This window comes from Nocardia altamirensis NBRC 108246 (assembly GCF_001612685.1).
In the GTDB taxonomy this organism is placed as follows: domain Bacteria; phylum Actinomycetota; class Actinomycetes; order Mycobacteriales; family Mycobacteriaceae; genus Nocardia; species Nocardia altamirensis.
This window is the reverse complement of sequence record NZ_BDAY01000029.1, coordinates 57,672-114,341: the sequence shown is the minus strand read 5'-3', so window position 1 is coordinate 114,341 and position 56,670 is coordinate 57,672. Positions and strand designations below refer to the sequence as shown.

At 65.2% G+C, this 56,670-nt stretch carries 63 protein-coding genes (2 of these 63 running past the window's edge); 37 read left to right on the top strand and 26 right to left on the bottom strand.

Annotation, left to right across the window (positions count from 1 at the left end; translation table 11 throughout):
* The 13 genes from NA11_RS17335 to NA11_RS17275 form a co-directional block, all read left to right on the top strand.
* Positions 1–120: the 3' portion of a hypothetical protein gene (locus NA11_RS17335; RefSeq protein ID WP_069162940.1), read on the top strand. 441 nt of this gene lie to the left of the window's left edge; the window shows 120 of its 561 coding nt (coding positions 442–561); its start codon lies beyond the left edge, outside the window; it ends in the stop codon at positions 118–120.
* Between the two features lie 97 nt (positions 121–217).
* On the top strand, positions 218–544 hold the full coding sequence (locus tag NA11_RS17330) for a hypothetical protein (protein WP_069162939.1): 327 nt from the start codon (positions 218–220) through the stop codon (positions 542–544).
* Between the two features lie 105 nt (positions 545–649).
* Positions 650–1,669, top strand: a complete 1,020-nt coding sequence (locus NA11_RS17325) for a hypothetical protein (RefSeq protein WP_069162938.1) — start codon at positions 650–652, stop codon at positions 1,667–1,669.
* 181 nt (positions 1,670–1,850) lie between these two features.
* Complete coding sequence (locus tag NA11_RS17320; RefSeq protein ID WP_069162937.1) at positions 1,851–2,540, top strand: hypothetical protein; 690 nt, start codon at positions 1,851–1,853, stop codon at positions 2,538–2,540.
* A 105-nt stretch (positions 2,541–2,645) separates the two neighbouring features.
* A complete protein-coding gene (locus NA11_RS17315) occupies positions 2,646–3,266 on the top strand; it encodes a hypothetical protein (RefSeq protein WP_141717654.1) in 621 nt (206 codons plus the stop codon).
* A 57-nt stretch (positions 3,267–3,323) separates the two neighbouring features.
* Positions 3,324–4,298 carry an ATP-dependent DNA ligase gene (locus NA11_RS17310; RefSeq protein WP_069162935.1) on the top strand — a complete coding sequence of 325 codons (975 nt, stop codon included), beginning with the start codon at positions 3,324–3,326 and terminating at the stop codon, positions 4,296–4,298.
* A gap of 335 nt (positions 4,299–4,633) precedes the next feature.
* Entirely contained in the window at positions 4,634–4,924 is a 291-nt protein-coding gene (locus NA11_RS17305; RefSeq protein ID WP_069162934.1) for a hypothetical protein, read from the top strand.
* Positions 4,925–5,017: 93 nt separating this feature from the next.
* Positions 5,018–5,500 carry a macro domain-containing protein gene (locus tag NA11_RS17300; RefSeq protein ID WP_069162933.1) on the top strand — a complete coding sequence of 161 codons (483 nt, stop codon included), beginning with the start codon at positions 5,018–5,020 and terminating at the stop codon, positions 5,498–5,500.
* Between the two features lie 66 nt (positions 5,501–5,566).
* Positions 5,567–5,971, top strand: a complete 405-nt coding sequence (locus NA11_RS17295) for a hypothetical protein (protein ID WP_069162932.1) — start codon at positions 5,567–5,569, stop codon at positions 5,969–5,971.
* A 122-nt stretch (positions 5,972–6,093) separates the two neighbouring features.
* A complete protein-coding gene (locus NA11_RS17290) occupies positions 6,094–7,320 on the top strand; it encodes a hypothetical protein (protein ID WP_069162931.1) in 1,227 nt (408 codons plus the stop codon).
* A gap of 341 nt (positions 7,321–7,661) precedes the next feature.
* Complete coding sequence (locus NA11_RS17285; protein WP_069162930.1) at positions 7,662–9,425, top strand: hypothetical protein; 1,764 nt, start codon at positions 7,662–7,664, stop codon at positions 9,423–9,425.
* 42 nt (positions 9,426–9,467) lie between these two features.
* Entirely contained in the window at positions 9,468–9,716 is a 249-nt protein-coding gene (locus tag NA11_RS17280) for a hypothetical protein (RefSeq protein WP_141717653.1), read from the top strand.
* Between the two features lie 65 nt (positions 9,717–9,781).
* The gene (locus NA11_RS17275) at positions 9,782–10,201 is read left to right on the top strand and encodes a hypothetical protein (protein WP_069162928.1); all 420 of its coding nucleotides are present in this window, start codon (positions 9,782–9,784) and stop codon (positions 10,199–10,201) included.
* A 260-nt stretch (positions 10,202–10,461) separates the two neighbouring features.
* On the opposite strand, the gene NA11_RS17270 is transcribed toward NA11_RS17275, so the two are convergent.
* Genes NA11_RS17270 through NA11_RS17260 form a run of 3 tightly spaced genes read right to left on the bottom strand, consistent with a single transcriptional unit; the run spans position 10,462 to position 12,112 of the window.
* Positions 10,462–11,169, bottom strand: coding sequence for a hypothetical protein (locus NA11_RS17270; RefSeq protein WP_069162927.1), 708 nt, complete (start codon positions 11,167–11,169; stop codon positions 10,462–10,464).
* Entirely contained in the window at positions 11,166–11,477 is a 312-nt protein-coding gene (locus NA11_RS17265; protein WP_069162926.1) for a helix-turn-helix domain-containing protein, read from the bottom strand. Before NA11_RS17265 ends, NA11_RS17270 begins: the two co-directional genes overlap by 4 nt.
* Positions 11,478–11,479: 2 nt before the next feature.
* Complete coding sequence (locus NA11_RS17260; protein WP_069162925.1) at positions 11,480–12,112, bottom strand: hypothetical protein; 633 nt, start codon at positions 12,110–12,112, stop codon at positions 11,480–11,482.
* Positions 12,113–12,283: 171 nt separating this feature from the next.
* Here NA11_RS17260 and NA11_RS17255 point away from each other — a divergent pair, with 171 nt between their 5' ends.
* The 4 genes from NA11_RS17255 to NA11_RS17240 all read left to right on the top strand — a co-directional run bounded on the left by NA11_RS17255 (position 12,284) and on the right by NA11_RS17240 (position 16,861).
* On the top strand, positions 12,284–13,483 hold the full coding sequence (locus NA11_RS17255; protein ID WP_141717652.1) for an integrase catalytic domain-containing protein: 1,200 nt from the start codon (positions 12,284–12,286) through the stop codon (positions 13,481–13,483).
* 208 nt (positions 13,484–13,691) lie between these two features.
* Complete coding sequence (locus tag NA11_RS17250; protein WP_069162924.1) at positions 13,692–14,570, top strand: hypothetical protein; 879 nt, start codon at positions 13,692–13,694, stop codon at positions 14,568–14,570.
* 313 nt (positions 14,571–14,883) lie between these two features.
* Positions 14,884–15,180, top strand: coding sequence for a hypothetical protein (locus NA11_RS17245; protein ID WP_069162923.1), 297 nt, complete (start codon positions 14,884–14,886; stop codon positions 15,178–15,180).
* Between the two features lie 238 nt (positions 15,181–15,418).
* Entirely contained in the window at positions 15,419–16,861 is a 1,443-nt protein-coding gene (locus tag NA11_RS17240; RefSeq protein ID WP_141717651.1) for a hypothetical protein, read from the top strand.
* A 266-nt stretch (positions 16,862–17,127) separates the two neighbouring features.
* Here NA11_RS17240 and NA11_RS17235 read toward each other — a convergent pair whose 3' ends face one another.
* Positions 17,128–17,982 (bottom strand): hypothetical protein, encoded by an 855-nt coding sequence (locus NA11_RS17235; RefSeq protein WP_069162922.1) that lies wholly within the window; start codon positions 17,980–17,982, stop codon positions 17,128–17,130.
* A 341-nt stretch (positions 17,983–18,323) separates the two neighbouring features.
* Between NA11_RS17235 and NA11_RS46655 the strand changes: the two genes are divergently transcribed.
* Together NA11_RS46655 and NA11_RS17225 are read left to right on the top strand one after the other, a co-directional pair.
* On the top strand, positions 18,324–19,409 hold the full coding sequence (locus tag NA11_RS46655; protein WP_174567692.1) for a hypothetical protein: 1,086 nt from the start codon (positions 18,324–18,326) through the stop codon (positions 19,407–19,409).
* Positions 19,390–20,232, top strand: coding sequence for a hypothetical protein (locus NA11_RS17225; protein WP_069162921.1), 843 nt, complete (start codon positions 19,390–19,392; stop codon positions 20,230–20,232). The genes NA11_RS46655 and NA11_RS17225 overlap by 20 nt, the downstream gene beginning before the upstream one ends.
* Before the next feature lie 124 nt (positions 20,233–20,356).
* On the opposite strand, the gene NA11_RS17220 is transcribed toward NA11_RS17225, so the two are convergent.
* The 4 genes from NA11_RS17220 to NA11_RS44820 all read right to left on the bottom strand — a co-directional run bounded on the left by NA11_RS17220 (position 20,357) and on the right by NA11_RS44820 (position 23,930).
* Positions 20,357–20,950 carry a hypothetical protein gene (locus NA11_RS17220; RefSeq protein WP_069162920.1) on the bottom strand — a complete coding sequence of 198 codons (594 nt, stop codon included), beginning with the start codon at positions 20,948–20,950 and terminating at the stop codon, positions 20,357–20,359.
* Between the two features lie 60 nt (positions 20,951–21,010).
* Complete coding sequence (locus tag NA11_RS17215) at positions 21,011–21,235, bottom strand: hypothetical protein (RefSeq protein ID WP_141717650.1); 225 nt, start codon at positions 21,233–21,235, stop codon at positions 21,011–21,013.
* A 588-nt stretch (positions 21,236–21,823) separates the two neighbouring features.
* A complete protein-coding gene (locus tag NA11_RS17210; RefSeq protein WP_069162918.1) occupies positions 21,824–22,744 on the bottom strand; it encodes a CPBP family intramembrane glutamic endopeptidase in 921 nt (306 codons plus the stop codon).
* Positions 22,745–22,841: 97 nt separating this feature from the next.
* On the bottom strand, positions 22,842–23,930 hold the full coding sequence (locus NA11_RS44820; RefSeq protein WP_069162917.1) for a DciA family protein: 1,089 nt from the start codon (positions 23,928–23,930) through the stop codon (positions 22,842–22,844).
* A gap of 44 nt (positions 23,931–23,974) precedes the next feature.
* Between NA11_RS44820 and NA11_RS17200 the strand changes: the two genes are divergently transcribed.
* Positions 23,975–24,973: a DnaB-like helicase C-terminal domain-containing protein gene (locus tag NA11_RS17200; protein WP_141717648.1), complete on the top strand. Its 999-nt coding sequence runs from the start codon at positions 23,975–23,977 to the stop codon at positions 24,971–24,973.
* A 61-nt stretch (positions 24,974–25,034) separates the two neighbouring features.
* Here NA11_RS17200 and NA11_RS17195 read toward each other — a convergent pair whose 3' ends face one another.
* The 3 genes from NA11_RS17195 to NA11_RS17185 all read right to left on the bottom strand — a co-directional run bounded on the left by NA11_RS17195 (position 25,035) and on the right by NA11_RS17185 (position 26,518).
* Positions 25,035–25,400, bottom strand: coding sequence for a nucleoside triphosphate pyrophosphohydrolase family protein (locus NA11_RS17195; RefSeq protein ID WP_245745922.1), 366 nt, complete (start codon positions 25,398–25,400; stop codon positions 25,035–25,037).
* Positions 25,401–25,693: 293 nt separating this feature from the next.
* Complete coding sequence (locus NA11_RS17190) at positions 25,694–25,885, bottom strand: hypothetical protein (protein WP_069162915.1); 192 nt, start codon at positions 25,883–25,885, stop codon at positions 25,694–25,696.
* 144 nt (positions 25,886–26,029) lie between these two features.
* On the bottom strand, positions 26,030–26,518 hold the full coding sequence (locus NA11_RS17185) for an NUDIX hydrolase (protein ID WP_069162963.1): 489 nt from the start codon (positions 26,516–26,518) through the stop codon (positions 26,030–26,032).
* Between the two features lie 229 nt (positions 26,519–26,747).
* Between NA11_RS17185 and NA11_RS17180 the strand changes: the two genes are divergently transcribed.
* Complete coding sequence (locus NA11_RS17180) at positions 26,748–27,635, top strand: phosphotransferase (protein WP_069162914.1); 888 nt, start codon at positions 26,748–26,750, stop codon at positions 27,633–27,635.
* Positions 27,617–27,886: a sterol carrier protein domain-containing protein gene (locus tag NA11_RS45670; RefSeq protein ID WP_141717646.1), complete on the top strand. Its 270-nt coding sequence runs from the start codon at positions 27,617–27,619 to the stop codon at positions 27,884–27,886. Before NA11_RS17180 ends, NA11_RS45670 begins: the two co-directional genes overlap by 19 nt.
* Position 27,887: 1 nt before the next feature.
* On the opposite strand, the gene NA11_RS45665 is transcribed toward NA11_RS45670, so the two are convergent.
* From NA11_RS45665 to NA11_RS17170, 3 genes are all read right to left on the bottom strand, one after another.
* Positions 27,888–28,043, bottom strand: a complete 156-nt coding sequence (locus NA11_RS45665; protein ID WP_167837658.1) for an NUDIX hydrolase — start codon at positions 28,041–28,043, stop codon at positions 27,888–27,890.
* 142 nt (positions 28,044–28,185) lie between these two features.
* Positions 28,186–28,887, bottom strand: a complete 702-nt coding sequence (pyrF, locus tag NA11_RS17175) for an orotidine-5'-phosphate decarboxylase (protein ID WP_069162913.1) — start codon at positions 28,885–28,887, stop codon at positions 28,186–28,188.
* 12 nt (positions 28,888–28,899) lie between these two features.
* Positions 28,900–29,655 carry a UTRA domain-containing protein gene (locus tag NA11_RS17170; RefSeq protein ID WP_069162912.1) on the bottom strand — a complete coding sequence of 252 codons (756 nt, stop codon included), beginning with the start codon at positions 29,653–29,655 and terminating at the stop codon, positions 28,900–28,902.
* Between the two features lie 215 nt (positions 29,656–29,870).
* On the opposite strand from NA11_RS17170, the gene NA11_RS17165 reads away from it, so the two are divergent.
* From NA11_RS17165 to NA11_RS17135, 7 genes are read left to right on the top strand one after another with little or no spacing between them, the layout of a single operon-like run.
* Complete coding sequence (locus NA11_RS17165; RefSeq protein ID WP_084654702.1) at positions 29,871–30,845, top strand: NAD-dependent epimerase/dehydratase family protein; 975 nt, start codon at positions 29,871–29,873, stop codon at positions 30,843–30,845.
* Positions 30,842–31,849, top strand: coding sequence for a hypothetical protein (locus NA11_RS17160; protein ID WP_069162911.1), 1,008 nt, complete (start codon positions 30,842–30,844; stop codon positions 31,847–31,849). Before NA11_RS17165 ends, NA11_RS17160 begins: the two co-directional genes overlap by 4 nt.
* Positions 31,846–32,811, top strand: a complete 966-nt coding sequence (locus tag NA11_RS17155; protein ID WP_069162910.1) for a glycosyltransferase family 2 protein — start codon at positions 31,846–31,848, stop codon at positions 32,809–32,811. The genes NA11_RS17160 and NA11_RS17155 overlap by 4 nt, the downstream gene beginning before the upstream one ends.
* Complete coding sequence (locus NA11_RS17150) at positions 32,792–33,664, top strand: phosphotransferase (protein WP_069162961.1); 873 nt, start codon at positions 32,792–32,794, stop codon at positions 33,662–33,664. The genes NA11_RS17155 and NA11_RS17150 overlap by 20 nt, the downstream gene beginning before the upstream one ends.
* Positions 33,665–33,670: 6 nt before the next feature.
* Positions 33,671–34,816 (top strand): glycosyltransferase family 4 protein, encoded by a 1,146-nt coding sequence (locus tag NA11_RS17145; protein ID WP_069162909.1) that lies wholly within the window; start codon positions 33,671–33,673, stop codon positions 34,814–34,816.
* Between the two features lie 3 nt (positions 34,817–34,819).
* The gene (locus tag NA11_RS17140) at positions 34,820–35,950 is read left to right on the top strand and encodes a glycosyltransferase family 4 protein (RefSeq protein ID WP_069162908.1); all 1,131 of its coding nucleotides are present in this window, start codon (positions 34,820–34,822) and stop codon (positions 35,948–35,950) included.
* Entirely contained in the window at positions 35,947–36,603 is a 657-nt protein-coding gene (locus NA11_RS17135) for a histidine phosphatase family protein (protein WP_069162907.1), read from the top strand. Before NA11_RS17140 ends, NA11_RS17135 begins: the two co-directional genes overlap by 4 nt.
* 52 nt (positions 36,604–36,655) lie before the next feature.
* On the opposite strand, the gene NA11_RS47340 is transcribed toward NA11_RS17135, so the two are convergent.
* Complete coding sequence (locus NA11_RS47340) at positions 36,656–36,901, bottom strand: hypothetical protein (RefSeq protein ID WP_245745921.1); 246 nt, start codon at positions 36,899–36,901, stop codon at positions 36,656–36,658.
* A gap of 73 nt (positions 36,902–36,974) precedes the next feature.
* Between NA11_RS47340 and NA11_RS17125 the strand changes: the two genes are divergently transcribed.
* From NA11_RS17125 to NA11_RS17115, 3 genes are read left to right on the top strand one after another with little or no spacing between them, the layout of a single operon-like run.
* Positions 36,975–38,483, top strand: coding sequence for a GNAT family N-acetyltransferase (locus tag NA11_RS17125; protein ID WP_069162905.1), 1,509 nt, complete (start codon positions 36,975–36,977; stop codon positions 38,481–38,483).
* Positions 38,480–40,255: an NUDIX domain-containing protein gene (locus tag NA11_RS43915; RefSeq protein WP_084654701.1), complete on the top strand. Its 1,776-nt coding sequence runs from the start codon at positions 38,480–38,482 to the stop codon at positions 40,253–40,255. Before NA11_RS17125 ends, NA11_RS43915 begins: the two co-directional genes overlap by 4 nt.
* Before the next feature lie 28 nt (positions 40,256–40,283).
* Entirely contained in the window at positions 40,284–40,586 is a 303-nt protein-coding gene (locus NA11_RS17115) for a hypothetical protein (protein ID WP_069162904.1), read from the top strand.
* A gap of 440 nt (positions 40,587–41,026) precedes the next feature.
* On the opposite strand, the gene NA11_RS17110 is transcribed toward NA11_RS17115, so the two are convergent.
* Both NA11_RS17110 and NA11_RS17105 read right to left on the bottom strand, forming a co-directional pair.
* Positions 41,027–41,545 carry an NUDIX domain-containing protein gene (locus tag NA11_RS17110; protein WP_218023329.1) on the bottom strand — a complete coding sequence of 173 codons (519 nt, stop codon included), beginning with the start codon at positions 41,543–41,545 and terminating at the stop codon, positions 41,027–41,029.
* Between the two features lie 163 nt (positions 41,546–41,708).
* A complete protein-coding gene (locus tag NA11_RS17105; RefSeq protein WP_141717645.1) occupies positions 41,709–42,431 on the bottom strand; it encodes a hypothetical protein in 723 nt (240 codons plus the stop codon).
* A gap of 162 nt (positions 42,432–42,593) precedes the next feature.
* Here NA11_RS17105 and NA11_RS17100 point away from each other — a divergent pair, with 162 nt between their 5' ends.
* A complete protein-coding gene (locus NA11_RS17100; protein WP_069162901.1) occupies positions 42,594–43,016 on the top strand; it encodes a hypothetical protein in 423 nt (140 codons plus the stop codon).
* Between the two features lie 57 nt (positions 43,017–43,073).
* Here NA11_RS17100 and NA11_RS44810 read toward each other — a convergent pair whose 3' ends face one another.
* The 4 genes from NA11_RS44810 to NA11_RS17080 all read right to left on the bottom strand — a co-directional run bounded on the left by NA11_RS44810 (position 43,074) and on the right by NA11_RS17080 (position 47,509).
* The gene (locus tag NA11_RS44810) at positions 43,074–43,595 is read right to left on the bottom strand and encodes an HNH endonuclease (protein ID WP_245745920.1); all 522 of its coding nucleotides are present in this window, start codon (positions 43,593–43,595) and stop codon (positions 43,074–43,076) included.
* A gap of 107 nt (positions 43,596–43,702) precedes the next feature.
* Positions 43,703–45,898: a protein kinase family protein gene (locus NA11_RS17090; RefSeq protein WP_069162900.1), complete on the bottom strand. Its 2,196-nt coding sequence runs from the start codon at positions 45,896–45,898 to the stop codon at positions 43,703–43,705.
* A complete protein-coding gene (locus NA11_RS17085; RefSeq protein WP_141717643.1) occupies positions 45,895–46,596 on the bottom strand; it encodes a hypothetical protein in 702 nt (233 codons plus the stop codon). Before NA11_RS17085 ends, NA11_RS17090 begins: the two co-directional genes overlap by 4 nt.
* A 10-nt stretch (positions 46,597–46,606) precedes the next feature.
* Positions 46,607–47,509, bottom strand: coding sequence for a vWA domain-containing protein (locus NA11_RS17080; RefSeq protein WP_069162898.1), 903 nt, complete (start codon positions 47,507–47,509; stop codon positions 46,607–46,609).
* A gap of 367 nt (positions 47,510–47,876) precedes the next feature.
* Here NA11_RS17080 and NA11_RS17075 point away from each other — a divergent pair, with 367 nt between their 5' ends.
* On the top strand, positions 47,877–48,353 hold the full coding sequence (locus NA11_RS17075) for an NUDIX hydrolase (RefSeq protein WP_218023328.1): 477 nt from the start codon (positions 47,877–47,879) through the stop codon (positions 48,351–48,353).
* Between the two features lie 1,529 nt (positions 48,354–49,882).
* Here NA11_RS17075 and NA11_RS17065 read toward each other — a convergent pair.
* A protein-coding gene (locus NA11_RS17065; protein WP_141717642.1) for an IS3 family transposase occupies positions 49,883–51,162 on the bottom strand; the annotation gives its coding sequence in 2 pieces (ribosomal slippage) (positions 49,883–50,880 and positions 50,880–51,162; 1,281 coding nt in all).
* A gap of 72 nt (positions 51,163–51,234) precedes the next feature.
* On the opposite strand from NA11_RS17065, the gene NA11_RS17055 reads away from it, so the two are divergent.
* Entirely contained in the window at positions 51,235–51,852 is a 618-nt protein-coding gene (locus tag NA11_RS17055; RefSeq protein WP_218023327.1) for a nucleoside/nucleotide kinase family protein, read from the top strand.
* Between the two features lie 388 nt (positions 51,853–52,240).
* Positions 52,241–52,978, top strand: a complete 738-nt coding sequence (locus NA11_RS17045; RefSeq protein ID WP_167837657.1) for a class I SAM-dependent methyltransferase — start codon at positions 52,241–52,243, stop codon at positions 52,976–52,978.
* A 249-nt stretch (positions 52,979–53,227) separates the two neighbouring features.
* On the opposite strand, the gene NA11_RS17040 is transcribed toward NA11_RS17045, so the two are convergent.
* Entirely contained in the window at positions 53,228–54,094 is an 867-nt protein-coding gene (locus NA11_RS17040) for a glycosyltransferase family 2 protein (RefSeq protein WP_069162890.1), read from the bottom strand.
* A 230-nt stretch (positions 54,095–54,324) separates the two neighbouring features.
* On the opposite strand from NA11_RS17040, the gene NA11_RS17035 reads away from it, so the two are divergent.
* Complete coding sequence (locus tag NA11_RS17035; RefSeq protein WP_069162889.1) at positions 54,325–55,065, top strand: IMP cyclohydrolase; 741 nt, start codon at positions 54,325–54,327, stop codon at positions 55,063–55,065.
* Positions 55,066–55,286: 221 nt separating this feature from the next.
* Here the strand turns inward: NA11_RS17035 and NA11_RS17030 are convergent, their stop codons facing one another.
* From NA11_RS17030 to NA11_RS17020, 3 genes are all read right to left on the bottom strand, one after another.
* Positions 55,287–55,958 carry an SGNH/GDSL hydrolase family protein gene (locus NA11_RS17030; RefSeq protein WP_167837656.1) on the bottom strand — a complete coding sequence of 224 codons (672 nt, stop codon included), beginning with the start codon at positions 55,956–55,958 and terminating at the stop codon, positions 55,287–55,289.
* A gap of 133 nt (positions 55,959–56,091) precedes the next feature.
* Positions 56,092–56,487, bottom strand: a complete 396-nt coding sequence (locus tag NA11_RS17025; RefSeq protein WP_069162887.1) for a GNAT family N-acetyltransferase — start codon at positions 56,485–56,487, stop codon at positions 56,092–56,094.
* Positions 56,488–56,604: 117 nt separating this feature from the next.
* Positions 56,605–56,670: the final stretch of a GNAT family N-acetyltransferase gene (locus tag NA11_RS17020; RefSeq protein WP_069162886.1), read on the bottom strand. 555 nt of this gene lie beyond the right edge of the window; only the last 66 of its 621 coding nucleotides appear in the window; the start codon falls outside the window, past its right edge; the stop codon is at positions 56,605–56,607.

The window sequence follows — 56,670 nt, the reverse complement described above, 5'->3', positions numbered from 1 at the left end:
CAAGGAGGCGACCCCGCCCCCGGGTGCCTGCACATCCCCACCGGACCGCACCCCACCGACCCCCACGCCCCCATCACCCTCTCGTTCCCCCTGCCCGACGACGCCTTCCCGCCGGACTGACGCGCGCGAATCCCGTTGTGTTCCAGACTTTTCCAAAGATTTCCCGTGTTGGCCGATGTTCCGCCGCCATCACTGCCTGCGGCTACGATCAACCCTCATGACCGACAGCGCCGCACCGCTGCGATACCGCGCCGGCTACGCCGACACAGATGGCTACACGCCGCTGGAACCGACCCACCTCACCGTCCCCGACGCACAGCAGGCATGCGAGGCACACCTCCACCGCGGACGCGCCGAACTCGGCGACCACGGCCCCCTCACCATCACCTGGCAGCACGACCTGCTCGCTGACGGCCCCCGATGGCAGATGCTCGTCGCCACACCGCGCCTGATCCGACCCGTGCACCTCGGATACGAGATCGTCGTGGCCGATAGCGCCCTGGATCCGGTCGGACCGACGGCGCCATCCGTGGCGACCGGATAGCACGCAGCTGCCGCGATGCCGGGAAGCCGTCGGAGACGCAGGTACGAACACACTTGAGCGGAAATTCTGTGGCTATGCGCAGCAGATCGGACGACGATCAATCCCATGAGCAAACCTTCCGCGTCCGGGCACGATTGCGACTGGCTCCCACCAGAACTCGAGGCCGTGGCACTTCGCCTCGCCCGCGCCGACGCTGCCGCCCTCGAGCTGGCCCGCCTGGTCAGCCGATGGTCAGCGCGCGGACCGCTGGGTTTGACGCAGATCGAACGAGTGCCTGGGTCCTTCGACATCGAGGTCACGGCGATCCGGCCGGTGCCGCCGCTGGTGGGCATGCTGTTCAGCGAAGCGGTCCATCACCTGCGCTCGGCGATGGAGAACACGCTCTACTTTCTGGTGGAGCAGGCGCGCGGGTCCTCACTGCCCGAGGACGAGGCCAAGCGCATCGAAATGCCGGTGCTCGCCGACGCGGCGGCGATGGCGCGATGGCATACAGATAAGGCGCGCAGAGTTCCAGAGCTGGGGGCGGCCACAGTTCTGGGTAGGCGCATCGCCAGCCTGCAGCCGCACTGCGATCCGAGCACGGTGCCCTCGATCGATACGAGACTGGCCGCCTTGATGGGGATCACGCCGGTCGTGGAGGCTCCGCTGGTGTTGCTGCAGCGGTATTCCAATGTCGACAAGCACCGTTCGATCCGGGTCGGTGTCGCGCGGTCGATGTTCAACATGGACAGCGCGCCGGCGGCCGCGCGCACGCGGCAGTTCGAGCCGATCGAGGTCGGGATGGTGCTGGAGACGGTGCCGAAAGGAACGCTCGAGTTCGCCGAGGCACAGACCGCGGTGGTGGTGGAACGGCCCGACGGCATGACGATGGTGGCACCCGCTGCGGAGTTGTCCCGGCTGCACCGGCATGTAGCCGAAGTGGTCATCCCGACGTTGGTCAAAGGCGTTGCGCTGACACGCAGTCTGCCGCCGAGTATGGATCTCAGCGACACGGGTGAAACCGCACGCGAACGATTGCAGGCCGGCGCCTGGGACTACGCCCACGACCGGTTCGCCGACGAAGCTGCCGCCCTCTACGAGCAAGCAAGCCGGGAACCGGCGCTGTTCCTCGACACCCAATCGTGAACCGCGCTCCAGCGATTCGCGGCGTGTCGAGGCGTGCGTGACCGGGCTTTCCCACAGAATCTCCGATGGCCCGCAACGTGTGAGCGAACTCGTGCGGGGTGACACCGACACAACCTCACCGACCGGCACGAAGTAGGGGAGAGACCACGCCTTGGCGACCACTCGCGCAGCAGCGACACCGATGGATCCGCAACTGCAGCTACGCACGGCCATGGACACATTGACCGGCGCACGCACCACGCTTGCCACGCTGGCCCAGTCCGTCCAGGACGCGATGGCCGCGGTGTCGAAAGACATTCGCGACGCACAGCAGCGCCTGGACATGGCGCTCGCTATGGCGGATGGGGCAGGCGAGGTCGATCATCCGATCCCGGCGGCCACCGTTGAATTGGCCTCTCGGGTACAGATGCACGGCGTAGCCGCCACCAAATCCCTGGACGAAGTAGCCGCGGTCATCGCCGTCGCCGACGACACCGGCGCCTCGATCAACGCCGTCGCCAACCACGTCGGCCTCTCGCACTTCCTCGTCCGCAACATCATCCGAACCGCGAACAAGTACCGGGCACAAGATGCCGAGGCATCCCCCGCCGACGCCGAACTTCGGCGAGCAATGGCAGGCGTGATCGTTGCCGCGGGGCACAGTCCCCTCTCGATCAACGAAACCGCCGCCGCGCTGGCCGAATCCGACCGCCGCCGCGCCGCCGGACAACACCCCATCCCCTACACCAGCGAATACGGTTTACGCAGCATCCTCGCCGACATCATCGCCGCCGCCGACAGTTTGCGCCGCGCGGTACCCGAACCCGTCAAAAAGCCTCGCTCACGAACGAATCCGCAGCGCCGCCAAACCGCTCTGGCCAAGGTGGGATGAGCCTTCCCCACTGTCGTGGGGTTCGGGGCCTAGCCCGGCGGCCTGCGCGGCGGGCGGCCAGCAAACCGATCGCTTTCCGATTCGTCCGAGCCGTACGCTGCTGCGGTGACAACGAGAAGGGCTTGGAAAGAGACGTCGATGTGGGCCACCACCCGCGCCTTCGGCGAGTGGCGGGCGATCGACCGCGACTTGCGCGTCTTTCTCGATCTGACCTCGAAGGTGATGGACCAGCGGTTCGACGCGCTGTGGACCGAGATCGGCGAGCGCCCAGGTGATCCCGACGGACCCGAGATGATCGACATCTTCGACCAAGAAGTGCAGATTCAGCCCATCGACTATCACTGGATCCTCGGCGCGGCGGTTGTACGCGACGCGGTCACGGCATTCGAGGTGTACCTGGAGAAAGTCGGAGCCGAGCTCGGCCATACCTGGAACGTCGCGGCCCATAAGTCGCCGTTTTGGGACACGGTGGTCAAGTATTTCGCCACCGAACTGGGGCTCGATGTTGAACCGGCGCGAGTGAAAGAAATCCGCCGACTCCGCCACATCTTGGCTCACCAGCGCGGTGAACTACGCACCGCAGAGCTTCGTAAGAAGTTCGGCGCGTATCCCGACACCGCATGGGCGGGTCATCAGGCCGAACTCTCACCCGAGATGGTGACCCAAATACTCGATGATCTGGGCACTGTCGCGCGCCAAGTCGATTCCACGGTCTGGGCCTACTAGGCGGTTGGGCATGGCCTACACAGACCGGTCGGAATTAACTGACGGTATGCTGCGAAGATGGCGCTGCCGGTGCCAGCACCGATGCTGGCCAGCGCCGGGCGGCCGCCGGACCCGCCCGGCGGCTGGAGCGCGGAGCTGAAATGGGATGGAGCACGCGGGATTTCGCGTATTCAAGGCAGCGAGGTCCGATTCTGGAGCCGGAACAGGCGCGAATCCACTTCCGCCTATCCTGAGGTGGCCGCTAGTCTGCTGAGAGTCAGCGCCGACCGTGATCTGCTGCTCGATGGGGAGTTGATCGCCCCGGATCCGGCTACCGGGGCGCCGATCTTCGGCAGGCTTCAACGTCGTATGCACGTGATCCGGCCGACGACCGCGCTGATCGCAGCGGTACGGGTGGAGTACATCGTCTTCGATGTCCTCGCGGTTTCCGGCGAGTCGGTCATGGACCAGACCTATCTCGCTCGCCGGGCACTCCTCGACGACCTCGAGCTGGCCGGCGGGCTGATCCGGGTGCCTCCGTTCTGGAACCTGGCCGAGATCGGCGCCGACCGACTCCTCGCGGCAGCATCTGAGGCGGGAATGGAAGGCATCATCAGCAAGAAGCTCGACTCCCTCTACGAGGCCGGGCGTCGCTCGTCGCGCTGGATCAAGACACCGCTGCGGCGCACCACCGAAGCCGTGATCGCCGGCTGGATGCCCGGCAACGGCGCCAACGCCGCGACCTTCGGGTCACTGGTGCTGGCCGCCCACGACGACAAAGGATCACTACGCTGTATCGGTTGCGTGGGAACAGGTTTCAGCATGTCCGCACGCCGAGCACTCCGCGGCGCGCTCAACGAACTCACTCGCCCCACCAGCCCGCTCGACGCACCGGCACCGACCACGGTCGAGCAATCAGCGCGCTGGGTAGACGCGGTCCTGATCGCCGACATCGAATACCGCGAACTCAGCGCCGCAGGCATCATCCGCCACCCCAGCTTCCGAGGCATCCGCACCGACCGCACCATCACCGAAGTGGGCTGGCCCAAATAACGGCTAAAGCAAAGCCAGCAAACCAAAAGCTGCCGGCTTCGCTGACGTTTAGAGCCGAGCGGGCCCGGGCGCCCCCGGGTGCGCCCCCGGGTGCGTCCCCTGACTCGGCACGAAAAGCTTATCAACGAAGGGTCGCATCCCACAACAGAATTCATTGCCCGACATCGTTGTGAAAGAAATAGCGGTCCCCGCTCGCAGCAACATAGAAACACCATAGACATTACACCTTACAGGGTGTATAGTTTTCCGTAATCCCAGGCACGCACCTGCGAAGTGAATTGGTGCCGCCAACGACGAGGGCAGTGCAGGGAGCACCACGGCGAGGGAGGTACACCATGAGCGGCGGCAGATATAACTACCTTTACCAGAAAGATCCTGTCGAACTGATCGGCAACAGTGCACTCCAAGCAGTGCACGACCGGCTCGCCAGCCTCGGCTACGCAGAGGACGCGAGGCAAGCGGTCGCCGACATCATCGCGACCATCCGAACATACGAAGAGAACGCATCGGCGCAGATCGCGAAGATCTCGGAAGTACTCCACATCCTCGAATGGTGGGACTCGAACGATGCGAGCGAGGACGATTTCCAGCAGGCCCTCGAAGAGCACCGATCCGCCGCAAGATAGTCACCGTGCAGGACAGATGCCGGTCCGCGCAGCCACGGCGGCAAGCCGACTTCACCGCGCCAGCTCCCCGCAGGAACGATACCAAGGAACCCCATGCAGCAGAATACGATTCGCTATGTCACTGGAGACGCCACACAACCACACACCTCCAGCACGGCAATCATTGCCCACATCTGCAATAACATCGGCGCGTGGGGCGCCGGGTTCGTGCTGGCGGTGTCATCACGGTGGCCCGAGCCGGAACGGGAGTATCAGCGCTGGTATCACACGGGGGCAGCCAAGGATTTCGGTCTCGGCGCTGTCCAACTCGTCCAGGTCAGCGAGCAGCTGCACGTCGCGAATATGGTCGCACAACACGGCATTCGGAGCAGCCCCGGCGACATTCCGATTCGATACGACGCACTCGATCAGTGCTTGTCCACTCTCGCCGAACATGCGCTGAACCTGCACGCCTCGATACATATGCCCCGAATCGGTACGGGCCTCGCCGGTGGCGACTGGATGAAAATAGAACCACTCATTCTTGAACGACTGTGCCGCAAAATAATTCCGGTCACAGTCTACGAATTCCCCTGATACCCGGATCCATTCACGTGAGCACAGCCGGAAGCAGATCCCTCACAGACCGGAACGGAGACCACGATGGCGCTCTTTCCTGAAATCGTCGCAGCCTACGACGCGGCGACCGACATCCTCGCCGATGAAAACGTCATCATCGACAACCCGCACCTCCTCATGGCCCCCACCCACACCATCGAAGAGCTCATGGCAGCACACTCACCGGCCTACTCGGTCGAACTGACCTTTACCGACACCACCTTCGGAATCGGGTGGAACAAAAGATTCGGATTCACCGGCGAAATCGAGCACCACCCCTACCCCTGCCACTACACCGAATCCGGCTACCGCGACCGGCTCGCCGAGGTCCTGGTCCCGTTGGTGCACGACTTCCAGCAGCGCGCCCAGAACGCCAAGCTCGCCGACTACGCCAACGATGCCCCCGGATCGGTCTACGAGGCCCGCGACGCCGTCCGCCGTCTCGATTGACCGTTTGGCGGGGGCGCGGGAAAGGGAACGGTCAAGGTGTCAGGACCTGCCCTTACGATACGCAGAAACGCGCTCCAGCAGCCTCGACAACGGTGCCCGCCCGGCTGACAACAGGAGGAAGAGTGGACTTTCCGACCCTCTGGCGCCACGCCACTTCCCGAGTCGTGCCGCGTGCACACAGCGAGGTGAGCCTGTCGGACACCGACGCGGCAACACAACAGCTCGCCACCCTGGCCGCGGGGAAGGAAACGGCCATAGCCACCGCCTTCACCCGCTACACCGCTGGGCGGCCTCTCGACACCAGCGGACTGCCAGCCGAACTCGTCGAGAAGCACCGGTGCCGTCACGCCATCGGACGCACCACACTCGACAACGGACTCCTGTACCGGCTCTGGATCGGCCTTCCGAGCGGATTGTTGATGCTGATCGCCGCAGTCGGGATGCTCATCGGCCTAATAGTCATGTGCATTGGAGTCCTGACCGGCGTCGACGAGCTACATCAACTGGTAATGGGAGAGCCGGTCGACACCAACGGCACCACGCTGGTGATCGGCGCGGCAATGATCGGTGGCGCACTACTGAGCGCGGCCATCGGATCAGCGATCGTCTCGGTCGGCGAACGATGGGCACCGCATCCATTGGTCCTCACCCCGGCCGAGTGCAGCCAACTACGCGACGCCCAGGTGCGGTGGCCGAGTAATTCAGGCTCTTCCGAGCTGACCGGACTGCCCGCCGAAGACCGCCTCCGAGCCGAACTACGCGACACCAGCCCAACCCGAGCATGGCCCGAAACACGGACAATCGGGCTCGCGCTCGTACTCGCACAAGAGATCCGCACCAGCCCGGCCTGGCGCAGCGACGTACTCGACACCGCCCGAATAGATTTGGAACAAGTCCTCGACGATGTCCAGATGCGCGCCTGGCGAATCTGGAAAGTCCGGGCGACCGTCATCACCAGCGACAGTGATCGGGTCGCCGCCGCGCTGCGGGAGTCGACCAGGACAGCCAGCCAAGCCGCCGACGCCGCCTGGATCGCACTGGTCAAGCTGGTCACGATGCTGCACCGCTACCGTGCCGACCTCCTGCCCATCGAGGACATGCTGGCCGAACTCGCCGCACTCGAGCGAACCGCGAACATCGACATCGACGACGCGATCCGCCAACTCCACATCGACGCCGCCGGAAGCGAACTCGACCAGGACATCATGGCCGCGCACATCACCGAACTGGCCGATATCCGCACCGCGCTCACAGCCCGCGTCGCAGCACTTCGAGCCGCGCTCAACGTCGGCCCTTTCACCTTGCCGCTCGCCACGGCAGCTGCCGACATAGCTCACGCCGCCCAGTGACCGCGGACCGTTCCGGAGATGCATCGCTGTCTCACACTCCCGCGTCGACGATGATCACTTGCCGTTCGATATATCCAACACATCGTCCGTCCCGGGAAGACTTGCGAGCGGGGTAGGGCGACACGCCTTGCGATTTCATTGCCCTCCGGCGCAGAGGCTGTAGCGTATGCGGCGGCTGGCGCACCGGCCTGTCTCCGAGCCACAACCCCGCCCACGCCGGGATGGCGACCGAGGACAAGGGTTCTCAGACCATACGTGCGAATACAGCGTCGCCTGATCTGTCCTGCACCCGAGGCATCCGGCGGACGCGTGGGGTCACTGCCGGGCAAGGGAATTCGGACATGACCAAAAACAACAGGGCCCGCATCGTTCGCACATACGCCCACGAGAACGGGATCCCCTACAGCCGAGCGCGTCGTGAACTCGACGGCCAGCGCACCCGCTACTTCGACGAGCACGGCACCTGGCACGAAATAGGCGATCCCACAACAGCATCGGTGATCGCCATCGCGACGGTCCTCGCCGATCGGCTACGGCAGTGGCTCGACACCGACCTCTCCCCGGTCTCCGCGGTCGTCCTGGGCGGATTCCCCTACCAGATCATCCAATGCTCCAACGCCGAACGGTTCCGCGTCGTCGTCGGAGAAGCCCTCGAGGCCTTGGACGAACTCACCGAGCCCGACGAGGACGGCGCCGCAACCACCCATCGAGTAGGCATCGTCGAGCGGTTCGAAGTCCGGATGGTGTGGGCGCAACGGTGCCTGCGCGGCGGCGCAGCGGCGCGGTTCGCAACCGACATGGTTCGTGGGCGGATGCTCGGTGCCGCCGCGCGGGCTGCGGCCGAGCGCTCCTGCATGCTGGCCCAGTTGTCGCTGTCCCATCCCCGCACCAGTTGCTGGAACGCAAGCCCGGTGCCGGTTCGGCTGGCCGTCTACGACACCGCCGGCCATGGTGAGGTGCCGCAGATGATCACTGCCCTCGGTTGCCTGCGCCACGCCGCCGAGGAATACACCGCTCGGACCATCGGCGAACCCTGGCTCCAGCTCCGGATCGAGGGCGGCACCAGCGACGACCACCAGACGATCAGGCAACTCGCCCGCGAAATCCTGCGTCACGGCCACACCCACACTCCGCGGATGGCCGCGGCGCTGAAGCCCGACCTCGACCGCGCACAGCTTCCCGATCCTGCCACCGTGCGGTGGTTCACCTGCCCGCACTGCCACGGATCCGGGCACTTCGCGCCGGTGAACGGCCCAGCAGAGCGGTGTGGCTACTGCGCCCCCACACCTGCCGGGGTGTACCGGGTAGCCGTCGACGCCGCCGCGATCCACGCCGCGATCACCGAGTCAGGATCACCCGGGCAATTCCGGGTCGAGGCACCTGCGACCTTCTTCGAGGGCGGCCCCTACGGCGCGGTCACGGTGTGGCTCTTCGCCCGCTACTTCCAGTCCCTCATCCGAGTGCCCACCACCGCCGAACACCTTGCCGGGATCACCAACGCCCGCACCGACGAGGACCGAGAACTGATCGGCCACCTCACCGAACTCGCCATCGCACTGTCGGGCCGCCCGGCCACCCCACGAACGCCGTGGCCCACGGTCGAACTGCATCCCGAACTGTCGCCCAGGCAGATGAAGGCAAGCCAAGCCGCCGGCACTCTTCTCGGATCAGTGCGCGCACTCGCAGACACACTGTGTGCCCGCGCCGGGCACACCGACCGGCCCACACAAGCCCGCGCGACAGCGTATCTCTACCGATCCCTTTGCGGCACAGAAGGTTTCCTGCCTTGGTCGAGCATCGACTTCGGCGATCCGGACACCACTGCTGAGGCGGCGTGGCTGGGGGGACGATTCACCGAACTGCTCGGCGAACCCGACGAATTCGTGATCGACTTCGAGTACAACCTCGCCGCGCGCCCCACCGCGAAACAAGCGATCGGATGGCTGTGCGACCCGGCCGATCCGGTACTGCTGGTCGTATCGCCATCGGTCACCACTCCGGACGGCACCCGCCTGTCGGACCCGTTCGTCTACACCGGTCGCGGCGCTCTCATGACACCGGCATTGCCCGGCAGCGCCACAGTACGGGTCTCACCGATATGCTGACACCCCACTACATCGACGCTATCTGGAAGCGAGGTGTGCGGCGTGACATCGATTGCTATGGCTCTTGCCCCGCTCGCGATATTGGGTGCGGTGAGCGGAATTCTGTTGCTGCGCAACGGCCGTACCGTTCTCGGCCGTCTGCTCCTGCTGCTACTGGTCCTGCCGCCGGCCGTCCTCCTCGCCACCACGGCCAGCTCCGGCGAGTGGTTCGCTACCGGCTTCGCCGCCGTAGGGCTTGTCCTGGCCGCAGTGGCCTGGGTCGGCATTCCGAAGGTCGTCTCTCCCGGCTGAGCACCGAGTGTGGTCGATTCGTCGTCGCTCGAACACACCGGGGCGATCGGTGACACCATCTACTTGTGACCGACCACGCGCACGACGGATTCGAGCTCCCGCTGAGCGAGGTGACCGACGGCGGAGCGGACACCGCTCTTCTGGGCCAGCTCGTCGGCGCGGCGTTCGATGAATGCCTTTCGTGCCAGGAAGCAATGTTGACGCTGATCGCCGAGGATGTGCCCACCACTGCGCAGCTCGTAGAACTTGCCCTGGTCGCCGTGCACAACACTCTGGGCGCTCTGCCGGTGGACTTGGTAGACACCGGCGACACCGACAGTCCGGTGCCGGTGGGGTTTCGCCAGATGGCTTTGACTGGCCTCGACGGCGACACGGCAGCACTGGATGCGGCCTGCGCTGGGCTTTCGGCCCCGCAGCGGCTGGCCGCGGCGCGCACAGCTACCGACTTGTTCGTGGGAGAGATGCGCGCGACCGGGCCCGAATGACAACCGAGGGCAACAGAGCCCTCGATCCTATTCCGGCCAAACATGTGAGGCCACCATCGTATCGCCACACGAAAGTCGTCACCCACAACAACGGGACTGGGACGTATTCGGCTGCAACACAACGGCATAACGATCATGACACCCGCTGATACCCAGGTTCGCGCGCATAGCGCAATTCTGTTGCTGGACAACGGCTTCACTACTCGACGCCGCGTTTCTGTTGCTACCGGTCGAGGGTGGGTGTGGCTGTTCCGGGCTCGCTAGTTGCGCATGACGGTGCCTTTGCGTGAGCCCGCGGAACTCGCGGGGAGGGCAGCCGATGATGGATTCATGCCGGGATCGGCGGGCCCGGACTCCTGGGCAGGCATCATGAGCTGTAGCGCCTGCGCGAGGTCACCTCGGGCCTGCTCGGAGCGATCCTGGCCGTCGACAATCACCTGCAGGCGCATCAGAAGGCCCTCGGTTCTGGTGCGCCGAAAACGCATCCGCAGCGCGGCTCCTCCTGCATCGAGGCCGATGAACCACTGGTTGCCGTCGCGTCCCAGCTGGATCTGCGTCTCATCCCCGATGTGGCGTACCAGGGCCCAATACTCCTGCTGCACACGCGGCGGTGCCGAGTCCGGCGCGCACGGTGGTGGCATCGGATCGGCCTGCACGAGTTCGCAGGCCTGATTTGCTTCGCGGAAGATCCGGGCAAGGTCGGCCGCATCATGGGCCAGGGGCCGGGGCTCGCCGTCGACGGTGAGTGAGGCGTCCGCCCATTTCCAGCTGCCCGACGGTGTTCGCTTCAGCCACAGCTCGGTCGCCGCATGCTCGGTGGTGACCGACAGACGCCAGCGCCGCTCGATGTGTTCGACCTCGGGTTCGAGGCCCACCTCCCGAAAGTCACGGATCCACGAGCGCACCGCCTTGGGGATCGCGGGATCTGCCAGCTCACTCATGGCTACCTCTGTGTTGTGATCGTTCATCCGATGGCCTCGATGTACTGTTCGAGCTGCTGCTCGCCGGTTTCCGTAGTGCCGCTGTCCCGGGGCGCGGCCTGCTGTGCCGGTGGTCCGGGGATGTAGACCAGCAATTCGCCTACCGTGCAATCCAATTCCTGACACAGCATGGCCAGTGTCGGAAACCGGATAGCTTTCTTCGAGCCACGTCGCAGCGCGTACAGGTTCGGCTCGGTGATGCCGACCCGGCGGGCCAGCTCCGCCATCGTGATCTTCCGACGCTGTCGCATCTGCTCCAACCGGACCTCGATACGGGGACCGTCCTCGGCCGCCATCCTCACACCACCTCGTCTAGCTCATCGCGCATTCGGCGCCCGATCGGCGCGAGAACCGAATAGATCTCAGCGGCCACAGCCACCATGAACACGATCAGCAACACATCCGACGGCAGCGAAACCCGAGCATCCATGTCCCTGCCCAGCAGCCACGCGCACACAATCCACGACACCGCGAAGACCATGGCCGCGATAAGGATCCAGCGCCGCGCGCTCGCGATCACAGCGATGACCTCCTCGGAAAAGGCCTCACCGGACAGCTCTCCGAACAGGAGTATCCGGATCAGCAGATAGCCCGGAACCGCCGCGAACAGCAACAGGATTACCCCCGGCGCAGCCACTTCCACCCGCTGAAGCCACTCCGCCCCCTGCAAACTGACCTGCATTTTCTCCACCCGCCGCCCGTCCACCCAGATATCCGAGCGCACCCACACCGACGGCCACACAATGCTTTCCAGCGTGTACCAGACCGGCAGCGCCAACACGGCGAACATTGCCGCCACCCCTGCCAGCCAACCGAGACGATCCCAACCGCGGCGATCGGCTCCCGGCCACAAAGGCAGGCTCAACCGCCGCAGTTCTGGTTCGTCACGATCGCGGTCGGCCACCACGTCCCCTATCGTTTCACGATACATATCGGAAAATGATAGGTATCGGGAAACGATAGAGTCAACCCCGCGCGTTGACTCATCAAAAAGGTCCGCGTAGATCGGTTCGTTGCCTCATCTGAGAAGGTCCGGATCGTTTCGGCGCGCCTCCGTCTGTGAGCTGGTTGTTTGCGGTTCACCGGGGTGATGGAGCTGTCGATGGCGAGTCGCAAGGCGATCACCCGCTCGCAGGCTGTGCGGTATCGCAACGGCACGAAGGCGCAGAAGGCGGCGATTGTGGATTCGGTGTGCCAGGTGACCGGCTACCACCGCGATTATGCGCGGCGGGTGTTGCGGGCGGCGTTGACGCCGAGGATCGTCAAGGCGCGCGTGCCGCGTGCACCGACCTACGGCCCGGAAGTCATTGCTGCGCTGGAGAAGTGCTGGGCGGTGTTGAACGCGCCGGCGGGCAAGCGGTTGGCGCCGGTGCTCGCGGAGTTGGTGCCGCTGCTACGTGGTCACGGCGAGCTGGACATCGACGACGACACCGCCGCGGCGCTGATGTCGATGTCGGCGGCCACGATCGACCGGCGCCTGGCGAAAGCCAAAACGCGGCTGCAGGTCAAGGGCCGCTCCCATACCAAGCCGGGGTCGTTGCTGAAATCGCGAATTCCCATGCGTACGTGGGCCGATCATGACGAGAACACGCCGGGGTTCGTGGAGATCGACCTGGTCGGCCACGAGGGCGGCAACCCGCGCGGGGAGTTCTGCTTCACGTTGACCGTCACCGACATCGCCACCGGGTGGACCGAGAACCGGGCGGTGCGCAACAAGGCTCAGAAGCACGTGTTCGCCGCGATAACCGATGTGGTGGAACATCTTCCGTTCCCGATCCTCGGGATCGATAGCGACAACGGCAGCGAATTCATCAACGCCCACTTGTTGCGGTACTGCCAGGACAAGGAGTTGAAGTTCACCCGGTCGCGGTCGGGCAACAAGAACGACGGCGCGCACGTGGAGCAGAAGAACTGGACCCATGTGCGGCAGCTGGTGGGATATCTGCGCTACGACACTGACGCCGAAGTTGTTCTGCTGAATCGGATTTGGGAGCAACAGGGGCTGATCGCCAACCACTTCTATCCGCAACAGAAACTCATCTCCAAGGTCCGCGACGGCGCGAAGGTCACCAAGCGTTACGACACCGCGACCACCCCGTACGCCCGGGTGATGACCCACCCGGATGTGAAGGCGATGCCCAAACGCCGGCTGAGCAAGACACACGCCTCGTTCAACCCGGCCGCCGTGCAGCGGCGCATCCAGGCACTCTGCAACGAACTGCTCGCTCTCGCCACCGCCAAGGGACAACCCAGCCGCAAACCCGCAGTCACCGCCCCCGCGCAAGCGGACCTTTCTGGATGAGGCAACGATACAAACTTGGCGGACCTATTGACATGAGGCAACGGGCCCCGGCCAGTCGTATGCCCATTCGCTCAGTGCACCAGGCCAGCGCGAACCAGTCTGCGACACAACGACACTGTTCACGTGACGACAGGTCGGTCGTGTCACATGCAGCTTGTATCTGTCACCTAGGATGGGTCGGTTCGCTTGCGTCGACTAGCCTGTTCCGATGGCCGATAGTGACCACGCGCACCGGCTCGAGCGGTGGAGTAGCGAACTCCACGAGCTTCACACCGCGTGGACACTGACGAACGTGCAGTTCGCCCAGGGGGCCCGGCCCGGATCTCGCGCCGCACACGATGATGCCGAGCTCGCGACACGCTCCCCGGACCTGACGAAGCCCGAAGGTACCTGTACCGGCATCGCCGCTGTCCAAATGATCGACGCCGCAGCACACCACATGCTTGCCCTGAAGGCACTGGTGGACACCCGCACTGTGGCGTTGGCGCCGTGGCCAATTGCTCGTGCGATCGCCGAGCACGTCGCATACGCAGGGTGGCTTCTCGAACCCGATATCGCGCCGGAGGCCCGAATGGCGCGACTATGGATGGCTCGACTGGCGGCAGCGCAACGCTCCTGCTGGCTGGCGAAAGCGCGGAAGTTGCCGAATGCCAAGGTAAGAGAGTTCAAGGAGGTCCGTGACAACGTTCGTCAGCAGGTCCTACAGCGTTTCCCCGACGCAGAACTCACCTGGAGCGATCCAGCGACAACGCCTCCCTGGGTGATCGAGGGCGAGACCTATCCGGGGCTGGGACAGCAGGTCCGGGCGTTGTCTACACATGGCGTGGACAACATTGCCGGCCTGTACGACACATTCAGCTTGTTTTCGCACCCCAACCTGATGGCGCTGTCGGCGCAATCCGTAACCACGAACCTCGGGAGCCACGTTGTCGTGAGATATCGCGCCGATGTTGACGACTTGGAATCACTCGTCACTGGGGCGAGTTCGCTCGTATATCTCGCCGCACAGGCTGCTTGCGACTACCTCGGCTGCGCGAGCGATGAGATTCTCACGAGCTGGTTCGACACCTATCGACCGCGGCCATGAATCGGTGATTCGGGTGGCCTGTAACCGCAGCTCTCCCTTCACAACCCGTAGGGCGTCGTGTCCATTGCGCTTCCGAATGTTCGAGGTGAGGTGACGGCGTGCTTCGTCCCGCGTCGGCGACAAGAGCAATCTGCTTTTGGTGACAACTGCTGCCTGCAACGCTCACCGAATGCAACGGCTGACGTCCGCGGCTGGTGACACCTACAACCTGCCGTCACAGTTCACCCTCGCTGGATCTCGCCGGTGCGCGCGGTGTCGGTGCCCTCCTGCATGCTGGAGAGCGCATTATCCGTTCCCTTCGCCGGAGTCCGTCATGCCGTCTCGCCGAATCGACCAGAAGTCGTTGTCCGACACAGAAATACAGCGGATCGCTGCTGCCATCGCCCAGGGCCGTTCGCCCACTGTGTGGTTCACCGCCGCCGCGGTGGGGATCACCGAGGGACAATCGGGCAAGGTCGTCGCCCTGGCCGATTCTTCGGAACCGGACCACGTTCGGGTTCGGCCCGCCGGATCGAAAGACACTCTTGCGTTCTCCCCCACCGAACTCACCATCAGCAAGCCTGCTCACCGCCACACCACCCAGAGATCGGCCAGGAACACACCGTCGTGAGCAGAGCCGGTTCAGCTCGCGACAGTGTTGTGGCACAGCATGATCGCCCCATCGTGTCGGTGCCCTCATCTACTGTGCTGGGCACGGAGTGTGCGCTGAGTCCTGGCGAGGGAGTACATGAGGCATCCGCAGCCGATCTAGGGCGTCAAGCCTGGGAATCGCCTCTACTTCTCGCAGAAGCGGTCGTGCCTCCCGGTTTCTCGCAGGCGCAACAACCTCATCCGAAAGGGCGGAACGAGTGATTCGGCACAAACTCCCTGTGGCCAACGGCCTGTCCACCGATCACCCGGTTCCGGGCTTGCCGTTCGTCGACGATGCCCACCTTCCCCAGCACGCCCGATGGATCGAAGCCGTCGGGCGGCACTCCGGCACCCGCAGCTGGGGCCGCAGCGACGCCCCTGGCTATACCTCGGCCGGCAAAGGCGAGTGGGCTGCCTACACCACCGACCAGAGCAATGGTGAATTCGCCTGGTGCGTACGCCATCACCCCGACCACGGCCGCACCGTCGTGCTGATGCATGACAAGGACGCCTCGACCCTGCATACCGCGTGGATAGACGCCGCCGACGGCCCGCTGCTGTTCCGCGCGGGCGGTTACTGGTGGGACGGGCACCAGTGGTATCGGCCCCGTCAGGTCTACGACAGCGCCGCCGGGCGCTACGTCCACCGCCCTGCGCAGGACGCGGCCACCGTCACTGCCGCCGATCTGCTCGACGGCACCGACACCGATCCCGACCGGGCCGCGATACTCGGCATCGATGACATCACCCCCGGCCACACCCCGCAGAACTGGATCGATCACCTGGCGTTGTGGGCATTCCACCGCACCGCACGCTCGCGACCGCTGACCGACTGCGTCGTCGACCTGAGCGCGCCCGAACTGAGCGCAGATCAGCTCGTCGACCTCGACGCCCTGGCCGAGATAGGCGAGATCGACCCCGAAATCGCCCGCTCCTTCCTCGCCCGTGGCATCGAGTTCCCCGACCCGCAAACCACGACCGGCGGCCGGCCCGCATGGTCGAAACCCGTCGCCGCGGACTGGCTCGAAACACGACATCGTTCCGGAGAAGGCCTACGATCCGCTATGTCCGGCCCCACCCCCGAAAACCCTGACGTCGTCATCGGGCTCAAAGAGATCTGGGACCGCCACACCGAGATGTTCACCCAGGACCTGCTCCACCGACACCGCCACCGGTTCGCGCAACCACCGCACCGCCCCCTGTGGCAGCGGCTGTCCGGCCGGGCGCCGGCCTCCGACGCGCCGGTCGATGAGCAAGCGGTACAGCAGATCGCGCGCAGTCTGGCCTGGACCGTGGCCGTCGACCTCGAGCGCACCATTCCCCTGGAGCCGCTGGCCGCCACCATCCGCGCCGCGGTGCTGGCCGATCTCGCCGACAGCCTCAAATTGGAGACCGAGCTCAACAACGGCCAGCCACCGAAAAGGCCGCTCTTCACCGTGAATCAGCAGATCGCGACGATGCTCGACTGGCTCGTCCGCCACGACCCCGAAACCGGCGCGCGCATCCTCAACGAGATCATCGGCGACGCCCAACGCGACCTCGAACTCCCCCGCGCCAGCAGCATCCGAGCCCTGCAACTCGCCCTCGCCACCGACGGCGCCCTGCCCGACCAGGCCTACGACCAGTTCCTCGAACGCGCCCTCCCACCGCAAACCGACTGAACCCAGCCTCGCCGCGCGGTCGGACCCGGCCGGGGCGGGCTGGGGTCGACAACCAGCCCGCCCCACTTTCGAATACTTCCGAGCCCCGCGTGCAATACGCGAATTACATTTCCTTCCAGGGTCTTTCAGACTTCCACGCCAGGAGTTGAGCCACCGGGCGCCGAACTTCGCAGTGGGCATTCTTCGGTACGGATCCATGGAGTGGCGTTCGTCGCCCGGTTCCGGGCCGGCTCACGTGTGCAAGCCCGGAACCGGGCGGGTCGGGGCTACGTGAACGCAGCAGTGAAGGGCGATTGGGGTGCCAGTGCCCGTTCTCTTTCCCACCATCGAGGGCCGAGCAGCCAATGCTCGGTCTCACGCAGTCCGTCGGCCCGTCGCCGAACGAGTTCGATCGCGGCCTGGTCCTCGCCGAGCACCTCGATCTTGATGCCGGGGATGCCGGTCCAGGTCACGAACTCCTCAGCGACATGACCGACACATCCCGGCGGCATCTCCACCACGCACCCGCATTCACTGTCTCGCACCGCCAGCCGCAGATCGCGGGCGCCGGCCGAGCACGCCTGGGCCAAACCCGTGATGTCGCAGAACCATTCGTTGCGCGGCATCCGTGTGTCCTGGGCCAGCTGGCACGATTTCACCATCGCCGATTGAGTCACTTCCAGCAGCCGCACCGCACACTGTGTTGCCTCAGAAGTCATCTGCGCCAACGCTTCTCGTGTCGCCGCCTGCGCACGCAGGAGCAGTCCGACGACTTGGCGGGCATGGTGCACCGACATCTCATCAACGACGCCCGAGCGCGCGTATGAGCTCACGTATACGGCCGAACGGTGAGCCATTTCGACCGCGGTGCCGTATATCTCGCGGCTCAGGCATTGACCGAGATGATCAGCGCGATGCGCGACCGGCTGCTCCGGGATGTAGCCCAGTGCCATCACACGATGGGCTACATCCTCGGCCATCTGCTGCACCTGCACCACCGTGCAGTCGGCGCCGCGACCGGCATCGTCTCCGCTAGGGGCGTCGGATCCCGCGCCCAGTTTCCGCCTCGCGCGGGTGTACCGGATGCCCTGTGCCTCCGCGTGCTCGCGTGCCGCCCGCTTGCGTTGTTTGTCCCTCGTCATGTCGAAACCCTGTTCCGGGCAAGAACCCCACGCGCCCTGCCCCATGGATCGGCATGGACAAGATCAGAGCACCACCAGCTGCGCACAGTCACAGACCCTTGTCCGCCATGCCGATCGGCGTGGGCAACTCGGCGCGGATTCCGGCCGGCGCAGCGGCCGCACCCACCCTATCGCGACACCCAGCTGAAACAGCCGCACCATCCCGCTACCCCGACGACGAAGCCGTCCCCACATCACGCCCACCCATCGCCCGCAGCACGCAGCGCTTGATCCGACACCACCGCGCATGTTCAGTTAATTACCTATTTCCGTACCGTACGGAACGATGATATTATCTGAACATGACCGATCTGGATACAGCGCCACCACGGACCGAGGCGCAGATACTCGCCGCAGGCGCGACAGCGATTCGCGACCGTCTGCCCTCGTCCTGGTCGCTCACCGAGCGTCCCGAACTCCTGCGCAGTGACGGTCGAGCCGACGCGCTGTTCACCGTTCGCGCCCCGGACGGGCGTGAGGTCATCCTCGTCGTGGAAGCAAAGAACGTATTCCGCGCAGGCGATGTCGGCCCGCTGCGCACTCGACTCGCCTCCGTGCTGGCCGAATACCCGGCAAGCATCGGTGTGGTCTTCGCCCGGCACCTGTCGCGATCCACCCGAGAACGCCTCACCGACGCCGGGCTCTCCTACCTCGACGCGACCGGCAACCTGCTCATCCAGGCCGAGTCGCCAGCCGTGTACCTGCGCGACCGCGGTGCTGATGCCGATCCCTGGCGCGGGCCCGGGCGCCCGCGCGGCACACTCAAAGGCGAACCGGCGGCGAAAGTCGTGCGGGCACTCCTGGACTTTCCCGGGCCGTGGAAAATCCGCGAGCTCGTCGACATTTCACGCTCCTCGACCGGCTCGGTCTACCGGGTGATCGAGTTCCTCGAGGGCGAGGGGCTGGCCACCCGCGAGGACGGTCTCATCAACATCGTGGCCTGGACCGCGCTGCTACGCCGTTGGAGCCAGGACTACCAATACCTGCACACCAACACCATCACCCGCTGGATCGCCCCGCGGGGCCTGCCCGCGCTACTGGACCAGATCCGCACCGCCGGGTTCAGCGACTACGCGGTGACCGGCTCCATCGCGGCCGCCGCATGGGCCTCCTACGCACCCGCACGCTCGGCGATGATCTACACCCCCGACCCGGCCGGCGCCGCCGCCGCGTGGAATCTGCGCGACACCGACACCGGTGCCAACGTTCTGATCGCCCAACCTGCCTATCCTGTCCTCCTCGCACGAACCACCGAGGCGCTCGACGGATTGCGGATCGCCGCGCCCACCCAGGTCGCCGTGGATCTCATGACCGGGCCAGGACGAGCTCCCTCGGAGGCAGAAGAACTCCTCAACTGGATGGGACGCGATGAACAATCCTGGCGTTGACCCGTTCGACCTGCTCATCCGCGCACGCACGGTCCTGCTCGACGCTCTCGACGCGCTCGCCGAACACCGCCACGCCGTCATCGTCATCGGCGCTCAAGCGGTCTACCTGCGCACCGGCGGCATCAGCGTCGCGCTCGCCGAGTCCACCAAGGACAGTGATATCGTGCTCGATCCCCGCAGCTTCGGCACCGATCCCACAATCGAGGCGGTCATGCGCAAGGCCGAGTTCTTTCCCTCCTGCACGGGACAGCCTGGCTCCTGGGTCAACGCGGCCGGGATCCCAGTCGACCTCATGGTGCCCGAGCAACTCGCCGGGCCCGGCACCAAGCACACCCGCGGCGCCCGCATCCCACCCCACGACAACAAAGCCACCCGCCGGGCCCGAGGACTCGAAGCGACCCTGATCGATCACAGCGAGATCATCGTGACCGCCCTCGACCCCGACGATCAGCGCCGGATCACCGCCCTTGTTGCCGGACCCGCTGCCCTGCTCGTCGCGAAATGCCACAAGATCGCCGAACGCGTCGATTCCCCGCACCGGCTCAACGACAAAGACGCCCACGACGTCTACCGGATCCTCGCCGCCATCGACACCGACACCTTGCGAACGACCTTCACCGCGCTGCTCGCCGAGGACATCAGTCACCAAGCCACCGATGACGCGCTGAGCTACCTCGAGGAATTGTTCGCCTCCGGCCCCACCGCACTCGGTGCCACGATGGCCGGGCGGGCCGAGGAAGGCGTCGGCGAACCCGCACAAGTTTCGGCCGCAGTCTCGATCCTCGCCGCCGACCTTCTCGAAACCCTCCACACGCCAACCTGATCCTGGAATCCAGGACTACCAGTAGATTCCTTCGGCTGCTGGTTCAATCCGAGGTCTCGGTGGCCGCTCCGCTCAGCAGGCACTCCATGCACGCGAATTGGGCGAAATCGGCAGGGGCACACGGCTAGTGGGAGATCAGCACCTTCACCAGGACCTTCGCCGTCAGATAGTCGATGGCCGGACCCTCGGTCAGCTCAGTGATGCCACCGGCGTTGCACTCGAAGATCCGGCAACCGGCCGCGCGCAACGCTGGCACCATCACCATCGCACGCCGCCGCACCGCATCCACCCACTGCTGTTTCGCGGCCGCCATTACCCGCGCGCCGAACTCCTGGACAGTCTCCGACTCACGAAATCTGTTACTCGGTGCCCGCGGCGCAAACCCCAAGTCGGCCACCAGCTCCCTGCGACCGACGTCCACGATCGACAGACGCACATCAACAACATCGCCCGACGACGGCGCCGGCGAATCCATCCGCCCAACAACCAACCCCGCCTCGGTCAGCACCCGGACCACACCGGCACGCCACTCGGCGGCCTCCAGCACAGCGAGCGACGCCTCCGGCGACCACGTACCCGCCAAGCACCGGACGATCTCCCGATCAGCCATCCCGGCCTGCCTGGCCGCCCACATCGTTTCCACCAGATGCTCATCGCCACCATCGGCACGCGCCGACGCTGCCTGCCGCAATTCCACCGCCAAGGCTTGCCCATTCACAACCAGACCATATGGTCTGGAATTGGGGTGGTCAAAATCCGCCGCGGCCGCCGGCCGGGTTCACCGTCGCGTCGCCTCCAAGGCATCATCGCGAAGAATTCTCAGCACCGTAGCGGCCAGGACGGGATCATCTTTCACTTCGTCGACGGTCGCGGCGCCAGCAGCCTTCATCGCCTCGAACACCGCGCTCGCGCGGGTCTCCCGATCCAAACACTCCCCATCACCGTGCGCCGGGAACATCACCGGATCCTCGGAGCTCTCGCCGGTCCCGCGCAGCACGATCATCGCAGCGACACCGCGCCCGCGGCACAACGGGCACAAGATGATCGCCCAGTCCGACCCCGACGATTGCGGCCCACCCCGATTCAGCCCAGCTTTGCTGGAGACCTTGTCCACCATCTGATTCCTCCCGACGAGTACAACCGGTTATGACACAGCCCGGCCCGCAAGCCTGTCGACTCCCAGCGCGATCAACACGAGCACGTCAGCGCCGTGCCGGGGCAGATCATCTGCGACACATTCACCGCGGCAGGAGATCCACATCGGCGACCTCGACCACGGCCGCCTAAATCTACCCGCCAGGCCAGTACGTGTTTCCTGAGTAGCGATCGACCAGCTCGATTTTTCTTCGGCCATCCACCCTCAACGGCTTGCCGGGCACGGGCTCGCACAGCATTGATTCTCGCTACTGCTGGGATTCGCCTGGAGCAGCCGCGCCTCCGCACTCGCCTACACCGACTCCCCCGCCGGGCTCTACGCCACCGAGTTCCAGGGGTTCGCACGCGAACTCTGTGGCACAACCAACGACTCCACGGGGCGAGCCTCTGCCGCAGCAGCCCGATTGACATGGCATCCGCACCCACGCCACGGAGTTCACTCGTCAGGTTCCGGGCTGGGATCCGTTGCCCGTGTACGCATTCCGGACCAGGTCACCGCGACGACAAATCCCGCGACCAGCACCGCAAATCCGACCAGGATGACGTGGTCGATGTGCGAGTCGCCGAACTGGGTGATGGCCACCAGATTCCATAGCGTGTGCACAACGATCAGCCCCATGATCGACCGGTACCGGTAGTAGGCGTAAACGGTGGCCGCACCCCAGAACATCGCAGCCGTAGCCGGCCACCCACCCTGATACATGTGCAACGCCGCGCGCCCGCACGCCGAGACGACAACAGCGACGACCAACCACACCACGGCCCGCTTCCCGCGAGTCCACCGCAGCGGGACTAGCGCCAACCCGAGCACCGGCAGCATCGAAAAGAACGGCTCCTCCAGAAATCCGGCCAACAAGGCGCGGGCCTCGGCGAGCAGGCGCGCGGTCGTGTCCGAGCCAAGGCCTCCGGGCCGGATCGGATCATCCGGCCCGGCGAACACCTGCGCCGCGATCAACCCCGCCCCCGCGAAGACCGCGCCCGTGTACACCCATCGCCGAGACCGCGACTCCCCCGGCACCGGCAAGCGGTGACGCGGATGCGAGGCGCGCACACGCGGAACCGCCACCACCATCGCGGCGATCACCACGGCCTGCACGATCACCAGGATCACGGTGTCAACCAGCGACTCACGCGCCTCACCAATCGAGGGCGTCACGTCCACCGCCCGGCCACCGGTCGGTGGCGAGAGGAAATCCCCTACCGACCCCGAACAGACCGCGATCCAGAACACCACCACCAACAGCGCCAGCAGTGCCCATACCCCGAACAGCAATGCGCGCACCGTCCCAACAGCCACCACCCGCCCCACCGCAGGCGGGCTCGCAGTGTCGCGCACCTGATCCGGCTCTTCGTCCATGCGAACGATTCAACCGTGATCAACGCCAGGGAACCGTCGGCGCCACACCGCCGGTGTGCCACCAGATCCAGTCCGCGCCGGGATCCGCGTCTCGCCCTCACACGTGCGGAAACCTCATCTCGATCAGCCGGCACAGATGCAGCTGATGCTCGACCGATATCTCCACGTTGGTGGGTCCGTGGCGATGCTCGGCAAAGATCAGATCGACCTCGGCGCCGCGAGGCTGGTCGTCGGTCCACAGGCTCAGCCGGTGGATGAGGACGACGAGGTCGGCGACATGGGCGATAGAGCCCGACTCGCGGATATCAGACAAGTGAGGCCGGAAGTCGGTGCGCTGGCGAGGCGAAGCCAGGTGGGCGGTAGTGACAATCACGGTGTCACTGTCGAGGGCGAGGGCTTTGAGCTGGCGGGTGACCTCGGCGGCCTCACGTTCCTGGCCTTCCCACGGCCGCTCGCCGCTGTCGGTGATCCTGTCCAGCGGATCGATAACGATCAGGCGCGTGCCTGCCTCTGCCAGCTCTATGATCTGTTCAGCGAGGACGGTGACATCGTGATCGGGCGGGCGGCGGATCTGCAACGGTGCGTGGTCGATCTCAGATGTGCAGCGCTTCAGGGTCTTCCGATCCGCGGCCGAAATTAGGCCGGTCTGGATGCTGTTCAACGCGATGCCCGCTTCGGCCGATCGCAGGCGCTGAGTCACCGCTATCGGCGAGGCCTTGAGCGTGAAGTACGCGGTCGGGATACCGTGCCGCAACGCCGCGGCGCGGGCGAAGCCGAGCGCGAGCGTGCTGGATCCGGCACCGGGATAACCGGCGAGCACGGTCAATGTCCCCGGTTCGAGCCCGCCACTGGTGAGCAGGTCGAATTCGGCGAAGCCCGTCGGAATTCGGCGCGCGCCGGCCGCGTCGAGCGCGTCGATCTGGTCCATTGTCGGCTGCAGCAGCTCCAGCAAGGCGTACTCCCCGGTCATCGCCACCGTTGGGTCCACGATCTGCAGGCTCGTGACCATTTGCTCACCGAGCGTGGTGCGGATTCTCCCCAGCAGCTCGTACCGGCTCGCGCGCAGCTGAGCAGCCCGCGCTCGTGAGGCGGCAACGACGGTCAGCACGCCGTCGCACAACGTCACCGGAACCGAACAATCCGCGAACTCCGCACCGACAAGATCATCCCAATCTTCCAGAGGCACTTCGGCACTTCCCCTTCCGCTACATAGTGGACAATCCTGTCGCGATGCTGAGGTATAACGAGCGGGTGTCCGCCTCCTCCGAGCCAACCCAGCCCCCCGCCGATGACACCGCAGATGAGGCTCGCGCGCCTGTCGATGATGCGCTCGCGGACACCTTCGAGGGCGCCGATGGAACATTCCTGGAGGGGCTGCTTCAGCCGACCATCGATGACATCGACGCTCGCGCGGTGGCCGGCGGGCCGCCAGCACCAGGGTCTGTCCCCACCGGCTTCACCGAATTCGATGAACTCACCGGAGGTTTGGCGCGGGGGACGCTGACCGTGATCGCCGGACATCCCGGCGTGGGGTGCAGCACCCTGGCGTTGAACATCGCCGCATTCGCTGCGATCTCGCGCGGCATGCCCACCGCATGCCTCGTCCTGGACAGCGCACCGACAGCGGTGACGCGGCGGCTGCTCGCCGCGGAAGCGAAGATCAACTACCACGACATTCAAACCGGCCGGATGACCGACGACGACTGGACCAAACTGGCCAGACGCATGTCCGAGATCAGCGAAGCGCCGATCGCGATCACCCGCCCCAAGAACAGGGACATCACCGCAGTAAAACGGTTCCTCAGCAACCTGATCGACCAGTTCGAGATCGAACTGATCATGATCGACTCACTGCACCTGCTCACTGCCCGCCAGGAACCGCCCTATGAGAACCGCGAGCGCGAGATCGGCGAAATCACCCGGCAATTGAAGGTATTCGCACTCGATACCAACACCGCCATCGTCGTGACCTCGCAGATGTCGACCAACCCCGGCCCGCGCCAACCCTTCCCCGTCGCCACCAGCCTGGCCGATCTCCGCGACTCCGGCAGCATCGCCCACATCGCCGACTACGTGCTGTTCCTCGAACGACCCGACGCCTGGGAACCCGACCATCCCCGAGGAGGCGAAGCAGACCTTCGCCTGGCCAAGAACCGCCACGGCCCCACAGTGACCTTCCTCCTCGAACACCAACTCCACCTCGCCCGATTCCGCGAACCTACGCCCTGACCAACGTGATGATGTATCGGGCCGACGCGCCGATAACCGCAGCGGGCATGATTCCGCGCAACTAGCCTGGGCCGCCCCGGCTTCCCTCGGCGCTTTCGACAGCTCGCAACCATTTCCGGGTGATGACCGCACCCAGATCGGTGCCGCGGTGATGGGCCATCAGGACTGCGTGGCAGATAACATCGGCGATCTCATCATCGACCGAATTCTGTAGTTGCTCAGGCGTTTTCCCGCGCGCTCGACCTTGCCCGATCGAGGCCAGGAACCACTGCATCAACTCGCCGGACTCCTCGCAGATCTTCATTGCGTGCCATGCCGGCGTTCGGTCGATGCCATAGCGCTCGGCATAAACCTCTGAAATGGCATCAAGGCGCTGGCCCAACTCCGCCCAGCGCACGTTGGTGCGGTCTGATCCGCTGTCCTGCACCGGAATCCGCCGATCTGTCGGTCTCTTACTCGGACCCATCAATGGACGATCACTCAGTGCGCAGGCATTGCCTAGCGACGGCCGGGTCATCCTTCCAAGTCCCAGCCTGGTCCGGGCTGAGACATGGATGCGACTGCCTGGTCAGCGCTGCTGCTCTATAGCCGCACGGAATTGCTCTGCATTCGGTCCGGACAACTCGTAGGTAACCGTGACCCGCCGCGATAGACCGTGTTCAGCACTGCCCTGCGACGTTGGAACTATTTGCGCAGCAAGCGCTTTCAACTCTTCGAACCTCAATGCCCGCTGCGGCGCTGACGGGTCGAGATCGTTGACGCCTCGAGGATTGCCAACAGCATGTCCTCGGTGCCGATACAGGTCTCGCCTCGCTCGGCTGCGTGGGCCGCTGCTCGCAGTAGCGCGCCGATCAGCGAGGGCGCGACACTGGTCACGGTCACCGAGGTTTCATCACGTTCGGTGGTGGTCATGGCTGCTCACGCTACCGGCCGCGCGTCGAGAAACACCGACCCGTGAATTCGACGGACCCATTCATCGCCAGCGTTCCGGAGCACTGGACAACCCAGACGCTGAACTGAATCCCCAATGAGCCGCCGTCGCAGTGGGTCGTGTGGTCAATCCCGATACGACGCAACCGCACTCGGCGACCACACTGGCAACCCCCACCAAGCCTCAGCGACCGCTCCGGCAGCCGCAGCCTGTTCACGACCGAAGCTCCCCCATCCCAACAGATCAGGGGCGTCATCCAGCGACGCCATCCACCGCCGGAACAAGCGGCCACCATCAGGATCGGGGTGGCGTGGCAAGAACTGCCCGACACGGCCGACCATCCGCACCAACGCCACCGTCTGTCCAGCGCGTTGAGTCTCCTCGTAACCAAGGTGCACGACCTCGCTTACCGTGACCTGCGATTCCTCCATCGCCTCACGCCGCAAGGTGGCCGCAGGGTCGTTGCCGTCAATCGGCTCCGGCGACCCGCCGGGCAAGTTGTACCCGCCGCCGACATCCTGGATCAGCACCCGGCCCGTCGCATCCAGCAACCATCCATACACCTGATCCACCGCCATGCCAGCTGGAACAGGCCCCGCAACCCAGCGAAACATCACGGCCAACACGCTAGCGCCGCAACACCCTTGCGTTCGCGCACCGCGCAATGTGAACCTGATGCACTTGAGTCCTCGCTCGATGGTCGCCGATTTCGTTGAGCCGTCGTGCCACCCACGCCGGAGCGCCGAACATCCGAGGGTTCAGCGGTTCTCAGCGCCCGACTATCAGTACAGTGGGGCGATCCGATCGTTGTCCTCGTGATCGCCTTCCTCCGACTTGGTGCCGATGAACCTTTTGCGAGATGAGCAACACCTGTCCGCCGCCACCGAGCACGCCGGGTTGTCGGCAGCGGGGGCACAACTGCTGAGTTCACACGCCACCAGCGTCTACCTGCTACCCCGCGAAGGCGCAGTCGCACGGATCACGCACTCCGTCCGTGACGGCATGCACGCCCGCACCGCGATCGCGTTGACCCGGTGGCTCAGAGATCAGGACATTCCTGTGACCGAGCCACTTATCGATGACGCCGTCGAGGTCGATGAAGCGACGGTGACGTTCTGGCGTCACTACCCACAGGAAGACCAACGCGGCCCGGCGTTTCACGAGTTCGCCTGGATCCTGCGCCGTCTACACGTACTACCACTGCCACCGATGATCGCCATTCCCGAATATGTTCCGCTCGCAGCGTTGCGTTCCGACCTCAAGCACCCCGATCATCTCGACTCAGAAGATCGAGACTGGCTGTGCGCAAGGGCAAATGAGCTTGTCGCCGCCTACACACAACTCGACTCCAAACTCGGTGTCGGCCTGGTTCATGGTGATGCCTACATCGGCAACACGCTCTGGGATGCCGACGGGCAGCTGCTGCTCGGCGACTGGGACGAAGCCTCGTTCGCGCCCCGTGAACTCGACCTGGCCAACACCTATCACGACATCGTCCGCTTCGGAACATCTGAATCCGACATCGCGGCGTTTACCCGCGGATACCGAGGATGGGACGTGCGGGAGTGGAGCGGATTCCCCGTGCTGCAGCAGATTCGTGGCCTGCACACCTTGAGCGCCTACATCCGTCGGGCGCGACGAGGTGACACCGCTGCAGGTGAGGAGCTGAGGTTCCGGATCGATTCCCTACGGCGCGGGGATGAAACCGCAACCTGGCACGCTGCCCCATAAGCTTCACTACCCTGGATCGTCGCCATGGTGACGGCAGCTACTGCGCCGCGCCCAAGCCGACAAGCACCGGGCTCGGAGCCGACCCGGTCGTGCGGTTTGACGCACGCCGGCTGGCGACGTGGTACGCGGGCGGTTACCGCGCTGCGGCAGCGGCCCGCTTCGACGGTGTCGATACCAGCTCACCGCAGATATCGACCCAGCTCGTCCAGGCAACCCGCGAGCGCGAACCCTGGTTGCCGGACCTGTTCTGAATCAGGCGATCGTCGCCGCGGCCAGATCGAGGGCATCAGCGATCCGCTTGCGCATCACCGGATGCAGATCCAAACCTGGCAGTTCGCTGGGCTCTATCCAGCGAACCTCGGAGGTCTCGATGTCATCGGGACGGCCCGCACCAGCGACGTGAGTCATCGAACATCTTCTTGACGGGCACGACACCCCGACCAATGCCGTGCCGTGGCTTCCGGTCGTCGGTGCCCAAGACTGAACGTACTGGCAGGATTTCGAAGTCCGGCCGCTCGTCGACAGCGCTCGACGATCGGCCGGACTTCGATCAGATCGCCTGCGCGACTTCTGCGGCGATGGCCTGTGCCGCTTCGGCAGGATCCGTTGCGGCGGTGATTGCCCTGCCGAGGACGAGAATGCTGGCGCCGCTGCGAATGGCTTCGGCCGGTGTCGCGACGCGCTGTTGGTCGTGGACCGCGCCACCGGCCGGGCGGATTCCGGGAACGACGGTCAGGATGTCAGGTGCCGCGGCGCGGATGACGGACAGGTCGCTGGCCGCGCAGACGACACCACCGCAGTTGGCGGCGACAGCGGCGGCCAGTCGCTCGTTGAGCAGTTCCGGTGATGCGTCGGGCGTGCTGGTCAACACGGTGACCGCGAGCACGGTCGGCGCCGCAAGCCCAGCGTTGCTCGCGCCTTCGCTGAGCCCCTTCACCGCCGCTTCGAGCATGGCCGTTCCACCGCCCGCGTGAACGGTCAGGAACTGCACGCCGAGTGCCCCGAGAACGGTGCTGGCTCCGTAGACGGTATTCGGAATGTCGTGCAGCTTGACGTCGAGGAAGACATCCATACCGATGTCCTGGATGGCGCGCACGGCGTCCCGTCCGGCAGCGCTGAATAGTTGGAGTCCGACTTTGGCGACGCCGATGTCAGGTTGCACGGCCTTGGCGATGGACACCGCGGTGTCCAGATCGCTGGTGTCGAGGGCGATAGCCAGCCGGTTTCTGACCGCAGTGGTGGAGGTGTACATCGGGGTCTCCTTCTATTCGTTGTCGAGCGGTGCTTCGTAGGTGTCGAAGGTGATCACACCGCCTTGAGCAGGTCGAACGTTGATGACAGCCTCGAGCGGTTCGCCTGCGGCGCCGTAGGTTCCGTGGATGTGTTCGATGACGATGCTGTTCGCGTCGATGCCGAACAACTCCTGCTCCGAGGTCGTGGCGTGTCGAGCTCGGATCTCGTTGGCGGTTCTCGTCACCGTATGCCCGGCGTCCTCGACGAGGGCCACGACCTGAATGCGGTCCGCAGTTTCGAGTTCGGGAGCGGCTTTGACGATCGCTTCCGGGAAGAACAGGAACGTGTCCTCGGTCGCGACGTCATCGATGAAGGTGCGGCTGTTGCGGCGCATGACCCGCGCGCCTTCTTTGACGCCGAGCAGGTGCGCGATCAGCAGTGGGGCGGACGCCCATTCGCGGCGAACGGTGTCCTTGCGGACGTTGCCGCTGACATCGCCACCGAAGACCAGCCCCCGTGCGGCGCGGGCACGGGCGTAGCGACCGTTCATCGGCCACCGAGTTCCACGCAGCTCGGGCGGAGTGGGAACCGCTCGCAGCCCAGGCCGAGCGATCACCAAACCTTCGGCGACCAGTTGTTGCACAGCGCGTCCAGCAGTCTTCATGTTGACGTCGAAGCGTTCAGCGATGTCACCGTTGCCGGGAAGGGGCGCGGCGTCGTAATCGCCGGCGAGCACTTCGGCTCGCAGTGTGTCTGCGATCGAGAGGTATTCGGGCTTTTTCGGCATAGCAAAGACGCTACCGGATTGCTAGTGGATATCCGCAAACCCCCCACCACCTGGCACCTATCCACCTGGTGGACAACCGCCATCTTAGTGGGTACCGTTTGAGATCCAGGTAGCCCGTGCACCGCTTCAAGCGGGAAACATTGACGCAGTGGCATGCGCGTTCACCCGCGCAGCGCGCATTGTCCCGGGCTGTCGCAGGGTGGGAGGACAGCTGAATGCGCACACTGCCAAGGATCATCAGTCCGCAGAGTTCCGCGAAGACGTCGACCCTCGACCGACGAGTGTTGGTGACCGGCGGGAGCGGGTTCATCGGCTCGGCTGTCGTCAACCTGTTGAACGAGGTTGGCGCAGAGGTGATGTCGGTCGACCTCGTGGGACCACCACCGCCAGGCTGCCCGTCGCCGCCGCGCATGGAGTTGTGCGATGTTCGCTCGGCGCGATTCGTTGATCTGATCGGAGACTTCGCCCCGCACATCGTCATCCATCTCGCAGCCCAGGTGCTGGTCTCGACAGCTATCCGTCATCCCGAAACCGACGCCGAAATGAATGTGTGTGGCACGATCGCCGTCGCTGAGGCCGCGGCGGAAGCCGGTGTCGAGCTGTTGGTTTTCGCCGGGTCGTCGGCGATCTACGGTGCGACAACCGATCTTCCGGTCTCCGAGGAACACCGACCGGTGCCGACCAATCCGTACGGCATGAGCAAGGCCGCCGCGCTCAGCTACGTCGAGTGGTTCGCTGACCAGGGCAGATTGCCAGCGACGTCGCTGATCCTGGGAAATGTCTACGGGCCGGGCCAAGCCTCAGACCGTGCAGGAGTGATCAGCCGCTTTCTCGCCGACACCGCCGCCGGTCAGCCATCCGTCTTGCACGGCAACGGATTCCCGACCAGAGACTTCGTGCACGTGCACGATGTTGCCGCGGCGGTCCTACACGCATGCGTCTCGGCGCCGGCGGGCAGGGTGAACATCGGCAGCGGCGTCGAGACCAGCGTTGCCGAAATTCACTCGATCGTCCGCGATGTCACCAATCACGAGGCGGCACCCGATCCGGTGAGTTCGGTTCCAGGCGGCATCGAACGGATGTGCCTGCGGATCGACAAGGCCGCAGCAGTTTTGGACTGGGCACCTCGGATCGGATTGGCCGAGGGCATCGCGGGACTGGCCCGATCGGCGATGGGAGCAGACGCATGAGCAGCAGCACCTGGCGCGAGTACGGGATCGACCTGGGAACAGTCACTATCGCCCTACAGACCGGCCACGCCGACTTGGTCCGGTATTTGCGCGAGTTCTATCAGATCACCGACGGCGGCCCAGCCGAGCACCCGGCGGCCTGGACGATTCGCGCCGAGGCACGGGCAGCCGAGCGCGACATGGCATTGACACCGTGGAAGGTCGGCTACCGGGCCGACCCAGGGGGCCGGGTATTGACGATCTACTCGACAAACGAACGTGACCTGGCGATAACGACCCGCAAGGCGATCCGGGAGGTGCTACTCGACTACTGCGAGGCCCGCCATTACACCATGCTGCACGCATCGGCGGTTGCCGACGACAACAGGGTGATCCTCCTCGTCGGCGACAAGGGAAGCGGCAAAACCACCCTGGCGCTCAACGCCGCGCTGACATGGGGATACCAGTACCTGTCCAACGATCACCTGATCCTCTACCGCAGCGGCGACGGTCTGGTCATCACGTCGCTGCCCACACCGATCCCGATCAAGATCGGCACCTATCTCGACTACGAGGATCGACTCGGTGAGCCATGGGAGAACGAGGGCGTCGACATCGACGCTTTCCGCAAGATGCCCCGGCTCGCACGCTACGGGCGCGACCGCAGGCTGCTGTTCACCTTCGCGCGCCTCGGACAGCCACACCCGGTGCATACCGCTTTGGGGCAACGCGACGTCACCGTGGCGCTGGCAGACTACGGACCCAATGGCCGCGTGAGTGTTCCAGCGCCCGTGGAAGATCCGGCAGTGGCGCTGTGGCCGCATGTCCGGTTCGACTGGGTTTTCGATCCGAACCTCAACACCCGCTACCTTCCCCGCCGTGAACGCAACCGCGACCACTACGCCCACGATTCCCGGGGCTTGTTGACCGACCTCGCAGCGTGCTCGCGGATCGTGCAGTGGTGCCATCGCGGCAAGCTGGGCCCGTTGTCGGACTGGCTCGCCGATTCGGGTGTGACGGCATGAACCCGATCGTGAGCGTGATCGTGCCGACGCTCGACCGGCCCGCCGAGGTGGGGCAGGCGTTGGCGAGCATCGTCGCCCAACGCGGTGTCGACCTGCGCGAAATCGAGGTCATCGTGATCAACGACGGGGGCTCCCCGGTCGAGGACGTGGTGCGGGACGCCCGCGAACGGGGATTGGTGACCCAGTTGATCAACCATCCCCTCCGCCGTGGCCTTTCGTGTGCCCGCAACACCGGCATCGAGCACGCGCACGGCGCCCATGTCGCGTTTCTCGACGACGACGACCTCTTCCTTCCTGGGCACCTCTCTACCGCTCTGGCCGCCCTGGAGTCAGGAATCGACGCGGTCGCCACCACATGTCTGGTCGCCGACCATCGAATCGACCCGAGTACCGCGATCGGCCCCGTCCTCACGGCCACGACCCCTTGGGATGTTGCGTTCGACCCGGTGTTGTTGGAGGCGTGCAACCTGTTCCCTGTCCATGCCGCGGTCCTGCGGTCGCCCCGCGCTGGGAGGGCCCGCTTCGATCCGGGGTTGCCCGCGATCGAGGACTGGGATTTCTGGTTGCGGTTGACCCGCGAGCACGGCTACCGCATCGGACGATGCGCGGCGCCGACGGTGATCTACCACCGGCTTCCTGCCACGGGCAGCATGATCGGCGCGGTAGCTGACAATGCGGCGGCGATGGCGCGGTTCGGTGCGCTGGTCCGCCGGATCTGGGCCCGATGGCCGACCAGCACAGACAGATCCCACCGATTCCGGCTCTACACCTCCATCATGTACTGGCAGGTGCTCGGCCGGCTCACTGCCGGTGGACTGGGGAACCCGCACTACTACCAGCAGTCGATTCATGCGCTCGCCCATGCCTGGCGCGAACCCGACGCCGAGACCGACCTGATCGAGCGATTGACCGACATCATCACAGCGACCGGGGAGGATGCCGATGAACGGCGCACCGCTTGATCTCGAAACCGCCACCGCGAAACTCACCGAGGAGCTCGGCGCGGACGTCACCCTCGACCGCGTCCTGCGTGCCACCGACAAATCCTTGCTGGTCGTCGGCGACTACCAGGGCCAAGCGGCCGTCATCAAGGTGTGCCTGACCGATGAGACGTTCTGGCACAACAAATTCGACCACGAGATCGGCATCTACCGGGCATTCGCGGCCTGCCCGCCCCCGGTGCGAGTACCGGAACTGGTCCACGCCGCGAACGGACGCGTCCTCGTCATCGAACACATCCCCGGCCGCGTCGTGGACACCGAGCGATACCCAGCCGGTCCCCTCACCCCAGCGGCGCTCAAGGCTACCTTGAACACTCTGCTCGGATTCGGCGCATGGAACCCACCACCGGGAGCACTGTCAGCGGTGTTCGACTACCCGGACCGGGTCGAGCGCTACCACCGCATCGGGATCTTCGACGACGACGACCGAATCGCACTACACCGACTGATCGGCGCCGTCGGACCCGTCGACGCGGTCGCCCACGGCGATTCGCTACCGGCGAACCTGCTGATCACCGACGACGGCGGCTGTGTCCCGGTCGATTTCGAGTTCACCGGACTCTTCGCGGCAGGGTTCGACCTCGCGATGCTGCACGCCCTGCTGGTAGGCACAGCGGGCGCGCAATCGAGCATCGAGGCGGTCGTGGCCGAGATCGGCATCGAGACACCGTTTTTGGTGAACCAGGCAATGGTGCTCTCGCGCGAACTACGTTTGCACACCGAACTCGATGACGGCGACTTCCGGACTGCCAGGCTGGCGTTGATCGAACCGCAATGGGAAGCGGTTCGCGCCCGCCTCCACGATCGGCGGTAGACGACGATGCACATCGCGATCGTCCACCGAGACCTGCACTCGATCGGACGCGGCGGCATCTGCACCCTCTACCGTGCACTGGCCCCGCTGCTGCGCGACGCCGGTCACGAGATCACTCTCATCACCCAACACACGCCACATCCGATGTTCGAGCATGGTATTCGCGTTATGACGTTGCCACGCACCGAGGATCTGGCCACCCACCGCCAGGCAGTGTCGCAGGCGTTGGTGGCACTGCGGCCGGACGTGGTGGAATCCTCGTCCTGGGAAGCGGAAACTCTCGAATATCTGCGCCGCCGCGCCGAGGACCGGACGCCGGTCCTGATCCGCGGCGATCTGTCGGCCGCCACGATGCACGCCTGGCCGCACCTGATCACCGCCGAGCACGAACTACTACACCTCGCCGACATCGTCGTGGCGGTCAGCGAATTCGCCGCCGCGGACCTCGCCGCCGCCTACGACATCGACCGGCCCCGCGTGATCGCCAACGGCGTCGACCGGCAACGGTTCGGCCCCGGACCGATCTGCCCGCCTACCAGCGGAGAGCGGATCACTCTAGGGCCCGGGGCCCGCACCACCACTCATAGTCGGCTGGACGAAGAACTCACTGCACCGCCGCCCTGGACCGGTCCACAGGGTCGGCGTCACCGATTGGTGTGGGTCGGCAAGACCACGCCGATGAAAGGCTGGGATCATCTCGAACGACTCGCCAGCGAGCTCGAGGACTGCGCCCACATCACCGTTCTGCTCGGCCACGCTCCGGCGCTGGCACCGATCACCCTGACCGGCACCGAAACCAACGTCACGATCCTGCGCGATCTGCCCGATGCCGACCTGCCTAGCTTCTACCGGGCTGCGGACTACCTGCTGTCGACCTCAAGATGGGAAGGCTTCGGACTGGCCATCGCCGAGGCGCTCGCTTGCGGCACACCCGTCCTGTTACCTGCCGACCTGGGCACCGCCCCGGAACTGCTCGCCGCAGGAGGCGGATACACCTACCGCACCGGACACGACATCCGGGCCCGCCTCGACCAACTCGTGCAGCCCACTGGCGTACTCCCGGCCGCACTCGAATGGGGCCGGGCCGCAACGCAAACCCTCGCGACTTACCAGAGGTTGCACTCATACCGAGCACAGCAATCGAAAGCATGACCAATGCGAGTTCTGATTCTCGGCCCGAACCATCCAGGCGGCAGCCTGCCGCCCTACCTCGACGCGCTCACTGCCGGGCTGCGCGAGATCGGTGTCCTGGTCGACCGACACGGTTCGACCGGCATTCCCTATGACCAGGACAGCCAACGATTCTGGCCGATCGACCGCATTGTGGCCTCGGCCCGTGCACTCGCCGACCAGATCGACCCCGCAGCCTATGACGTCGTGGCACTGCACGCGGGAAACCTCGAAATCGATCATCTCGTCGCCGCTTGCTGGCACCGACGTTCGCCGCCCCCGATCGCCTATCACGTCCACACCCTCGACCCAACGCTGTTTCGCGACCATGTGCCCGATGCGCGGTGGAACCGCGTTGTGCGAGAACAGATCACGAGCGCGGACGGGTACGTCTACTTCGGCCAGCACGGCAAAGTTCGACTGACTGCCACCAGTCCCTCCCTGCGTAGTGGTCAGGTCGCCTGGCTGCCCACCACGATCCCTGATGGAACGCTGCCGTGCCCATCTGCAGCCCTCGCCGCCGCTTTACACGTGCCGCACGGGCTGCCCGTGATCAGCCTCTACGGGTTCGCGGCCCCATGGAAAGACCCCGGGCTGCTCACCGCAGCTCTTCAGTTGATGCGCGAACCCGTCAGAGTCGTTGTGGCGGGCCAATTCTGGGAAGACGCCACCGCACCTACTTCTGCTGATTCACCCGGCAGGCCCGTGCGAATCGGTGTCACTGAGTTCACTGTCGTCGCCGGGTATGTCGACGCTCCCGGTCGGGCAGCCCTGATTCGCGCCAGCACCGCCGGGGTATTCCCCTACCGCGACCACCCGAGCTTTCAAGGCAGCGGAGCCATCGCCGACTACCTCGCTCATAACGTGCCCGTCATCGCCACCGACGTCGCCAACATGGCCGAACTCATCGGCGACGCCGGCTACATCGTTCCCGCCAACGACCCCGGCGCGCTCGCCGCAGCGCTCGACATGATCCTCACGGAGGGATCGGCCGCCGCAGAATTTGCCGAACAAGCCCGCCGACGTGCGCACCGGTTCACCGCCGTCGCGCACGCCACGCGCTGCGTCCGGCTCTACGAGCAGGTCATCGACCGCGGAATGCGCAGGACTTCATGAGCTTCGCCCGACTCATCCTGGTCCGCCACTGCCAAGCGCACTGCAATGTCAATGCCATTGTCGGCGGCCCACGGGGCTGCACCGGCCTCACCAACCTCGGACGCGACCAGGCCGCCCAGCTCGCGGCAAGGCTGCGCGCAGAGCACGCCATCGAGCCGATCACCGCCGCCTACACCAGCCCGCTGCCCAGAACCCGAGAAACCGCCGACATCATCGCCGAGCAGCTCGGGTTACCGATGCGCGTCGAGACCGACCTGAGAGAGCCCGATTACGCGCAAGCCGACGGGAGACCCTGGACCAGCGTCGTCGCGGACTTCAATGACATTCCTGCGCTTCGGCCCCACCGTCCGATCGCGCCCGGCGCTGAAACCTGGGCAGAATTCCTGCACCGCGCCCGCAATGCTCTTGCCACGCTCCTCGAACGGCATCGTGAGGGCACCGTCCTGGTCATTGCCCACGGTGAGACAATCACCGCCGCAGCGTATTTGTTCCTCAACTTGCCCACCGAGACCCGCGCAACGACGGCGTTCGCCGCCCACAACGGTGGCATCACTATCTGGGAGAAGCAACCACTGGCTTGGACCCGCCCTGACGACGGCTACCGATGGACCCTGCTGCGGCACAACGATATTGGCCACCTCAGTGAGACGTAGGAGCACACTTGAACACAAGCACTTGGCAGGAACTGTGCTCATGTAAGCACTGTCAATGGCGTTCGGGGGCGCCGGTGATGTCCTGAGTGTCTTTCCCCGTAGATGGATTCGAGTGGACAAGGCCGGGCGGGGAGCCGAGCTGGTTCGAGACCTTCCCGCAAATTCGGCGCGGGTTCTGCGCGAAATGCGGATCTTCAATCGCCTCCAGCGGTGATGAGTCCAGAATGGTCGGGGTCACGCTGATGGCCTTGGACGACCACAGCGGATTGACGCCGGTCACGCAGAGTTTCGCCGACAACGCAGTCCCTTGGTTGCACCCGATCGTTGCACCGTAGCGCCCGTACATCAACAGAAATTGGGAGGTTCCGCCGGTGCCGGTGCCGTCTATCGGTGACAACCTCGCCCCGATCCTCATTGACCCGCACAGCCCGGTCGTGCTGCGCGGGCACCGGGGCGAGGACATCGCGGCGATCGTCGAGCAGTGCCGCGACCCGGCCATGCTCGAATACACCCGTATTCCGCGCCCCTACACCGTCAACCACGCCCACGAGCTGCTCGACCTCGCCCAGACGGGCTGGTCCCAGCCCGCGGCGGTCTCGCCGCGGTTCTGGGCGATCACCACCCGCAACCCCGACGGTGAGTATGTTTTCGCCGGAACGATCGACTACCGGCCCACCGGCCACAGGAGCGCCGTGGTCGGATACGGGCTGCACCCGGCTTATCGCGGCGCCGGTCTGATGTCGGTCGCGCTCGGTCTGGTCCTGGACTACGCCTTCGATCACGACGGCCAAGACCTGATGAGCTGGCAGGCCGCGGCCGGCAACTGGGCCTCGGCGAAAACGGCGTGGCGCAAGGGCTTCCGGTTCGAAGGCCATGTGCGCGGGTTGTGCCTGCGCCCCGACGGCGGCTTGTCCGACGGCTGGATCGCCACACTGCACCGAGACGACCCACGCACCCCAGCTCAACCCTGGTCCCACGCTACAGCCACAATCACGACCAGCTATCACCGCACTGACACCCTGGAAAACGCGGCCACGGGATGCGCGAGCGAGCGCGGTATCGCGCCGCCGGCCCGCGTCCCACAGCGATCACAGCTACGCCTGGCCTGGTTCGGGGACAGTTTGATGGAGCACCTCGACGCGCACAATCCGCGCCTGAGCGACCAAGCTTCGCTGCCGAGCATCGGCGAGCATGTGGAGATCACCGAGTATCGCCACCGCGGTTACGTCCACGCCCTGCTCACCACGTGGCGTGCCCGCTATCCCTGGATCGAGTTCCATTCCGACAACCACGCCCGCGGCGGCGCGACCAGCCGAGACATTCTCGCCACCGTCCGCGCCGCGACCGCCGACCCCGCCCGCAGCTGGGATCTCGTGATGCTCGGCGCCGGGATCAACGACGTGCTGAGAACCCACCAACAACGGCATGCCGAGGCCGTCGATATCGGGGAGTTCGACGCCAATGTGCGTGCCGCGCTGCAGATTCTGACCGGCCGCGCCCGCACAGTGCTGGTGATCGAGCAACCGCCGATGGGATGGCAACCCCCGATCGACGTCGTGGCCGCGAACACCGATATCGCCGCCTACAACCAGCGCGCACGCTGTGCCGCCACCGATCACGGTGCGCACTACATCGAGGTGGGCCAGGAGTTCGTGTTCGCCGCGACCTGCCTGGGCTGGTCCCCGACCGCCCCGGCCGAGGGGGCGGCCAGCATGTGGAGCGACGGGGTGCACCTCTCGGAGTACGGCGACGAAGCCCTGCGCGCGCTAATCGACCGGAACCTCAGCGAACACCGGCTCCTCGACGAACTACTGGTCACCCCATCCGAGCCCGCGCTGCACCTGCGACCGCGATCGATGCAACACCGAGTATTGCCATGAGCGTGCCTCAGAACGCGTTCGCCCGTGTATTCGTGGTGAACCCCTCAGGTCATATCCTGTTGATCCGCGACCACCTTACGTACTGGGGGCTGCCCGGCGGCAAAGTCGAACCGGGTGAGGAGCCCGCAGCCGCCGCTGTGCGGGAGCTGCGGGAGGAGACGGGCCTGACGCTCGTGCAATTCGAGCAAGTCCATCAGGACGTATACGACTTCGACGGAGTTGCCTGGACCGGCTACTTCTACCGGGCGCGGCGCGTCGCCGGGCAGCCCGCTCTGCAAGAACCTGACAAGGCCACCGAACTCGCCTACCGCGATCCCACCGAGGTCGCGTTCGCTCCGGCGACCTCGGCAGCGATGACGGCCCTGGTGAACGGGCTTGTCCCGGAATTCGGACCGACCGTGACTGTCGATTACGCCACCACCGAAGATCTGCACCCCAGCACCACCGAGTTCAGCGACACTCACCCCACCACACCGCAGGCGGCTTTCGATCGGCACTTGGATGCGTTCCGCAGTTACCAGGCAACCCCGTGGGGGCGGCTGCGCTACGAACAGGTCGCCGCCAATCTGGCCCGGCATGTGCCGAACGCTCCGGTGAAGGTCCTCGACACCGGCGGCGGCAACGGCCTGGACGCGCTGCACCTGGCCGTTCTGGGCCACCATGTCACAATCCTCGACCCCTCCCAAGCCTCACTCGACGAGGCCGTCACGCTAGCCGCGGAGCACGGGTGCGCGGATCTGATCCAGACCTGTCTCGCCGATATCGAGGCCCTGGCCGACGGCGCCGCAGGAGACTCCTTCGACCTGGTCATGGCCCACAATGTTCTCCAATACGTGCCCGACCGGGCCGCAGCGCTCGCGGCGATGGCGGCGGTACTGACGCCTGGGGGTCTTTTGTCGGTGCTCATACCCAACCCCGCCAGCGACCCGTTGATCGCCGCCGTGCGGCGCGGGGAACTCGCCGAGGCGATCCGGCTGCTCGATGCCCCCACCCGACACACGCTCACCTACAACGTCGAGGTCGAGGCGGTCACCGCGACCGAGCTGGCCGCCGACATCGTCACCGCGGGCATGGGCCGACCGGTGCGCTACGGGGTGCGCGCTGTGTGTGATCTGATCAGCGACGGCGAGGCCAAGAACGACCCGCGCTACTTCACCGAACTACTGCAGTTGGAGACCCTGCTCGCCACTCGACACCCCTACCTCGACACCGCCCGCTTCGCTCATCTGATCGCGACGAAACCCCCAGCGGCACCACAGATCAGCGCTCACCTCGATCAGCGCCGGGTGCCGATGGATATGGACGACTACGAACAACGGGTGCGCTCGCAGCAGTGTTTCGTGTGTGCCTTCCTGGCAGGCGAGCCCGGCTACGCCCACCACACGGTCCTCGACGACGGCGAACATGTCGGATTCCTGAACCGGTTCCCCACGTTGCCCGGCTCTGTGCTGGTAGTGCCCCGCCGCCACGTCGAAGACGTGGTCGCCGACCTGACGATCGAGCAGTATCTGCGCTTGCAGTCAGCCGTGCACAGGGTCGCCCGCGCTGTTGGCGCGGTGATGAACCCGGAGCGTACCTACGTGATGTCGATGGGCGCCAAGCTCGGCAACGCCCACGTCCACTGGCACATTGCCCCGCTCCCGCCCGGCATCCCCTACACCCACCAACAGTTCCACGCGGTCGACGCGGCCAACGGCATCCTCGACTACAGCGACACCGAAATGACGCAGCTCGCGACGCAGATCCGCGCAGCGCTGGCCGAGGACTGCTGAGTAGAAACCCGATCGAAGGGATCCGGCCATGGACGAGACAGACCCGTTCGACGACCTCGAGCCAGGTGAGAGGCAACGTCTGTTCGAGCTCGGAGCAGCCGAGATGCGAGGCGAAACCGCCGAGGCCGGATGGAAGATGTACCAGGAGTTCCAGACACCGATGGGAATCCGCCGCTACACCAACATCCGGACCCTCGACGACGGGCGAGTACAAGCACGCGAGTACCGAGTAGATCGCAACGACCCGCAGACGATCTTCGACCTCGAGATGGACCGCTACCTGATCGACAACGGTGTAATCCATGAGGTCCAATGGATCACCGCCGAGTGAGGACCACCCTGGGGTCACGATGATGACGCTCGACGATCACTCCGGATTGGTGCCGGTCAACGGCGTGATGCGATCGCCGCAGCGAACAAACTCAGCGAACCCCTGCATCCGTGGTCACCGGACTTGCCATTGCGTGAGCAGCCCGTGCACGAACCCCGTCGCCGTCGTTCGGCGACCACCACCCGCTCACCGAAGTGCGGCAGAGCGGCGGGGCTCGTCAGCACCGGGTTGTGGGCTTCCAGGTGTTCCAGGTGCAAAGGCGCGCCCCACCATCCGATCAAAAAAATGCTGTTCCCCCGACACTTTCGGATCCCCGGTCTCGTGTCAACTGACAGTCTCGTAACTCGCCGTCATCGGCTTACTTCGGCGCACGCAGCCGCAGATAGCGGGTGCCGCCGTCCTCGAACGACCAGCCATCGTCAGCGTGGGCGGTGCACTGGTCAGGTGATGCGCCGCCCCTGCTCGCACAGCACGGTTACACCCTCACGCGCAGCGTCGAGCGCTGCACCGAGACGGTCGGCCAACAGCGGCATCACCTTTCCGACTGTCTCGTCGAGCGTGTGGAAGCCAGCGGAAAGGATCTCGCCGTCGGCAAACACCATCGCGGCCGTGTCACCGTCTGCGAGAACACCGCCGTCGAAGACGAACACCATTCCCTCGGGACGACCATCCTGCGGACGGACGTAATCGACCACCAGCAGTCGCCCCGGCGGTCGGTGCCAGCCCAGCTCCTCCAACACCTCCCGGTGCGCCGCCGCCCAGGGGGCCTCGTCCGCCTCCACAACGCCCCCTGGGATCTCCCAGTTCGGTTTATAGGACGGCTCAACCAGCAACACCCGATCGGCCTTATCACGGAACAGCACCCCGGCAGCCATACGCTTTCGCGGCAATGCAGCCACGTACTGGTCAACGGGCAGCACCCCAGTCGTGGCGGGGTCCGTGGACCTCGGCGTGGTCACACTGCGAAACCCTAGCGACTACAAGGGCTCACGGGCCGCACATGTGCTGAATCCAGCATGAACGGTGGCGGTTTGAGCGAATTGAGCGGCCGCCCTGAGCGCGCAAGCGGCAGAGCGCGTGTGCGTCTCCTGCCGGGCGCCATCGGGCATCATCGAATGCACCTCATGCCAGCGCGATGTCGGGGTTACAGATCTTGCAGGGCTGGTAACGGAGTCCGCCTTGCGGCCCAACACGTTCGGCGCGCCAACGGTCGAACTCCTCGGGCGTGAGCGGTAGCCGCGGCTCTTCGTGGCGAACGTCTGTGTGGGTGTATGCGCGCAGTTCGATGCGGAAGAGCCGTTCCTCGTCTTCGGCGGTGTCACTGGTGAACCCGAGGCTTTGCATCGAGCGCTTCACTTCGCGGCAGGTGATGCGGTGCACGGATCGACCCGACACCGCGTAGGGGTACCGGTCCGGATACTGGTAACGCTCGCGCCGACGGTTGACTTCGGCGCGGATCCGGCGTACGTCGGCGACGTTGGCCTCACAGCGGGGGCAATCGCCGAAGCAGCGCAACGAATCCGGCGTCGACGCCCCGCGCACGCCCTCGCCCAACCATTTCCGCTCGAGGGTCTCCGCGATATCGACCAGGGCAGCACGGACCTCGCCGATATCTGTCTTGGCTGTGGTGATGGCGTCGAGCATCTGCATCACGCCGGCCAGCTCGACCGCCACACCCCAACCTTGGATCTCTCTGCGGATCGGGTGATGGTCGAGGCCGCCATAGAACCTCATGTCCGGCACGGTTTCGGACCCGACTGTCACTGTTACGGTGAAAATTTCGAGCTGAGCTGGCAGGCCGTCCCAACCAGACACTGTGATTCCCCCTGCGGTAGTGGCGAACACGTACCGATCGACACTACGACTCTGCACCGACAATCCTCGCCCACTGTTGCGGGTACGTCGAAACCGTCGGGCTCCCAACACTGCTCGCCTGCGATCGGCCACGCTACGGTAGGCAAAACCGTTTGGTGAAGCTGTTTCGCCCGACCGCCTCGAGGGGAAGCCATGGACGCGTTCGAGGATCGTTTCGGCTTGCACGAGTTCCTACTCGCCCGCGGCTGGGAGCTCGATAAATACTCCGAGCCCGACGACGCGGGTTATCCCACCACTGCCGAAGACGGATGGCACTATCCCGCAAGCTTCGCCGGCACCGCCGTGCACGATATCGACGACGTCACCCCCAAGTCATTGTCATGCCGCATCGACTACGACGACGAGTTGACCCTGATCGTCCGCGCGGCGGGCAATTGGAAAGGCTGCGACGAGCATCGAGTAGTCGAACACACCTTTCCCGCCGACAACCTCGACGAACTCCATCTCGACGACCTCGCCACCCTGCTGAACACACTCGAGACCCAAGCACGCGCGGCTGACGTGCGAGTCCATATCGACTGCCTGTTTTTCGGTGCATGCGGTGAGTACTGGTGATCGCCCACGCTCAACGCCTGTCCAGCCACGCCAGTCCTGACCTCGGGTTCACGGGTCTCAGATGATCGAGGCACCCTTGCGCCGGTTGCACGGCCCGCACAACAGTTGCAGATTCTGCTCTGATGTCGCTCCGCCCTTCGAGACCGGGATGATGTGGTCGAATTGGAGCTCGACGTTGGAGCCGCATTTGCGGCAGCACCCGCCGTCACGGGTCCATATGAGCATCTTGAGGTCGTCGGGGATGGCGCCGCGGAGGGCGGGAGCCGGTTCGGCCAACATCGCGGCGGTCGTCTGGGCGCGATTGATTGCGGTTTGTCGGCGTTGTTCACGGGTGACCAGCACGGCGTAGACCTCGTCTTCGGTCAGGGCGTCGTTGTCGGCGAACCATTTGCCGGCAAAGCGCCAGTACCGCCGTTCGCCGACGATGCCGAACAGGACCGGTCGATGATCGGATTGGGCCCACAGTTCAGCGAATTCGGCGGTGTGCACCTTGTTGAATGCCTTGTAGGTGGCACGGCCGACGTGGAGGGTAATCGGGCCGCGGCCGGTGAACAGTCCTCGGCGGTGTACCACTGTCACATTCTCGACCCTGCGCAACATCGGTGTTTCCCTTCAAGCAGTCGCGGCGCCAGCGCCCGGCCCCGCGGTGGGTCTGCCGCCCGGCGTGGTCCGGACGGGCTCGAGCGTCAGTCGAACTGGTAGGCGTCGCGGTCGATGCGGAACCGGTGGCCGCCGGGGCGGGTGTCGCGGCAGGTGATCGTGTCGCCGATGCTGGTGCAGGTGTAGGGACCGGCGGTCTTGGTGGCACCGTCTGCCAGCACGGGAACCGCAGGGTCCACCGCGGCGGGAGGCACGCAGGAGAAGCCGGCCGAGGTGGCGGTCAGCGCAACCGTGTGGCCCCAGCCGGGTTCAGCACATCCGGGCGGAGGTGGCGGCGGAGTGAACGCGTAGTCGGTTGTGTCGCAGCGGATTCCGGCGCTGTCGCCATCGGCGGCGATGCGGCATGTCACGGTGTGCGACGCGGTCTGGAACATCACCGGATCTGCGATGCGACCATGATGGCGTGCGATCATCAGCCCGATCGCCACAATGGCGGCGGGAAACAAGACCCCGGCGGCCGCGAGGTTGCCGCGGCGGTGGCGAGTGCGGCGGCGAGGTCGGCGTTGCGGCGGTGCGACGACCGCCTGCGGCAGCGGGCGGGGCAAGTTCTCGCGCCGGTACTGCGACGGCACCGGGGGCGGCTGGTGATAGGCCGCAGTAGTCCGCGGCGAGATGGTGGGTGTCGGCGGCGGCGCGGTCGGGAAGTTCCTGTACAGATCGTGCAGGCCTGCTGCGCGCGCAACTTCGCGATCGCTGGGGTTCGGCGGCGTGACTGTCGTTTTCGGTGTGGCCGGCCCGGCAGCTGAGCGCGGCATCGTGTTCTGGGCCGCAGTGCTGGGCGGCGTGGTCGAAGCGGTGGCCGCAGGCATGGTCTTCACGGTTGGCGAGGACGGGCGGCGCGCTGTGGCGGTGGCGGTGGCTGGCGTACCGCGGTTGATGACGGCCGCGGTGAGAGCGGTGATCTTGTCGGGTGTGAGGTTGCGCAGCAGACCGGCACGGGGAAGTTCGATTTGCGGGACCAGCAGGCCTTTGTACTCGTACAGCACGATGGTGCCGGTGATCGCGACGCGCCAGCCGTGCAGTTTCCGCAGTACTCGCTTGTTGTTGCGGGTGTATTGGCCGTAGTCGCCGAACAGTTTGTGGGCGACCGCGTCGTAGCCGACGATGGTGAAGTCGCCGTTCTCGTAGTTGCCGAGGTTGATCAGTGCGACGTCGCGGCCGCCGCGGCCCTTGGTGACGCTGGCGAATTGGATGGTGCCGAAGACCGTGACGGTCTGGCCTTGGCGGCGGCGCAATTCTTCGAGTTCATCGCCGCGGAAGACGTCACCGATGGTGACGGTGAACCCGGTGGCCGCCGGAGCCGACACAACCTGTCCGGCGAGGGCTGTCGGCATGTGGTCGTAGTCGAGCTGGCACGCGCGTTGCAGGCGGCGGACCGGCTCGGCGAGGGCAGCTATGCCGACGAGTTCGGCGAACACCCTCGAGTTGGCGGGGTCGACGAAATCGGCGGCACTGAAGATCAGGTTCTCGCCGGTGCCGCCGTAGTCTTCCCACAGGGCTGGGCGTTGCTGCAGCGCGCGCAGGGACAGGTCGATCACCGCGGCGGAGAACACGTCGCCGTCGGCGTCGAAGCGGGTGCCGCGCCCGGGATGCTGATAGTTGCGATGCCCTTGTTCGATCGCCTGTAGATGCGGTGTGCCGGTGAATTCGTGCAGAAACATGCCGTCGTAGTCGATCAGAGTGATCGACAGGTCTTTGCGGACCAGGATGTTTCCGTGTTGCAGGTCCCCGTGCGCGGCGCCGGCCTTCTGCAGCTTCGCGACGGCGTCCGCGATGGCAGCGCGCACCGTGTCGATGGCGGCCGGGTCGCGGTGGGGGTCTTCGATCCAGTCCTCTACCCACACGCCCAGGGTTTCGCCCTCGGCCCACTGCATGCGCACGGTCGGAAACCGATTGCCGTCCACGGTGATTCCGTCGTCTTGGTAGACGACGTCGATCAGGAAGTCGAGATCGGGGTGGGCGGCGACGAAGGCGCCGATTCGGCGGTAGCGCTCAGCCAGGTTGCGGTCGTGCTGACTGAACTTGTGGAAGCAGCGCACCGCATAGCGGTCGCCGGAGGATGCTTCGATTTTGAAGGTGGCGGCGAACCCGCCGGAGGCCACCGAGGGCATGCCTTGCGCATTGAGGACAGCGCGGCCTGTGCGCAGCAGGTCGACGGTGGTGAACGCGGCCCTTGGAACTTGTACGGCGCGTTGGTATTCCAGCAGGCTCGGCAGTCTCATGCTTGCACCAGGCATATGGTCGTGTCGTCGTTGTCCAGGCCGTCACCGGCACGAGCGGCTATCACCCAGTCGGTGAAGCTGTCGCCGAGCACCGCGCTCAAGTCAACGGCGCTGCCGTTGTGGTGATGGCGCAGAAGGTATTTCGCCAGCGCGTCGGAGGCCAGGACGAACCGGTCACCGGGGTGGTAGTCGCCGCTCACGCGCCACACCGCGGCGCGGTGAGACTCGTCGGCGCCGCGCGTAGTGATTAGGGCTGGGTCTCGGCCGAACTGCTCGCACCGCTCGAGCGGGCCCGCGACCAGCAGCTGGCCCTCGCGCAGGTGCAACAGGCACGCGTCTCCGATCGCGCAACACCGGTAGCGCCAGCCGTCATCGTCCAGTTCGAGGCCCACGAACGTGGCAGCGCCACCGAGCTGCAGCTTCGCGACCGCGTACCAAGGCAGGTTCGGCTGCTCGACTTCGTGCTGCCATTGCGCGCGCAGCTGGGCCAGCACGGCGGGCTCGAACGGATCCAGATGCTCGCCGACGAAGGCGCGCACCAGGATCTCGGCCCATACTTCGGCGCGTGCCGAGGTGAACGCGCCATCGGCGACGGCGAACCGTCGCACTCCCGCGGCGGCGCGGTCGTCGTTCTCCCCCGGGTCCCGGCCGGCCTTGGCGACCCATCCGATCTGGGCCGACGCTGTCGGCATCATCACTCCCCTAGGGTCAGAAGGTCTCGGGCCGGTCGCCAGCAGGCCCGTCCGGGCTGTTGCCGCCGTCGGTGAGTTCCTTGAGCCCTGTGGGAGTGACCGCGCGGGTGCCGATGTCGAGGAAGTCGATCACCATCGCTGCGTCGGCGTTGTAGAGGAACCCGCGCGAGCCGGTCTGCACCGGATAGTTCATCGAGGCCGCTGCCTCGAGCATCGACGGCGGCAACGGGCTCGACATCTCGAACAACATGCGCGCGTTCGGATCGGTCAGTCCCGCAGCAGAATTCGGGAAGATCACCGGCTGACTGATCAGACCGGTCAGGTGCAGGTTGAACACCAGCGCTGCGCCGTCGTCAGTGCGCAGGTCATGGATTCGGATGGCTGCCTCGGTGGGGTCGCCGTCGGTACTCGCCCCGTCGGTCACGTTGATCACGATCGGCGGGAAGCTGCTCGGGTGTGCGGCGCACCATGCGGCGATCACCGGTTCGGCCTGGCTGAATGCGTCCACCATCGGGGTGGCGCCGTCAGCGACGGGGTCGACCCACACCGGCATCTGCTGCTGTATCGCCACCACCCCGCCGGCGCCGTCGGGGACTCTGCGGGTCACCGTGTCGACGCGGCGCGGGTTGTTGGCGATATCCTGCACCGGCAACACTGGCCGGCTCCGGTCCGCGCCGTGCAGGATCGGTCCTGTCGCTGGGCCATAGCCCAGGACGCCGACCTCGAAGTAGTTGTAGATCTTTTCCCCGCCCTTGCTGCACAACAGCACCGCGTTGCCCAGCAGGTTGTTCACCGCCGTCGACAACGCCTCTGCCTTCGATCCGCCCGCTTGACCCCACGGCTCCGACATCGAGAACGACTGATCGACCAGCAGCATCAACAGCGCGGGCTGTTTACGGTTGATCTCCGCCGAATACATTGCATACCACCCCTGTTCATTGATTCCCCTGCGCCCGGCGTTGCGGACCAGTAATTGGACCCCACTGTAGATGTGGCCACCGACACATTCCGGCTGATCGCGCATAGATAGTCACGGCGGACGGCGCGGCAGCGACCGCGGCGTCGGTTCGCAGGTGCCGACATTTCGACCGCCACTATCACCACTTCGACCCGTCGAAACCAGGCGCGACCAGCCCACATCGGCCTCCCCATACGGGAATGCTCGTCACCGTCACGACAACAACGTGGACCGGCGCGACACGTGTCCAGATGCCCGCCGCGGTCTACCTCGACAACCGGTCCGCCGCATGCCTGCGACTGGCCCGGTTTGCTCATACGATGACTCGGTGACCGACAGGGCGCACGGCCGCGCCGCATACCAGGTACTGGTGTTGCCGTATCGGCACACTGCGCAGGGCATTCGGTACGCGTTGTTGCGGCGCGCTGATGCCGACTACTGGCAAGGAATCTCCGGCGGCGGCGAGGACGACGAGACTCCGCTGACCGCCGCGCGACGAGAGTCCGCCGAAGAAGCCGGGCTGGTCGGTGGGCACGAAGTTGTCCTATTGGATGCGCGGGCAACGATCCCGGTGGTTGATGTCACCGGCGAGTTCAGCTGGGGTCCTGAGGTTTTCGTGATTCCCGAGTACGCGTTCAGTATTCATGTCGAAGAATCCGAACTGAGGTTGTCCGAGGAGCACACCGAATACCGCTGGTGTACGCGCGAGGAGGCCGCGGGGTTGGTGCGCTGGGATTCGAACCGGACAGCGTTGTGGGAGCTCGACTACCGGTTGCGCCACAGTTCGGCTCACGCCGCCATCTGACTGATCAGGGTTCCCCCGCCCGGCCCGAAGGACCGAGTGCCGGGAAAGGAGTTGTCAGTTGCAGTTCCGTTGAAATGGGTAGCAGCCTCGCCGCGTTGTGGGTGCCGCGGGCTCCTCGATCTGTGGTGCGGGTGGCGCTGGTACTTCGGCCGCCGGCGGCGGTGAGGGTTGTTCGGTGACCTGCTGAACCGTCTCGGGTGTGCTCGCGTCGCGGGGCTTGTTCTCCAGGTCCGCCGGAACCAGCAGCCAGAGGCCTACACCGATCGCCGCGAACACAGCGGCCGCCGAGACCCACGGACCAGCCCGCCACTTCGGCTTTCGGGCGGGGGGAAGAATGCGCAGCGGCAGGTCGGGTTCGCGCGAGTATCTGCCATCACCGGGCCCACGCCCGAGGTCGGTCCAAGGCTCCGGTGGCGAAACCACTTCGCGCGGTTCAGGAGGCGGCGTGCGGGTCTCGGCCGGCCCGGCAGACTCAACTATCGGGCCCGGTGGTGGACCGATCGGGCGCGGGGCATGTAGTTGGCTGCCCGGCCTCGGATTCGAGACGGGCTCAGGAGCAGCGGCCGGGGCGGTTCCCGGTAGTTGGATTTGGCCTCGGTGGATCACCACGTGCCGTTCGTCTGTCATCTCATGATGGATGAGAGTCGACCGGCCGGAGCGGTACCAGTCCTTATAGCGGCCGACTCCGCCGTGGTTCTCCCCGCCGCACTTGCAGACACACCGCCATACCGACGCGGGGTTCGCTTGTTGACACTTGGTGTCGCAGAGCATGGTTTTGGAGAATTCCAGGCGCATCTCGACCTCGCCGAACCGGTCAGCCAGCGCCGCCGCCAGGGGAAGCATGTGCTTCGAGCTCAGCTTCCACATCGTGTAGCCGTTACGCGAGACCTGCTCGGGGCGGACCAGTTTGCCTAGTTTTTCCTTGAGCCAGGGCTTGTTCGACCTGCCCTCGTAGGGCACGTACGCGAACAACTCGGTCGCTCTGCTGACCTCGTTGTCCGTACGTATGAGCACTCGCTCCAGCCACGGGCTTTCCGACATCGCGGTCCCCTCTTGTTCTCCACCAGCCGTCGCCGGGTTCGCTGGCTGGCTCAGGTCTTCGAGAATCCAGTGTGACCGCCGCCACCGACAACTAGCCCACGTGAGAACGATCTGCTCAGATTTCGATCGACGAAATCCTCTCGGGCTCTGTTGATCTCAGACCATCTTGGCGATGGAACTTCCGGGTTGACCGCAATTCCACGTGGACGAGGGCGGCAGCCCTGGAGTGGCACCCGCAAACTCGGACCGTGGCGAAAACGTTTGCAGCCCAGCGACGTCGGCTCACTCAACAGGAGATGTCAAGAGCCTCTGATCCTGCCCATGTGACCGCCGAAGAAGGGACCTGCCGGAGTCCAGTCCGTTCCCGGTGGTGTTTGGCCGACTGGTCAGGGCCGCACGATACTGGCTGGGTGGCTGACACCATCGAGTCGATCGCCGTCCGGGTGATGCAGGCGGTTTGAGCCGTCCCGGGTTCGATGCACACTCAGTTATTTGCGTGTGACCGATCGATCGCGTGCAGCGTAATACGTCGCCTCGTACTCCGCAGGCGGGATCCGGCCCAGCCGATGCATCAGACGGCCGGTGTTGTACCAATGCACCCACGCCGAGGTCGCGGCCTCGACATCGGAGAGCCCGGCGAAGACCTGCCCCGACCGGAACGGCGAGTCGGGCTCATCGACACACTCGGCCTTATAGAGCCCGATCGTCGTCTCGGCCAGGGCATTGTCGTAGGCATCTCCGACCGTGCCTATCGATGGCCGAAACCCGTTGAGCCACAGCGTTTCCGCGAAGTGCAGAGCGACATATTGACTGCCCGCGTCAGAATGATGAATCGTGTTGCCCTGTAATGGATTTCCCTGTCTGGCGCGTAGCGCGACGGTCTGATCGACCGCACGGACCACGAAGTCGGCGTGCTTGGAAGTCGAGCATTCCCAGCCGAGGATCCGACCTGCGAACGCGTCGATCACGAAAGCGGTGTAAACCCAGCCTGAGCTGGTACGCACGTAGGTGAAGTCCGCGACGTGGAGAAGATCCGGTGCCTCGACACCGAACCCACGCTCGACCAGATCCGGTGGCCGCAACGCCGTGGGGTCCGCGATGGTGGTGCGGATCTTCTTGCGTCGGGTCGTGCCGGCCCAGCCGTTCACGCGCATCAACCGCTCGACCGTGCAGCGAGCGACCTCGATGCCCTCGCGACGCAGGTGAGCCCACATTTTCAATGACCCGTACAACGCTTCGGGTTTACGACGGCCTCGCTCGTCGCGCTCGATGTGGTAGGACGCGAGGACACCGCTGATCGTGGCGTCCCACACCGCCCGCGCCGAGAATGGTCGTTTGCGCCAGGCGTAGAAGGTTCTCGGGGCGATCTTGACGCCATAGCCGGTCAGGACACGACAGATCGGTGCGACCCCGAATTCCTCGCGGTGGGCGAGGATGAACCGGCAGATCACTTCTGTGGCGGGTCGCACTCCCGCGCGAAGAAAGACGTCGCCGCTTTGAGGATCTCGACGGTCTTCTCCAGCTCACGGTTCTTACGCCGCAACGCCTTCAACTCCGCGGCCGTGTCCTCCGAGACTGGTTGTGGAGAAACGGGATTCGTTGTTATTGGTTGTGTTTTGCGGACCCAGTTCCGGACGGTTTCGGGGTTCGCGCCGATCCGTTCGGCGACGGTCTTGATCGCGGCCCATTCCGATGGGTAGTCGCCGCGGTGGTCGACGACCAGTCGGACGGCCTTCTCGCGGACCTCGTCGGTGTAGAACTTCGGCATAGAACTCACCTTCCCAAGAAAGAAGGTGTGCATCAAACCCGGGATGATTCAGTTCCATCAGATCGCGCGCTCGTGGCGATCGATGGCGTTGATGGCAGCGGCAAGAGCACGTTCGCTTTGAAACTCGTGAAGCACGTGCGCACTCGGCCCGCAATCGTGGTGCACGCCGACAGCTTTCTCAATCCGTCCTCAGTCCGTCACGCGAAGGGCCGGCATTCCCCGGAGGCGTTCTGGCTCGACTTGTACAACTACCCCGCGTTCCACTCATACGCTCTCGGACCACTGCGCCGAGGTGACGGTTGGTACCGCACCGCTTCGTATGATCCAGCAACAGACACGATCATGTGTCCCGCCGCGGTTCACGTGCCTGATAACGCACTCGTGCTGGTCGAGGGAATGTTCCTTCACCGTGACGAGCTCGTGAACCTCTGGGATATGTCGATCTTTCTCGACGTGCCGTTCGACGAGACCGCTCGCCGGATGGCCGAGCGCGACGGCACTCATCCGGACCCGGAACATGACTCGATGCGGCGCTACGTAGACGGCCAACGTATCTACTTCGAGCGGTCACGCCCCTGGGAACGGGCGTCTCTCGTCGTGGACAACACTCATTTCGATCAGCCACGCATCATCGGCACAGAATGTGTCAGCGCCGTCCGACGCGCGAACCATTTACAGCCACCACTGTGAACAACGGGCGACACCATATCTCGCATCACCACCCACGCCTCACAACCAGCATTCCGGCACGACACAGCCCAATGATTGACCTACCGGTAATCGAGTCGCGGTTGCTTTCCGGGGTGCAATTCGGTTGCGGCGGAAGCGTTCGTGCCGCCCGACGGCCCATCAGTGGCGCTGCTGGTGTGCTGCCCATACTCCCCGTGTCGGAGATCGTCATCGACACTGTGGAGGCCGAAGGCTACTGCGACGAGCCGCCGGCGGCCAGTTCGTGGCGGCGCATGGTCAAGTTGTCTTTGCTGAACTCGATTCGCCAAGAACATGTTTCGCACCAGGATCGCCTTCAGGTGGAAAACTCGCTGGCGGTTTCGCCGGTCCCGCAGCGACCATGGGAGTCGTGGTCGAGCAACCGGTAGAAGGCGACGCTTTCGGTGCGATGCTGTTGGAGCAGTGGGAGATCGGCGACGTGTGGGAAGTTGTCGAACGCGACGACGGGCACGTCATGGTCGGCTGGGCGGCCGAACGCTACTTCGCTGAACCCAGCCGATGGAATCCGCTCGACACCGCTGCGATAGACCGATGCGTCGGCAGCGTGCTCGATGTCGGAGCGGGTGCCGGACGAGCGTGTCTCGAGCTGCAGCGCCGCGAGTTACCGGCGCTGGCTTTGGACACCTCCGCGAAGGCGTTGCAGGTGTGCGGGCGCCGAGGTGTCCGCGACAGCTTCCTGGGAACCGTGTTCGACCTGGCCAGGCAACTGCCCGATCGACGATTCGACTCGATCCTGCTGCTGGGCAACAATTTCGGCCTTCTCGAATCACCAGATGCTGCGCGCCGTTTTCTCGATGCTCTAGCCCGGTTGTGCACCGATGGCGGACGAGTCATCGGCCGCGGCCTCGATCCGTATTCGACCGAGGATCCCGATCACCTGCGCTACCACGATCGAAACCGAGCCGTCGGCCGACGTGCGGGCCAGATGCGATTGCGGGTGCGCCACCGCAGCGAGGCCACCCCGTGGTTCGCCTACTGGATGATGTCGCCGCACGAATTGGAGCAAGCGCTGGCCGGTACCACTTGGGACATGGACGAACTACACCAGGACGGCGGCAGCTACATGGCGGTTCTCGGCAAGAACTGACAGCAGCCCGGCTCACCAGCTCGGCTATTGCTCACTGCGACGAGAAACGATACAGACGATGTTGATCGGAGCATCGACATCGGGCAGGGGCGCGCTGCGCTGCTGTGCGAGGCGCGAACTCCGGTGCCGCCGTTCGGTTATCACCACGGTTCGCCGAGACATGGCAGCTCGGCCGGAGCGTCAAAACCGGGTTGTGCGTCCGTAGATGCTCGACGTTCGACGTGTCCGGGCAACTCGGCGAGCCAGCGGTCAGATTCGGTGAACCAGTGCGGTCCGCAGTGCGGATATCGCGCCCCGCGCTGCAAGCCCGGCCGCTACCAGCGGGGTCAGCAGGATCCACGGTCGGCCACGGTTGTAGTCGATGTAGAAGCGCAGCGCGTTGCGGTGGTGGTTGCGCACTTTCCGGAACGGAGCTGAGCGCATGCTGCCGCCCTCGCGGTGGCGGATCTCCACACGCGGATCCAGCACTACCTTCCAGCCGGCGCGATGCATATCCAACGCCATCTTGGTTTCCTCGAAGTACAGGAAATAGCGGGGATCGAAGCCTCCGACGGCGTCGAAGGCTTCACGGCGCAGCAGCATGCAGCAGCCCGAAACCCAGTCGACATCGCTGACCTCGCTCACCGCCGAACCGAAGTAGGCGCGCGTGGCGGGATTGGTCTTCCAGAACGGGCCGAGCAGTGCGTGCGCGATCCCGATGCCGATGGATGGAAACCGGCGACCGGTCGGATACGGCGAGCCATCCAGCCGCGCGATCCGCGGTCCGATCATGCCGATCTTCTCATCGGTTCTCGCGGTCTCCACAAGGGCCGCAATTGATCCGGCACTCAGGTGGGTGTCCGGGTTCGCCAGCAGCAGCCATTCGGTGTCCAGCGTCGCAGCACCCTCGTTGAACGCCGGTCCCAAGCCGATATTGCTATCGCGGCGGATCGTGCGGGCACCGAACCGTTCGACGATGTCGGCGCTGTCATCGGCCGAGCAGTTGTCCACACCGACCACGTCAAGGGTCAGCGGTTCGACCGCCGTGGGCAACGACTCCAGAAACGGCGGCAGATCTTCTGCGCTGTTGTAGGTGACCAGGACGAGGCCGACGGACTTGTCATCACGGCTGGGCATGCCCGCGAAGCTATCACTGCCACGACTGCGCCACGCCAGGCCGACAGACAACGGGCCCCCCGAGGAAGGGCGTGAGCCCGCAGCTCAAGGCCGTCAAGGCCCCGCGGGTTGACTGATCAGAGATGCCCGTCGAAGGCAGGTGCTCGAATAGCGTTCAATCCGCCTGCCGCCGCTGGTAGTCCTGCATGTTCCCGGCGGTACGGCATCGTGGGGGCATAGACTTTCACGGCATGACTTCAGAGGCACTGGGATTCGATCCGTTCATTGCGAGGTATCGGTATCCGGGTCGCGGCATCGCGCTCGGACGCGATGTGCAGGGGATCGGATTCGCCGCGTACTGGCTGACCGGGCGCAGTGCGGAGTCGCGGGATCGGCGAATCCTTGTCGACGCGGACACACTTGCTGTCAGCGATATCGCATCGGCCCAGTCGGATCCGCTGCGGCACTACACCGCGATCGTCGCGCTCACCGACCGGATCGTCGTCGGCAACGGAACCCAGGTGAGCGAGGTCACGGCCGATCTCGGCCAAGAGGTCACCGCGTGGGAGGCACTGAGCAAGTTGGCGTACGAACCGGATCCGCCGATATTGACGCCCCGCATCACCGCAATCGCGACCGTGGCCGGTAACGAGATGGTGGATGTGATCCTGTGCGGCGCGGTGGCGCACCCACGATGGCCGAATATGGCGCAGCACAACATGTTTCATACCGGTCATTTTGAGCCGGGGCAGTCTCACGCGATGACGACCTATGCCGGGGACACCTCGGTGGTGTCAACCAGCGGGCAACCGTGGGCGGTGGAAATCGATACGGTGTGGCAAGAGCTGCACAAGCGGATCTGGGCCAACCTCGACCCGGCGCTGCGCGTCGCGGCCGCCGTGGTGCCCATCGGCGGTGATCTGCGCGACGGCCGGTTCATCGGCGCGGCGGACCCGATCGTTCACGCGGGGACAAGACCCAGCACAACGTGAGTCCCGATGCGGCCCGTCAGCGCATCTGGTAGCGGTTGCTAGGCCGCTCGCGCACGCTCGACGCCGCCGCACACTTCACGGGAATCGCCAGGCTGTCGAGGGCACTCCTAGTCTATATTCGTTTGGCCAGAGCGGTGTTTCAGGTTCCACGATGGCCGTGGCCTTACTCGGCGGCGCACCTCTCACCCCATCACCCGGCAAGAATTCTTCATCCGATGGCTCTAGGTCCGTGGAGTGAACACCGACCAGCCCACGTCGGCGCCCAGCGCACGATCCACCTCGACACCGACCAGCGCATCGCCGAGGTTGGACAGGTGTACCCCGTCCGCGAGCCACAAAGAGCATGATTCAGGTTGCGGCCCAAGAGCTTGCGGCACCCAGCCGAATTCACGGGCGGTGCAGATAAAGGGCTCCCACAACGCCACGAATACGGCTCCCGCCGCTGCGGCCGCCCGCCGCGCTCGAGCGTTGTAGGCCGCCAGCTCAGTGTTCACCGCGGCGGCGTCGATGCCACCCAACCATCCGATCGGCGGCACCTCGATGGCCACAACTTGGCGGGCATGCGCGGCCAGTGCAGCCAACGCGTGCTGGTAGTTGCGTTCGAAGTCGTCGATGGCGACCGCCTCGGGTCGGCCCTGGAATCGGCCCCATACGTCGTTGACGCCGACCTCCAGCAGCGCGAGGTCCCATTCGCGCCGTAGAGCGGTACGGCGAACGCTGTTCAGAACATCCGCCGAGGTGGCCCCGCCTTGGCCGAAATTGCTCGAACAGATCTGCATCCGTGGCCACCGGACTTGCCACTGTGTGAGCAGCCCATGGACGAACCCGCGCTGCCGCCGTTCGGTCACAACCACCCGCTCACCGACGTCCGGCAGATCGGCGGGGCTCGTCAATACCGGATTGTGGGCTTCTAGATGTTCCAGGTGCGAGGTGCCCCACCATCCGATCCAAAATTGCTGTCCCCCAGCGTTATCGGATCCCACTTGGTCGCTCCGCTCCTCGGTCTCACACCTCGTCATCATCGGCCTACTTCGGCGCGCGCAGCCGCAGATAGCGGGTGCCACAGTCCTCGAACGCGCCGCGGAGATAGAACTCGGCCACCGTGTTATCTGCTGCCACAGCGATATGCTGGATGCCTTGCCGCTCGGCCCAATCGACAACTCGGGCGACAAGACGTCTGCCCAGTCCCCTCCCCTGGAAATCGGGGATGACGACCGCATCCGCGACCAGCGCATACAAACCGTCACCGACGAGCCTGACCATGGCGACGACGCCGTTGTCGGCCTCGTGGGCAACTACGCTGAACAGGCTGCGCGCAAGTGGCGCTTCGCAGGTTCCGGCCTCCGGCACCCTCCAGCCCACCGACCTACGAAGCAGCAGATACTCCTCCACCGTCGGCGCACGCTCGAAAATGGTGATCACCTCAGTGATCCTGCGCCGCGAGAGGCAGATCCGGCAACGCGGTTAGTTGTGCCCCGATTCGCCACGCCGGGCGATGGCGACTCGCCGGCGCTCGAACGCAGGCCGAGACCGGGTATTTCAGTGCAGAAAGTGTTCGTCAGGGAGCGGTTGCCTCGACGATCGCATTGCCTTGGGGCTGATCCG

Bases quoted from the DNA above. Each gene is read 5' to 3' on its own strand.
- NA11_RS17250 (WP_069162924.1), top strand. From the start codon at position 13,692: ATGGCCGATAGTGACCACGCGCACCGGCTCGAGCGGTGGAGTAGCGAA.
- NA11_RS17200 (WP_141717648.1), top strand. From the start codon at position 23,975: ATGCTGAGGTATAACGAGCGGGTGTCCGCCTCCTCCGAGCCAACCCAG.
- NA11_RS17305 (WP_069162934.1), top strand. From the start codon at position 4,634: ATGAGCGGCGGCAGATATAACTACCTTTACCAGAAAGATCCTGTCGAA.
- NA11_RS17330 (WP_069162939.1), top strand. From the start codon at position 218: ATGACCGACAGCGCCGCACCGCTGCGATACCGCGCCGGCTACGCCGAC.
- NA11_RS17325 (WP_069162938.1), top strand. From the start codon at position 650: ATGAGCAAACCTTCCGCGTCCGGGCACGATTGCGACTGGCTCCCACCA.
- NA11_RS17285 (WP_069162930.1), top strand. From the start codon at position 7,662: ATGACCAAAAACAACAGGGCCCGCATCGTTCGCACATACGCCCACGAG.
- NA11_RS17180 (WP_069162914.1), top strand. From the start codon at position 26,748: ATGAACCTTTTGCGAGATGAGCAACACCTGTCCGCCGCCACCGAGCAC.
- NA11_RS45665 (WP_167837658.1), bottom strand. From the start codon at position 28,043: ATGACTCACGTCGCTGGTGCGGGCCGTCCCGATGACATCGAGACCTCC.
- NA11_RS17245 (WP_069162923.1), top strand. From the start codon at position 14,884: ATGCCGTCTCGCCGAATCGACCAGAAGTCGTTGTCCGACACAGAAATA.
- pyrF (WP_069162913.1), bottom strand. From the start codon at position 28,887: ATGTACACCTCCACCACTGCGGTCAGAAACCGGCTGGCTATCGCCCTC.
- NA11_RS17235 (WP_069162922.1), bottom strand. From the start codon at position 17,982: ATGACGAGGGACAAACAACGCAAGCGGGCGGCACGCGAGCACGCGGAG.
- NA11_RS17145 (WP_069162909.1), top strand. From the start codon at position 33,671: ATGCACATCGCGATCGTCCACCGAGACCTGCACTCGATCGGACGCGGC.
- NA11_RS17310 (WP_069162935.1), top strand. From the start codon at position 3,324: ATGGCGCTGCCGGTGCCAGCACCGATGCTGGCCAGCGCCGGGCGGCCG.
- NA11_RS17210 (WP_069162918.1), bottom strand. From the start codon at position 22,744: ATGGACGAAGAGCCGGATCAGGTGCGCGACACTGCGAGCCCGCCTGCG.
- NA11_RS17215 (WP_141717650.1), bottom strand. From the start codon at position 21,235: ATGATCGTGCTGCGCGGGACCGGCGAGAGCTCCGAGGATCCGGTGATG.
- NA11_RS17295 (WP_069162932.1), top strand. From the start codon at position 5,567: ATGGCGCTCTTTCCTGAAATCGTCGCAGCCTACGACGCGGCGACCGAC.
- NA11_RS17185 (WP_069162963.1), bottom strand. From the start codon at position 26,518: ATGTTTCGCTGGGTTGCGGGGCCTGTTCCAGCTGGCATGGCGGTGGAT.
- NA11_RS17255 (WP_141717652.1), top strand. From the start codon at position 12,284: ATGGCGAGTCGCAAGGCGATCACCCGCTCGCAGGCTGTGCGGTATCGC.
- NA11_RS17115 (WP_069162904.1), top strand. From the start codon at position 40,284: ATGGACGAGACAGACCCGTTCGACGACCTCGAGCCAGGTGAGAGGCAA.
- NA11_RS17150 (WP_069162961.1), top strand. From the start codon at position 32,792: ATGAACGGCGCACCGCTTGATCTCGAAACCGCCACCGCGAAACTCACC.
- NA11_RS17100 (WP_069162901.1), top strand. From the start codon at position 42,594: ATGGACGCGTTCGAGGATCGTTTCGGCTTGCACGAGTTCCTACTCGCC.
- NA11_RS17080 (WP_069162898.1), bottom strand. From the start codon at position 47,509: ATGTATTCGGCGGAGATCAACCGTAAACAGCCCGCGCTGTTGATGCTG.
- NA11_RS17190 (WP_069162915.1), bottom strand. From the start codon at position 25,885: ATGACCACCACCGAACGTGATGAAACCTCGGTGACCGTGACCAGTGTC.
- NA11_RS17135 (WP_069162907.1), top strand. From the start codon at position 35,947: ATGAGCTTCGCCCGACTCATCCTGGTCCGCCACTGCCAAGCGCACTGC.
- NA11_RS17265 (WP_069162926.1), bottom strand. From the start codon at position 11,477: ATGGCGGCCGAGGACGGTCCCCGTATCGAGGTCCGGTTGGAGCAGATG.
- NA11_RS17270 (WP_069162927.1), bottom strand. From the start codon at position 11,169: ATGAACGATCACAACACAGAGGTAGCCATGAGTGAGCTGGCAGATCCC.
- NA11_RS17090 (WP_069162900.1), bottom strand. From the start codon at position 45,898: ATGAGACTGCCGAGCCTGCTGGAATACCAACGCGCCGTACAAGTTCCA.
- NA11_RS17165 (WP_084654702.1), top strand. From the start codon at position 29,871: ATGCGCACACTGCCAAGGATCATCAGTCCGCAGAGTTCCGCGAAGACG.
- NA11_RS17260 (WP_069162925.1), bottom strand. From the start codon at position 12,112: ATGTATCGTGAAACGATAGGGGACGTGGTGGCCGACCGCGATCGTGAC.
- NA11_RS43915 (WP_084654701.1), top strand. From the start codon at position 38,480: ATGAGCGTGCCTCAGAACGCGTTCGCCCGTGTATTCGTGGTGAACCCC.
- NA11_RS17225 (WP_069162921.1), top strand. From the start codon at position 19,390: ATGAACAATCCTGGCGTTGACCCGTTCGACCTGCTCATCCGCGCACGC.
- NA11_RS46655 (WP_174567692.1), top strand. From the start codon at position 18,324: ATGACCGATCTGGATACAGCGCCACCACGGACCGAGGCGCAGATACTC.
- NA11_RS17140 (WP_069162908.1), top strand. From the start codon at position 34,820: ATGCGAGTTCTGATTCTCGGCCCGAACCATCCAGGCGGCAGCCTGCCG.
- NA11_RS17155 (WP_069162910.1), top strand. From the start codon at position 31,846: ATGAACCCGATCGTGAGCGTGATCGTGCCGACGCTCGACCGGCCCGCC.
- NA11_RS17320 (WP_069162937.1), top strand. From the start codon at position 1,851: ATGGATCCGCAACTGCAGCTACGCACGGCCATGGACACATTGACCGGC.
- NA11_RS17040 (WP_069162890.1), bottom strand. From the start codon at position 54,094: ATGCCCAGCCGTGATGACAAGTCCGTCGGCCTCGTCCTGGTCACCTAC.
- NA11_RS17035 (WP_069162889.1), top strand. From the start codon at position 54,325: ATGACTTCAGAGGCACTGGGATTCGATCCGTTCATTGCGAGGTATCGG.
- NA11_RS17300 (WP_069162933.1), top strand. From the start codon at position 5,018: ATGCAGCAGAATACGATTCGCTATGTCACTGGAGACGCCACACAACCA.
- NA11_RS17170 (WP_069162912.1), bottom strand. From the start codon at position 29,655: ATGCCGAAAAAGCCCGAATACCTCTCGATCGCAGACACACTGCGAGCC.
- NA11_RS17160 (WP_069162911.1), top strand. From the start codon at position 30,842: ATGAGCAGCAGCACCTGGCGCGAGTACGGGATCGACCTGGGAACAGTC.